General features: G+C 41.6%; 46 protein-coding genes, 15 tRNA genes, 1 riboswitch and 1 other annotated feature (1 of these 63 only partly in view). Of the genes, 17 read left to right on the forward strand and 44 right to left on the reverse strand.

Annotated features, from left to right (window positions below; translation table 11 throughout):
* On the reverse strand, nt 1-645 hold the 5' portion of the coding sequence (locus A8F95_RS12860) for a DUF445 domain-containing protein (protein WP_065410856.1). The gene continues 489 nt to the left of window position 1, outside the view; the window shows 645 of its 1,134 coding nt (coding positions 1-645); the start codon lies at nt 643-645; the stop codon falls past the left edge of the window.
* Nucleotides 646-765: 120 nt separating this feature from the next.
* Here A8F95_RS12860 and A8F95_RS12865 point away from each other — a divergent pair, with 120 nt between their 5' ends.
* Together A8F95_RS12865 and A8F95_RS12870 are read left to right on the forward strand one after the other, a co-directional pair.
* Nucleotides 766-978 (forward strand): YheE family protein, encoded by a 213-nt coding sequence (locus A8F95_RS12865; RefSeq protein WP_065410857.1) that lies wholly within the window; start codon nt 766-768, stop codon nt 976-978.
* Between the two features lie 65 nt (nt 979-1,043).
* On the forward strand, nt 1,044-1,238 hold the full coding sequence (locus A8F95_RS12870) for a hypothetical protein (protein WP_049660590.1): 195 nt from the start codon (nt 1,044-1,046) through the stop codon (nt 1,236-1,238).
* A gap of 66 nt (nt 1,239-1,304) precedes the next feature.
* Here the strand turns inward: A8F95_RS12870 and A8F95_RS12875 are convergent, their stop codons facing one another.
* The gene (locus A8F95_RS12875; protein WP_049660588.1) at nt 1,305-1,565 is read right to left on the reverse strand and encodes a metal-sensitive transcriptional regulator; all 261 of its coding nucleotides are present in this window, start codon (nt 1,563-1,565) and stop codon (nt 1,305-1,307) included.
* Nucleotides 1,566-1,848: 283 nt separating this feature from the next.
* On the opposite strand from A8F95_RS12875, the gene A8F95_RS12880 reads away from it, so the two are divergent.
* Nucleotides 1,849-2,052 (forward strand): alpha/beta-type small acid-soluble spore protein, encoded by a 204-nt coding sequence (locus tag A8F95_RS12880; protein WP_065410858.1) that lies wholly within the window; start codon nt 1,849-1,851, stop codon nt 2,050-2,052.
* Nucleotides 2,053-2,115: 63 nt separating this feature from the next.
* Here the strand turns inward: A8F95_RS12880 and fumC are convergent, their stop codons facing one another.
* The 12 genes from fumC to A8F95_RS12940 all read right to left on the reverse strand — a co-directional run bounded on the left by fumC (nt 2,116) and on the right by A8F95_RS12940 (nt 18,307).
* Nucleotides 2,116-3,489, reverse strand: coding sequence for a class II fumarate hydratase (fumC, locus tag A8F95_RS12885; RefSeq protein ID WP_065410859.1), 1,374 nt, complete (start codon nt 3,487-3,489; stop codon nt 2,116-2,118).
* 296 nt (nt 3,490-3,785) lie between these two features.
* The gene (leuD, locus tag A8F95_RS12890) at nt 3,786-4,379 is read right to left on the reverse strand and encodes a 3-isopropylmalate dehydratase small subunit (RefSeq protein ID WP_065410860.1); all 594 of its coding nucleotides are present in this window, start codon (nt 4,377-4,379) and stop codon (nt 3,786-3,788) included.
* A gap of 12 nt (nt 4,380-4,391) precedes the next feature.
* On the reverse strand, nt 4,392-5,804 hold the full coding sequence (gene leuC / locus A8F95_RS12895; RefSeq protein WP_065410861.1) for a 3-isopropylmalate dehydratase large subunit: 1,413 nt from the start codon (nt 5,802-5,804) through the stop codon (nt 4,392-4,394).
* 176 nt (nt 5,805-5,980) lie between these two features.
* Entirely contained in the window at nt 5,981-7,090 is a 1,110-nt protein-coding gene (gene leuB / locus A8F95_RS12900) for a 3-isopropylmalate dehydrogenase (protein WP_065410862.1), read from the reverse strand.
* Between the two features lie 18 nt (nt 7,091-7,108).
* Complete coding sequence (locus A8F95_RS12905) at nt 7,109-8,656, reverse strand: 2-isopropylmalate synthase (protein ID WP_065410863.1); 1,548 nt, start codon at nt 8,654-8,656, stop codon at nt 7,109-7,111.
* On the reverse strand, nt 8,643-9,668 hold the full coding sequence (gene ilvC, locus A8F95_RS12910) for a ketol-acid reductoisomerase (RefSeq protein WP_065410864.1): 1,026 nt from the start codon (nt 9,666-9,668) through the stop codon (nt 8,643-8,645). Before ilvC ends, A8F95_RS12905 begins: the two co-directional genes overlap by 14 nt.
* Nucleotides 9,669-9,697: 29 nt before the next feature.
* The gene (gene ilvN / locus A8F95_RS12915) at nt 9,698-10,219 is read right to left on the reverse strand and encodes an acetolactate synthase small subunit (RefSeq protein WP_049660569.1); all 522 of its coding nucleotides are present in this window, start codon (nt 10,217-10,219) and stop codon (nt 9,698-9,700) included.
* Entirely contained in the window at nt 10,216-11,934 is a 1,719-nt protein-coding gene (gene ilvB, locus A8F95_RS12920) for an acetolactate synthase large subunit (protein WP_065410865.1), read from the reverse strand. Before ilvB ends, ilvN begins: the two co-directional genes overlap by 4 nt.
* Before the next feature lie 112 nt (nt 11,935-12,046).
* Nucleotides 12,047-12,296 (reverse strand) — a binding site (T-box leader).
* A 2-nt stretch (nt 12,297-12,298) separates the two neighbouring features.
* Nucleotides 12,299-13,963 (reverse strand): dihydroxy-acid dehydratase, encoded by a 1,665-nt coding sequence (gene ilvD, locus A8F95_RS12925; RefSeq protein ID WP_065410866.1) that lies wholly within the window; start codon nt 13,961-13,963, stop codon nt 12,299-12,301.
* A gap of 463 nt (nt 13,964-14,426) precedes the next feature.
* Entirely contained in the window at nt 14,427-16,322 is a 1,896-nt protein-coding gene (locus A8F95_RS12930; RefSeq protein ID WP_245671297.1) for a transglycosylase domain-containing protein, read from the reverse strand.
* 460 nt (nt 16,323-16,782) lie between these two features.
* Nucleotides 16,783-16,950 (reverse strand): twin-arginine translocase TatA/TatE family subunit, encoded by a 168-nt coding sequence (locus tag A8F95_RS12935; RefSeq protein WP_065410867.1) that lies wholly within the window; start codon nt 16,948-16,950, stop codon nt 16,783-16,785.
* A gap of 121 nt (nt 16,951-17,071) precedes the next feature.
* The gene (locus tag A8F95_RS12940) at nt 17,072-18,307 is read right to left on the reverse strand and encodes a dicarboxylate/amino acid:cation symporter (RefSeq protein ID WP_065410868.1); all 1,236 of its coding nucleotides are present in this window, start codon (nt 18,305-18,307) and stop codon (nt 17,072-17,074) included.
* A gap of 200 nt (nt 18,308-18,507) precedes the next feature.
* On the opposite strand from A8F95_RS12940, the gene A8F95_RS12945 reads away from it, so the two are divergent.
* Both A8F95_RS12945 and A8F95_RS12950 read left to right on the forward strand, forming a co-directional pair.
* Nucleotides 18,508-18,813 (forward strand): ArsR/SmtB family transcription factor, encoded by a 306-nt coding sequence (locus tag A8F95_RS12945; protein ID WP_049660560.1) that lies wholly within the window; start codon nt 18,508-18,510, stop codon nt 18,811-18,813.
* A 129-nt stretch (nt 18,814-18,942) separates the two neighbouring features.
* A complete protein-coding gene (locus A8F95_RS12950; protein WP_065410869.1) occupies nt 18,943-19,362 on the forward strand; it encodes a low molecular weight phosphatase family protein in 420 nt (139 codons plus the stop codon).
* Nucleotides 19,363-19,406: 44 nt separating this feature from the next.
* Here the strand turns inward: A8F95_RS12950 and A8F95_RS12955 are convergent, their stop codons facing one another.
* Nucleotides 19,407-20,699 carry an NCS2 family permease gene (locus A8F95_RS12955; protein ID WP_065410933.1) on the reverse strand — a complete coding sequence of 431 codons (1,293 nt, stop codon included), beginning with the start codon at nt 20,697-20,699 and terminating at the stop codon, nt 19,407-19,409.
* Between the two features lie 93 nt (nt 20,700-20,792).
* A riboswitch (purine riboswitch) is annotated at nt 20,793-20,894 on the reverse strand.
* A 146-nt stretch (nt 20,895-21,040) separates the two neighbouring features.
* On the opposite strand from A8F95_RS12955, the gene A8F95_RS12960 reads away from it, so the two are divergent.
* A complete protein-coding gene (locus A8F95_RS12960) occupies nt 21,041-21,865 on the forward strand; it encodes an EcsC family protein (protein ID WP_065410870.1) in 825 nt (274 codons plus the stop codon).
* A gap of 89 nt (nt 21,866-21,954) precedes the next feature.
* Here A8F95_RS12960 and A8F95_RS12965 read toward each other — a convergent pair whose 3' ends face one another.
* Together A8F95_RS12965 and A8F95_RS12970 are read right to left on the reverse strand one after the other, a co-directional pair.
* Nucleotides 21,955-22,644, reverse strand: coding sequence for a TrkA C-terminal domain-containing protein (locus A8F95_RS12965; protein WP_245671306.1), 690 nt, complete (start codon nt 22,642-22,644; stop codon nt 21,955-21,957).
* A 136-nt stretch (nt 22,645-22,780) separates the two neighbouring features.
* Entirely contained in the window at nt 22,781-24,190 is a 1,410-nt protein-coding gene (locus tag A8F95_RS12970; protein ID WP_065410871.1) for a SpoVR family protein, read from the reverse strand.
* A gap of 180 nt (nt 24,191-24,370) precedes the next feature.
* Between A8F95_RS12970 and A8F95_RS12975 the strand changes: the two genes are divergently transcribed.
* The 3 genes from A8F95_RS12975 to A8F95_RS12985 all read left to right on the forward strand — a co-directional run bounded on the left by A8F95_RS12975 (nt 24,371) and on the right by A8F95_RS12985 (nt 25,636).
* Nucleotides 24,371-24,589: a YhdB family protein gene (locus A8F95_RS12975; protein WP_065410872.1), complete on the forward strand. Its 219-nt coding sequence runs from the start codon at nt 24,371-24,373 to the stop codon at nt 24,587-24,589.
* Nucleotides 24,590-24,747: 158 nt separating this feature from the next.
* On the forward strand, nt 24,748-25,164 hold the full coding sequence (locus tag A8F95_RS12980; RefSeq protein WP_065410873.1) for a disulfide formation protein C: 417 nt from the start codon (nt 24,748-24,750) through the stop codon (nt 25,162-25,164).
* Nucleotide 25,165: 1 nt separating this feature from the next.
* Nucleotides 25,166-25,636: a thioredoxin family protein gene (locus tag A8F95_RS12985; protein WP_065410874.1), complete on the forward strand. Its 471-nt coding sequence runs from the start codon at nt 25,166-25,168 to the stop codon at nt 25,634-25,636.
* A 149-nt stretch (nt 25,637-25,785) separates the two neighbouring features.
* Here the strand turns inward: A8F95_RS12985 and A8F95_RS12990 are convergent, their stop codons facing one another.
* Nucleotides 25,786-26,187, reverse strand: coding sequence for a DUF5365 family protein (locus A8F95_RS12990; RefSeq protein ID WP_065410875.1), 402 nt, complete (start codon nt 26,185-26,187; stop codon nt 25,786-25,788).
* Between the two features lie 125 nt (nt 26,188-26,312).
* Here A8F95_RS12990 and A8F95_RS12995 point away from each other — a divergent pair, with 125 nt between their 5' ends.
* Nucleotides 26,313-27,215, forward strand: a complete 903-nt coding sequence (locus tag A8F95_RS12995) for an RluA family pseudouridine synthase (protein WP_065410876.1) — start codon at nt 26,313-26,315, stop codon at nt 27,213-27,215.
* 120 nt (nt 27,216-27,335) lie between these two features.
* On the opposite strand, the gene A8F95_RS13000 is transcribed toward A8F95_RS12995, so the two are convergent.
* Nucleotides 27,336-28,184 carry an aldo/keto reductase gene (locus A8F95_RS13000; protein WP_065410877.1) on the reverse strand — a complete coding sequence of 283 codons (849 nt, stop codon included), beginning with the start codon at nt 28,182-28,184 and terminating at the stop codon, nt 27,336-27,338.
* 185 nt (nt 28,185-28,369) lie between these two features.
* On the opposite strand from A8F95_RS13000, the gene A8F95_RS13005 reads away from it, so the two are divergent.
* The 3 genes from A8F95_RS13005 to A8F95_RS13015 all read left to right on the forward strand — a co-directional run bounded on the left by A8F95_RS13005 (nt 28,370) and on the right by A8F95_RS13015 (nt 31,725).
* On the forward strand, nt 28,370-28,987 hold the full coding sequence (locus A8F95_RS13005; RefSeq protein WP_065410878.1) for a DUF47 domain-containing protein: 618 nt from the start codon (nt 28,370-28,372) through the stop codon (nt 28,985-28,987).
* Nucleotides 28,988-29,001: 14 nt separating this feature from the next.
* Entirely contained in the window at nt 29,002-30,000 is a 999-nt protein-coding gene (locus A8F95_RS13010; RefSeq protein WP_065410879.1) for an inorganic phosphate transporter, read from the forward strand.
* A gap of 426 nt (nt 30,001-30,426) precedes the next feature.
* Nucleotides 30,427-31,725 (forward strand): NCS2 family permease, encoded by a 1,299-nt coding sequence (locus A8F95_RS13015; RefSeq protein WP_065410880.1) that lies wholly within the window; start codon nt 30,427-30,429, stop codon nt 31,723-31,725.
* A 39-nt stretch (nt 31,726-31,764) separates the two neighbouring features.
* Here A8F95_RS13015 and A8F95_RS13020 read toward each other — a convergent pair whose 3' ends face one another.
* The 9 genes from A8F95_RS13020 to A8F95_RS13055 form a co-directional block, all read right to left on the reverse strand.
* Entirely contained in the window at nt 31,765-32,898 is a 1,134-nt protein-coding gene (locus tag A8F95_RS13020; RefSeq protein WP_065410881.1) for a zinc-dependent alcohol dehydrogenase, read from the reverse strand.
* 117 nt (nt 32,899-33,015) lie between these two features.
* Complete coding sequence (locus A8F95_RS21935; protein ID WP_095407468.1) at nt 33,016-33,147, reverse strand: 3-methyladenine DNA glycosylase; 132 nt, start codon at nt 33,145-33,147, stop codon at nt 33,016-33,018.
* 111 nt (nt 33,148-33,258) lie between these two features.
* On the reverse strand, nt 33,259-34,395 hold the full coding sequence (gene yhbH / locus A8F95_RS13025) for a sporulation protein YhbH (protein WP_065410882.1): 1,137 nt from the start codon (nt 34,393-34,395) through the stop codon (nt 33,259-33,261).
* A gap of 126 nt (nt 34,396-34,521) precedes the next feature.
* Nucleotides 34,522-36,417 carry a PrkA family serine protein kinase gene (locus A8F95_RS13030; RefSeq protein WP_065410883.1) on the reverse strand — a complete coding sequence of 632 codons (1,896 nt, stop codon included), beginning with the start codon at nt 36,415-36,417 and terminating at the stop codon, nt 34,522-34,524.
* 368 nt (nt 36,418-36,785) lie between these two features.
* The gene (gene trmL / locus A8F95_RS13035; protein WP_049660530.1) at nt 36,786-37,259 is read right to left on the reverse strand and encodes a tRNA (uridine(34)/cytosine(34)/5-carboxymethylaminomethyluridine(34)-2'-O)-methyltransferase TrmL; all 474 of its coding nucleotides are present in this window, start codon (nt 37,257-37,259) and stop codon (nt 36,786-36,788) included.
* 57 nt (nt 37,260-37,316) lie between these two features.
* Nucleotides 37,317-38,180: an amidase domain-containing protein gene (locus A8F95_RS13040; RefSeq protein WP_065410884.1), complete on the reverse strand. Its 864-nt coding sequence runs from the start codon at nt 38,178-38,180 to the stop codon at nt 37,317-37,319.
* Between the two features lie 60 nt (nt 38,181-38,240).
* On the reverse strand, nt 38,241-39,371 hold the full coding sequence (gene queG, locus A8F95_RS13045) for a tRNA epoxyqueuosine(34) reductase QueG (protein WP_065410885.1): 1,131 nt from the start codon (nt 39,369-39,371) through the stop codon (nt 38,241-38,243).
* A gap of 113 nt (nt 39,372-39,484) precedes the next feature.
* Nucleotides 39,485-39,555: transfer RNA gene (locus A8F95_RS13050), tRNA-Gly, on the reverse strand.
* 114 nt (nt 39,556-39,669) lie between these two features.
* Nucleotides 39,670-40,230, reverse strand: coding sequence for a DUF6241 domain-containing protein (locus tag A8F95_RS13055; protein ID WP_065410886.1), 561 nt, complete (start codon nt 40,228-40,230; stop codon nt 39,670-39,672).
* A 296-nt stretch (nt 40,231-40,526) separates the two neighbouring features.
* On the opposite strand from A8F95_RS13055, the gene A8F95_RS13060 reads away from it, so the two are divergent.
* From A8F95_RS13060 to A8F95_RS13075, 4 genes are all read left to right on the forward strand, one after another.
* Nucleotides 40,527-41,231, forward strand: coding sequence for a response regulator transcription factor (locus A8F95_RS13060; protein ID WP_065410887.1), 705 nt, complete (start codon nt 40,527-40,529; stop codon nt 41,229-41,231).
* Nucleotides 41,228-42,229, forward strand: a complete 1,002-nt coding sequence (locus A8F95_RS13065; RefSeq protein ID WP_065410888.1) for a sensor histidine kinase — start codon at nt 41,228-41,230, stop codon at nt 42,227-42,229. The genes A8F95_RS13060 and A8F95_RS13065 overlap by 4 nt, the downstream gene beginning before the upstream one ends.
* A gap of 83 nt (nt 42,230-42,312) precedes the next feature.
* Nucleotides 42,313-43,077: an ABC transporter ATP-binding protein gene (locus tag A8F95_RS13070; protein WP_065410889.1), complete on the forward strand. Its 765-nt coding sequence runs from the start codon at nt 42,313-42,315 to the stop codon at nt 43,075-43,077.
* Nucleotides 43,052-44,944 (forward strand): ABC transporter permease, encoded by a 1,893-nt coding sequence (locus tag A8F95_RS13075; protein WP_065410890.1) that lies wholly within the window; start codon nt 43,052-43,054, stop codon nt 44,942-44,944. Before A8F95_RS13070 ends, A8F95_RS13075 begins: the two co-directional genes overlap by 26 nt.
* Nucleotides 44,945-45,266: 322 nt before the next feature.
* Here the strand turns inward: A8F95_RS13075 and A8F95_RS13080 are convergent, their stop codons facing one another.
* The 16 genes from A8F95_RS13080 to A8F95_RS13160 all read right to left on the reverse strand — a co-directional run bounded on the left by A8F95_RS13080 (nt 45,267) and on the right by A8F95_RS13160 (nt 48,650).
* Entirely contained in the window at nt 45,267-45,698 is a 432-nt protein-coding gene (locus A8F95_RS13080) for a general stress protein (RefSeq protein ID WP_065410891.1), read from the reverse strand.
* A gap of 402 nt (nt 45,699-46,100) precedes the next feature.
* A complete protein-coding gene (locus A8F95_RS13085) occupies nt 46,101-46,619 on the reverse strand; it encodes a DUF6241 domain-containing protein (protein WP_065410892.1) in 519 nt (172 codons plus the stop codon).
* Between the two features lie 741 nt (nt 46,620-47,360).
* Nucleotides 47,361-47,442: transfer RNA gene (locus A8F95_RS13090), tRNA-Leu, on the reverse strand.
* 7 nt (nt 47,443-47,449) lie between these two features.
* Nucleotides 47,450-47,523: transfer RNA gene (locus tag A8F95_RS13095), tRNA-Cys, on the reverse strand.
* Between the two features lie 8 nt (nt 47,524-47,531).
* A tRNA-Gly gene (locus tag A8F95_RS13100) sits at nt 47,532-47,606 on the reverse strand.
* A 3-nt stretch (nt 47,607-47,609) separates the two neighbouring features.
* Nucleotides 47,610-47,681: transfer RNA gene (locus A8F95_RS13105), tRNA-Gln, on the reverse strand.
* 16 nt (nt 47,682-47,697) lie between these two features.
* A tRNA-His gene (locus tag A8F95_RS13110) sits at nt 47,698-47,755 on the reverse strand.
* A 30-nt stretch (nt 47,756-47,785) separates the two neighbouring features.
* Nucleotides 47,786-47,859 (reverse strand) — tRNA-Trp (locus A8F95_RS13115).
* A 90-nt stretch (nt 47,860-47,949) separates the two neighbouring features.
* Nucleotides 47,950-48,025 (reverse strand) — tRNA-Thr (locus tag A8F95_RS13125).
* A gap of 6 nt (nt 48,026-48,031) precedes the next feature.
* Nucleotides 48,032-48,107, reverse strand: a tRNA-Phe gene (locus A8F95_RS13130).
* 22 nt (nt 48,108-48,129) lie between these two features.
* Nucleotides 48,130-48,206 (reverse strand) — tRNA-Asp (locus tag A8F95_RS13135).
* Between the two features lie 7 nt (nt 48,207-48,213).
* Nucleotides 48,214-48,287: transfer RNA gene (locus A8F95_RS13140), tRNA-Met, on the reverse strand.
* Nucleotides 48,288-48,296: 9 nt separating this feature from the next.
* Nucleotides 48,297-48,372 (reverse strand) — tRNA-Val (locus A8F95_RS13145).
* Between the two features lie 7 nt (nt 48,373-48,379).
* Nucleotides 48,380-48,454 (reverse strand) — tRNA-Glu (locus A8F95_RS13150).
* 23 nt (nt 48,455-48,477) lie between these two features.
* A tRNA-Ser gene (locus A8F95_RS13155) sits at nt 48,478-48,570 on the reverse strand.
* A 5-nt stretch (nt 48,571-48,575) separates the two neighbouring features.
* Nucleotides 48,576-48,650 (reverse strand) — tRNA-Asn (locus A8F95_RS13160).
* Nucleotides 48,651-48,754: the final 104 nt, after the last annotated feature.

The following is a 48,754-nucleotide window of genomic DNA, read 5'->3' on the forward strand; positions in this document are numbered from 1 at the left end:
CTCTTCTAATGACGTGTTTCCTAAAATCATTTGCAGCATGCTGCCAAGCTTGCCCCATTCAGCTAGGAAATCATCGGTCATTTTTTTAACCCGCCACTTTCCTTCAAATCCCGAAAAATAATCAATCCCCTTTGTTAAAATATAACGAGAGATATCGGGGATTTTATCTTGAGCGGTATCAAGCCATTCAGTGGGGAGTGACTCTCTTACTGTCTGGTGCAGATAAACGCTCTTAATACTGTTATATTTACTGTCGATCCAGCTTTCAATCCAGCGCTCTGTTTTTTGCTCAGCCTCTTTAAATTGAAGCTTTTCAAGAAGTTCGGCTACTGTGTGATCGGCCGCAAGCAGAGGCTTCGCTTCTTTTTGCAGCATGACAGTTACCTCTCGGCGAAAATCTGGTTCGTTTAACTTACGCTCGATGCTTTCTGGCGTAAGCAGATGTTCTTCCACGGTTTTTCCGATTTGGCGGGCAAGCTCTCCTCTTCGTTTAGGAATCAATCCTGGTGTAAATGGGAGCTTCCATTTGCCAATATATTTGGGATCATACGGGCGAAAAAGCATGCGGATCGCAATCGCATTCGTGATCGCTCCGATAGCTGCTCCGATGATCACCATAAAGATAATTAATGTAAAGAGATTCATGTGCTGTTCACCTGCCATTCATTCATCACCGGTAAAGCCGGCTCTTTCATTATAAGTGGAATTCGCAAAAATTAGCAAATATTGTCGCAGTTAAAGTATGATAAAAAAGAGGTGAAAACAATGCTGCTACATTTTCAATATAAACCGCTTTATCAAGATAAAAATCTGCCTGGCTGGGCGTTTTCTTTTTATTATCAAAAACGCCGTCTATTAGGAAATTACCTAGAAGATGGAACAATTGAGTGGCTTTCCACTATTCCAGAGGAGCCGGACCGTAAACAGCTTGAACAGCAAATTCATGATTTAATGCTTTATCACGTATATGACAGCTAGTCCAAAATACTGGAATAACTCCTCTCTTTTGCGTGCATATTATGTATAAAGGAGGGGGTACAGTAGTGGATCCAAAACAGAAGGGTCTTTCTTTTTTGCCTGATACGGAATATGAAGGAAAAGACCAAGCTTATATAGATATCGATAGAATGATCAACGAAGGACTATCAAGGGGCACCGTTCATATGAGAGACGAAGCACTTACTTCTAATATCGAGGAAGCTGCTCCTTTTCCAGAAGAGACGCCTCCGAATGAATAAAGCTGTCCTGTGCGTGCCGGAAACCTTCAGTTAACCTTGCAAGGAGTCTGGCACGGTCGTACAGCTTTATCTGCTTTTAACAATCATATTGACTGCTTCTTGAATCGCTTCTTCTGCATTTTGCCCCTTTTCATTTGCCTCCCTTATGCAGCTTTCCAAGTTTTTAGCCACAATTAATCCGATAGAACGATCTACAGCGGAGCGAATAGCGGACAGCTGTGTGACTACTTCTTTACAGTGCTTGTCATCCTCCATCATTTTTATGACACCTCTTATTTGCCCTTCAATCCGGCTTAGACGATTTTTTATATCACGATTGTATTCCATTATGATTACACCTCATTTTCTCCTGAATATATGCATTCACCTTGACACAGAATATGTATCATCAGTATAGCATATTGGGTCAAAAAACACCTTTCAAACACGAAACAAAACAGGAATAAATTCCCACACAATATTTTTGAATAAACTCTTTGAATCCAAACATACTAGTAATACAAGCAGCAGCCATCATTGGACCTAACCAGAAAGTCTGGACGCAGTAACTGCGGACTGGTGCAAATCCAGAAAGGTCCAGCCAAAATAAAACAACAGGAGATGACAAAACATGGCAAACAACAACAACAACAACCAACTTTTAGTTGCAGGTGCTCAACAAGCTATCGACCAAATGAAGTATGAAATCGCTTCTGAGTTTGGTGTACAACTTGGTGCAGATTCAACATCTCGTTCTAACGGTTCTGTAGGTGGAGAAATCACTAAGCGTCTTGTAGCAATGGCTCAACAACAAATGAGCGGTTTACAACGATAAGCTAGCTTTACAATTTCATAAAAATGGCTTGAGCCCCTGAACTTTCAGGGGCTCTTCATCTGTTTATAAATTAACCATTTTAGCTGGATCAATCCACTCATCATATTGTTCTGCCGTTAAATAGCCTGTTTCAATCGCTGCTTCTTTCAATGTTAGGCCTTTTTTATGAGCTAGCTTAGCAATTTCAGCTGCTTTCTCATAACCGATATGCGGGTTAAGAGCTGTCACGAGCATTAGCGAGCGTTCCATTAATTGTTTGATGACCTCCTCGTTCGCTTCCAATCCAACAGCGCATCTTTCATCAAATGATTGGATGCCATCAGCAAGAAGGCGAGTCGATTGCAAAACGTTATAAATAATGACAGGCTTAAATACATTCAATTCGAAATTTCCTTGGCTGGCAGCGAATCCCACTGTTGCATCATTTCCAAATATTTGTGCTGCTACCATCGTGATAGCCTCACTCTGTGTTGGATTTACTTTTCCTGGCATAATCGAGCTTCCCGGCTCATTGGCTGGGATCGTCAATTCTCCGATACCACTGCGTGGGCCGCTCGCCAGCCAACGCACATCATTCGCGATCTTCATCATATCAGCTGCCAAAGCCTTTAATGCCCCATGAAAATACACAAGTTCATCGTGGCTCGTAAGCGCATGGAATTTATTTGGAGACGATTTAAATGGATATCCGGTTTGTTTTTCAAGCTGCTTAGCCACCTTATCGCCGAAGGAAGGATCGGCGTTAATTCCTGTGCCGACTGCCGTACCGCCAATAGCTAGACTTAGTAAGTATTGTTGTGATTGCTCAATCATTTCCATACTGCGATCAATCATAGCCCGCCACCCTGATATTTCCTGGCCGAGTGTTAGTGGCGTCGCGTCTTGTAAATGAGTCCGGCCAATCTTAATTAAATTCATATATTGTTTTTCTTTTTGCTCAAGTGTTTTCTTAAACTGCAATAGAGCCGGCTTTAGCCGCTTCTCTGTCTCGTGATAGGCAGCGATATGCATAGCCGTTGGAAAGGTGTCGTTCGAACTTTGTGACATATTCACGTCGTCGTTCGGATGGATGAAATGATCTTTCCCGGCTATTTCGCTTCCTCTTCTCGCTACAACTTCATTCACGTTCATATTAGACTGCGTACCGCTTCCTGTCTGCCAAACGACGAGTGGAAAATGTTCATTCCATTTTCCTTCGATTATTTCATCGCATGCACGGACAATCGCTTCTTTTTTTTCATCCGGCAGTTTGCCGAGCTGTCCGTTAGCGATCGCCGCTGCTTTCTTTAGTTGAGCAAATGCATGTGTGACTTCGATCGGCATTTTTTCTTTTCCTATTGGAAAATTTTCCTTACTGCGTTGTGTTTGTGCACCCCAATATTTATCTGCTGGTACTTTCATTTCTCCAAGTGTATCCCGTTCCGTTCTAAATTCCATTTTTCTTCCTCCTCATCTCATACTCCTGTATCACTTTTCCCTGTTTATAGGCAAATCATTCCTTTAAACTTTCCGAAATAAATAAAAAACTGGTCCCCTTAGATTGGAGTGTTTTTCAAAAGCATCTTCATTACCTTCAGCGTTCTATCTATTTATCTTAAAATAGGCATGGCTATATGGTTACACTAACTTTATAAATCCGGTTGATTGAAGCGGAAAGCAACAAGCTCCTTCACAAGTAAAATAAAAAAAGACTGCGGCAACTCCGCAGTCCTTTGTCAAATGAATCGTCTTAATTAAATGCCGCTTCCGATTTTTTGTTCGTAGCTGCGGATGTCCTCATCAAGGTTGAGCGTAACAGCGATCTCATCCCAACCATTTAAAAGCATTTCTTTCCAGTAAGGATCAATATCGAATTCAGCAGTGAATCCTTTTCGATCTGTAATGTCTTGATCTTTTAAATTAATGAATAAGCGATAGCCCGGCTCCTGCGCTTTCTCCATAATTCCGTTTACTTCTTCTTCTGTTAAACGAATCGCTAAAATACCATTTTTTACACAGTTGTTATAGAAAATGTCCGCGAAGCTAGGAGCAATGACAACTCGGAATCCGTAGTCGAGCAGTGCCCACGGAGCGTGTTCCCGTGAAGAACCACACCCAAAGTTCTCTCCAGCTACTAGAATCTCTGCATTTTCATACTGCATCTGATTCATCACAAAGTCTTCTCTCTTATTGCCCTCATCATCAAAACGCCAATGATGAAATAGGAACTGGCCAAAGCCTTGCCGTTCAATCCGCTTCAAAAATTGCTTCGGAATAATTTGATCGGTATCAACATTTACACGGTTGAGAGGGCAGACAATTCCATTAAATTTATTGATTGCTTCCATTCTTCTTCCCCCTTATTGATGAACTTTGGCTAGTTTGCGAACATCCGTGAATTTTCCTGTAACAGCAGCCGCTGCTGCCATGGGCGGGCTCACTAAGTGTGTTTTTGAACCGTTGCCTTGACGTCCTTCAAAGTTACGGTTTGAAGTAGAGGCACAGCGCTTGCCAGAAGGAACGATGTCATCATTCATAGCAAGACACATGCTGCAGCCTGATTCGCGCCATTCAAAACCAGCTTCCGTAAAAATCTTATCTAACCCTTCTGCTTCGGCAGCCTGCTTCACTGTTTGTGAACCAGGAACGACGATAGCTGTAATTCCTTCTTGAACTTGTCTTCCTTTCGCTACCTCAGCCGCCGCCCGCAAATCGCTAAGACGAGAGTTTGTACAAGAGCCGATAAATACATAATCTACAGGAATATCTTCTAGCTTTGTACCTGCTTGAAGATCCATGTAATCTAACGCACGAGAAACGGATTCACGATCAGCCTGCCGCTCAAATTGTTCAGGATTAGGAACAGAAGCACTGATGCCGCTTCCCATAGATGGATTCGTTCCCCAAGTCACTTGCGGCTCAATGTCTTCACCAGCAATTTCAAGTGTGAGATCATACTCTGCTCCTTCATCTGTAGCAAGAGCCAGCCAGCGTTCTGCTGCTTTCTCAAACTCTTCTCCCTGCGGTGCATATCGACGTCCACGTAGATACTCAACTGTTTTCTCATCTGGACTAATTAAACCAGCACGAGCCCCAGCTTCAATGGACATATTACAAACAGTCATACGCTCTTCCATAGATAATTCACGAATTGCTTCGCCTGTATATTCCATAATGTAGCCTGTACCAGCATTGACGCCGTATTTTGCAATAACGGCTAAAATCAAGTCTTTAGCGGTTACGCCAAAACCAAGCTTGCCTGTTACCTTGATTTGCAAAGTTTTCGGACGGGATTGCCAAAGCGTTTGTGTCGCAAGCACATGCTCAACTTCACTTGTTCCAATCCCAAAGGATAAGGCGCCAAAGGCTCCATGTGTAGAAGTATGACTATCTCCGCATACAATTGTTTTTCCCGGCTGTGTTAAACCAAGCTCTGGACCAATCACGTGTACAATCCCTTGATCCGGATGATTAATATCGGCTAATTCAATGCCAAATTCCTTACAATTTTGCTCAAGTGTAGTCATTTGTTTTTTGGAAATTGGATCATTGATAATGTGGCGATTAATCGTTGGTACGTTATGATCCATCGTAGCATACGTTAAATCCGGACGACGCACCTTGCGGTTATTCATACGCAGGCCTTCAAATGCTTGCGGAGAGGTAACTTCGTGCACTAAGTGAAGATCGATATATAAAAGATCCGGCTTTCCCTCTTCTCTGTGTACTATATGTTGTTCCCATATCTTTTCAATAATTGTTTTTGGTGCCATACAACAGCCCCCCCACTGTCTTTTTTTGAAGACTCTGTGATACTTGGTTGTTGATTTTAAGATCAACTATAAAAAACAACCCTCACCTTTAACAGAGTCTTTTTGAAAAAAGAGGGATTCCGATCTCCTAGTGGAAAAAACGGAATCCTCGTCAATAATGTCCCTTGATTTTTACCTTACATATAAGCGCCCATGATAGAAGAAATAGCTGAGCCTTCTTCTACATGCTGAACAATGATGTTAATCATTTGTTCTGTACCGACAACCGTGCTTCCGACAGATTGAAGATCAGAAGTCCGGTAACCAGCATTCAATACTTCCTGAACGGCTTGTTCAATGGACTCTGCTTCTTCCCGTAAATTAAAGGAGTATTTCAGCATTAAGGCTGCTGACAAAATCATGGCCATTGGATTCGCTTTATTAAACCCAGCAATATCTGGTGCTGAGCCATGAACCGGCTCGTATAATCCAAATCCATCTTCTGTCAAGCTCGCTGAAGGCAGCATGCCAAGTGAACCTGTAATCATAGAAGCTTCATCGCTTAAAATATCGCCAAATAAATTTTCTGTTACAACGACGTCAAAATCTTTTGGACGGCTGATTAGCTTCATTGCCGCAGCATCTACATACATATGCTCTACTTCTACCTGCGGATATAGAGACGCTTTTTCATTCACGATCTCACGCCACATCCGGCTTGATTCCAATACGTTGGCTTTGTCGACAGAAGTAAGCTTCTTATTACGGATAAGAGCAAGCTCAAATGCTTTTTCGACAATCCGCTCAATTTCTTTTCTTGTATATTGCAACGTATCAACAACAGATTCTTGATTTTCTCCTCTGCGTTCACTCGGTTTTCCAAAGTACAAACCGCCAGTTAGTTCACGCACAATCATTAAATTCACATTTTCTGCAATTTCGGGCTTGAGTGGCGAAGAGTGCAGCAAGCTGTGAAAGCCGATAACTGGACGGAGGTTGGCAAATAAACCGAGTTCTTTACGAATAGCTAGCAATCCACGCTCTGGGCGCATGTGAGAAGGAAGACTATCCCACTTCGGCCCGCCTACTGCTCCTAGAAAAACGGCGTCACTTTGCTTACAAAGCTTCAGCGTTTCATTTGGGAGTGGATTATTGGATTCATCAATGGCTGCTCCACCAATGTTCGCGTATTCGAATTCAAATTCATGGCCAAATCGTTGTCCAACTGCCTCCAATACAGCAGTAGCTCCTTTTACTACTTCCCGGCCGACTCCATCTCCAGGCAGTACTGCAATATTCTTTTTCACGTTAACCCCTCCATTACATCAAATGTGTACTTTCTGTATTTCTGACTGTTGTGCTCCTAACGTTAACACCCTATTAACCGCATTGAGGTAAGCGCGAGCAGAAGCTTCAAGAACGTCCTGTGCTGTACCACGGCCACTTGTTTCAATGCCTTTATGCTTAATTCGAACATATACTTCAGCAAGAGCATCACGGCCGCCGCTGACTGAATTAATTTTGTAATCATGTAACTTAACCGGCTCATCCAACAACCGTTCAAGTGTGTTATAGATCGCCTCAACACTTCCTGAACCAGTAGCCGCTTCTGTCACTTGTGTACCGTCCGGAAGCGTAGCAGAAATCGTAGCTGTTGGAATGTTCTCTGTGCCATATTGAACTTGGATGCTGTTCAACTCATAGTGGCTGACATCCACTGCTTCTGTTTGCTTATCAGCAAGGATGGAAAAAAGATCTTCATCCATGATTTCTTTCTTCTTGTCGGCCAAGTCTTTAAATGCCTTAAATGCTTCGTTTAATTTTTCTTCTGTTAAATCAAAGCCCAGTTCAATTGCTTTATTTTTGAAAGCATGGCGGCCAGAAAGCTTGCCAAGAACGAGTCTATTAGACTTCACACCAATGAGCTCTGGTGTAATAATTTCATAAGTCGTTTTCTCTTTCAGTACGCCATCCTGATGGATGCCTGATTCATGGGCAAAAGCGTTATCGCCAATGACCGCTTTGTTTGCCGGAACAATCATGCCTGTTAATTTAGATACGAGGCTGCTCGTACGCTTAATTTCATTCAACTTCAAGTTAGTCGTTGCACCGTAAAAATCATTACGGATATGAAGAGCAACCGCTACTTCTTCAAGCGCCACGTTACCAGCGCGTTCGCCGATCCCATTAATCGTCCCTTCTACCTGGCCGGCGCCTCCTTCGATTGCTGCCAATGAGTTCGCTGTTGCCATGCCAAGATCATCATGGCAATGAGCGGACAAAATAGCTTTATTGATGTTAGGTACATTGTTTCTTAAATACATAAACAATTCTTTAATTTCTTTTGGTGTAATGTAGCCGACTGTATCTGGAATGTTGATAATCGTTGCTCCAGCATCGATGGCTGCTTCTGTTACACGAGCTAAAAATTCAGGCTCTGTCCGGCAGGCATCCTCTGCTGAAAACTGCACTTTTGAAAACTTTGTTTTTGCATATTTAACAGCTGCTACAGCTCTTTCAACGACTTCATCTTTTGACATCTTCAGCTTGTATTCACGGTGAATAGGTGAAGTAGCTAAGAATACATGGATACGTGGCTCTGCCGATTCTTTTAATGCTTCCCAGGCTGCATCGATATCTTTTTGATGAGAGCGGGCAAGACCGGTAACGGAACTGTTTTTCACAGTATTAGCAATGAGCCTAACTGCTTCAAGGTCTCCTTTTGAAGCGGCTGGAAAGCCCGCTTCAATAACATCGACCCCGAGTCTTTCCAGCTGCTTAGCAATCTCTAACTTTTCAAGAGTGTTTAAGTTAACGCCTGCTGTCTGTTCTCCATCTCTTAACGTTGTGTCAAAGATCTCAACCTTTCGCACCGGCTGACACTTCCTTTTTAGATTGTTTTTTTACGAATGGCATCATAGCACGAAGCTCTCTTCCTACCACTTCGATTGGATGTTTGCTTTCACTTGCATTGATAGCTGTAAATTCAGGACGGTTCAATTGGTTTTCAAGCAACCAGCCTTTTGCAAATTTACCAGTTTGAATGTCTTTCAATACTTCTCCCATACGAGCTTTTGTTTCAGCTGTAATAACGCGTGGACCTGATACGAAGTCACCCCATTGTGCTGTATCTGAGATAGAATATCTCATGCCTTCTAATCCGCCTTCGTACATTAAATCAACGATTAATTTAAGTTCATGTAAACACTCAAAGTAAGCAACTTCTGGCTGATAGCCCGCTTCAGTTAATGTTTCAAATCCAGCTTTTACAAGGGCAGATACGCCACCGCAAAGAACAGCTTGCTCACCGAATAGGTCTGTTTCTGTTTCTTCTTGGAATGTAGTTTCTAATACACCTGCACGGGCAGATCCGATACCTTTTGCATAAGCAAGAGCGATATCTTTTGCTTGGCCTGTAACATCTTGGTAGATAGCGATTAATCCTGGTACACCTGCTCCTTCTTCGTATGTGCGGCGTACTAAATGACCAGGGCCTTTAGGTGCAGCAAGGAATACGTCAACGTCTGCTGGCGGAACGATTTGATTGAAGTGAACGTTGAAGCCATGAGCAAATGCTAATGCTTTGCCTGCTTTTAATTCAGGTTCAATTTCATTTTTGTAAACAGCTGTTTGGAATTCGTCCGGAAGAAGGATCATAATTAAATCTGCTTCAGCACTTGCTTCGCGAACTGACTTTACATCAAAGCCGTCTTTTTCTGCTTGATCCCAAGACTTTCCTGGTCTTAAACCAACTACTACGTCTACTCCGCTTTCACGTAAGTTTTGTGCATGAGCGTGACCTTGTGAACCGTATCCAATGATTGCTACCTTCTTATTTGCTAAAACTGCCTCGTTGATATCTCCGTTATAATATACTTTTGCCATTTTTCATCATCCTCCAAAATTTGTTTGTTTTATTTTAAGATTGAATATTGCTTCAAATCGGTTACCTGTTTTTGAGAGCCGCGTGTTAAGGCTGTTTGGCCTGTACGTGACAATTCTTTGATTCCATAAGGGCGAAGCAGCTCAATCATCGCTTCTATTTTTTCGAAGTTTCCAACAACTTGAATTGTTACGCTGTCTCTAGCCACGTCAATGATGGTAGCTCGGAAAGGTTCGATAATCACATTGATTTCAGCTCGGGTTTGCGGTGTTGTTAATACTTTAATTAAGGCGAGCTCCCTTGATACTACTGCTTGATCTGTAATATCGGTCACTTTCAGCACATCCACTTGCTTATTAAGCTGTTTCAGCACCTGCTCTGCCACCCGCTCATCCTCTACGTGAACAATGACAGTCATTTTTGAAATGCCTTCTGTTTCCGTAGGGCCTACTGTGATACTTTCAATGTTGAATTGCCGTTTGGTAAACAATCCGGTAATTCTATTCAACACACCGCTTTGATTCAGTACGGTTACAGTTACTGTGCGTTTCATGGTTTCACCCCAATCATTTCATGAAGTCCTTTGCCTGGTGCAATCATCGGGCATACTTTTTCTTTCGGCTTAATCCGGCAATCAATTAGGACTGGCTCACGGCTATTTAATGTTTCATTTAGCACGCTTTCTGCCTCTTCTTCTGTTGTAACAGAGTAGCCCTTAATTCCATAAGCCTGAGCCAGTTTCACAAAGTCCGGCTGGCACGGAATTAAAGATTGCGAATATCTTTCTTCATAGAAAGCTTCCTGCCACTGCCTAACCATTCCAAGCGCCTGGTTGTTATAGATGATAATTTTAACTGGCAGATTCAACTCAGCAACAAGGCCCAGTTCCTGTAAAGTCATTTGGAAGCCGGCGTCTCCAGCGATCGCCACAACCGTATCTTCTGGATGAGCAATTTGCGCACCAATGGCAGCCGGGAAACCAAATCCCATTGTTCCAAGACCCCCTGATGTTACCCAGCGGTTTGGACGATTAAAGCCGTAATACTGTGCTGTCCACATTTGATGCTGTCCAACGTCTGTCGTAACAATGGCCTCACCGTTTGTAATATCATGGATCATTTTGGTTAAACGCTGAGGAGAAATTCCTTCTTCTTCCTCAGAGTGCCAAAGCGGAAATTCTTTTTGAGATTCTTTGAGCTGGATTCTCCACTCATTTGCATCTGGTGCAACTAAGTCGGTTTCAAGCAATTTCTCCAGCGCTTCTTTCGCATCCGCTACGATTGGAATATGAGTGTCGACATTTTTACCAATTTCTGCTGGGTCGATGTCAATGTGAGCGACCGTTGCTTCAGGAGCAAAGTGCTGCAAGTTACCAGTTAATCGGTCATCGAACCGGGCACCAATGTTGATCAACAAGTCCGCTTCATACATCGCCATATTGGCTGTGTATGTTCCATGCATCCCCCCCATTCCTAAGAATAATGGATGATCTGATGGGAACGAACCGAGGCCGAGAAGTGTATTGACTACCGGGATATTCATCTCTTCTGCAAAGGAAAGCAGCTGTTCTGAAGCATGTGCATGAATAACTCCTGCTCCCGCTAAGATAAGCGGCTTTTTCGCTTGGGCGACCGCATCTGCAAGCTTTTTAACCTGCAGAACATTAGGCGCAGTGTTTGGCTGATATCCTGGCAAATTCACTTCTGTTACAAATGCAGGATCTTCACCTAATGTGGTAGCAATATCCTTTGGAATATCGATTAAAACAGGGCCAGGGCGGCCAGTTGTTGCAATATGGAAAGCTTCCCGAATGATTCTTGGCATCTCTTTTAAGTCACGCACTTGGTAGTTGTGCTTTGTGATTGGCATTGTAATTCCAATTACATCTGCTTCCTGGAAAGCATCCGTTCCAATGACTCCTGTTGCTACTTGCCCGGTGAAGACAACAAGAGGAAGAGAGTCCATCATAGCATCTGTAATACCAGTCACAAGGTTCGTTGCCCCCGGTCCAGAAGTGGCAATGACTACTCCGGGCTTACCTGATACTCTCGCATATCCCTCAGCTGCATGAATAGCAGCCTGTTCATGTCTGGCTAGAATGTGCCGAATTGGATTTCTGTACAAGGCATCATATAACGGAAGAACAGCTCCACCCGGATAACCAAACACAACTTCTACTTCTTCCTTTTTCAGTGCTTCAATAAAGAGATCAGCTCCACTCATGGCCTGAGTCAACGGTTTGGCTTTTGTTTTTACTTTTGCGTTCATGCAATTTCCCTCCAAATTGTTGTTTTCCTAAATCGCAAGAGTGATTGGGCTCTTTAAGTAAAAAAAACAAAAAGAAAAGTCTTTACACCCTCACGCCTACTAATCTACTAAGCGCAGGGGTGAAAAGACTTCTCTTTTCACGGTACCACCCTGGTTTATGACATTTTCACAAATGCCACCTCATGGACAATGTATTATTGTCCTTTTTGATAACGAGTAAATTCTACTCGACCGATCCTAATTGTTTCCGTTCAGACCGGCACTCAGAGGGGATGTCGTTGTAAGGGGTATGCCGGCTCTCAGCCCCGCCGGCTCTCTGTGAATACCGTTGCTTACAACTTTTTCCTCGTCAACGCTTTAATCATTAAATTTTCATAACTCCGCCTGTGTTAGCAGAAGTAACAAGCTTAGAATATCTTGCTAAATAACCTTTTTTAATCTTTGGCTCTGGCTGCACCCAGTTTTTCTTTCTTTCTGCCAGTTCTTCTTCTGTTAGAACAACGTTGATTGTTCGATTTGGTAAGTCAATGATAATTTGATCTCCATTTTCAACGAAGGCAATCGGTCCGCCTTCAGCAGCCTCTGGAGAAATATGTCCAATGGAAATTCCTCTTGAAGCTCCAGAGAATCTTCCATCTGTGATAAGTGCGACTTTTTTATCAAGCCCGCGGCCTGCAATCGCTGAGGTTGGAGCGAGCATTTCCGGCATTCCAGGTCCTCCTTTTGGACCTTCATAACGAATGACGACGACATGACCTTCTCTTACTGTACCGTTGTCAATGCCTGCCTGAGCTTCTTCTTGTGAGTCGAAGACAATGGCCTCTCCCATAAATGTTTTAATGGAAGGATCAACTGCACCGACTTTAATGACTCCGCCATCGGGAGCTAGATTTCCAAATAGGATTGATAAACCACCGACAGGGCTATAAGGATTATCGCTTGTACGAATAACTGCTTCATTCGTAATTTTCGCGTCTTTCACATTTTCGTAAACTGACTTTCCTGTGATGGTGATACGTTCTTTATTTAAGACACCAATGCGGCAAAGTTCATTGACAATGGCACTAATGCCGCCTGCTTCATGAACATCCTGCATCGTATAATCGGAAGCTGGACTGATTTTAGCTAAGTAAGGCACCTTTTTAGCAATTTCATTGATTCGTTTTAAATCATAATCAATTTCTGCTTCATGTGCGATCGCGAGCGTATGAAGAACTGTGTTCGTTGAGCCGCCCATCGCCATATCAAGTGCGAATGCATCATCAATCGCTTCTCTTGTAATAATGTCTCTTGGCTTAATATCATTTTTAACTAAATCCATTAAATGATGAGCCGCCTGCTTAATCAGCTTATGACGCTCAGTAGACGTCGCTACGATTGTAGCATTTCCTGGCGGCGTCATGCCGAGCATCTCCATTAAGGAGTTCATAGAGTTTGCTGTGAACATTCCGGAACATGATCCGCATGTTGGGCAAGCATTATTCTCAATTTCAAGCAGCTCTTCGGCTGACATCTTTCCTGAACGGTGAGCTCCGACTCCTTCAAAAACAGAAACGAGAGAAAGATGTTTTCCAGTACTTGTCTTTCCGCCCTCCATTGGTCCGCCAGAGACGAATACAGAAGGGACATTTGTTCTGGCAGCTGCCATTAACATCCCGGGAGTGATTTTGTCACAGTTAGGAATATAAAATACTCCGTCAAACCAGTGAGCATTGATAACTGTTTCAGCAGCATCTGCGATCAGCTCTCTGCTTGGCAGTGAGTATCTCATTCCGATATGTCCCATGGCAATACCGTCATCTACTCCGATCGTATTAAATTCGAAAGGAACGCCCCCAGCTTCGCGAATCGCTTCCTTCACCACTTCAGCAAATTTGTTTAAATGCACGTGGCCTGGGATAATATCAATATAAGAATTACAAACCCCAATAAAAGGTTTATGAAGATCTTCCGTTTTCACTCCTGCTGCATAAAGCAGACTGCGGTGAGGGGCACGATCAATCCCCTTCTTTATCATGTCGCTGCGCATAGTATCCCTCCAGGTGTTCTCTAGCTGCGTATACTGCTAAGATGATAGTTTCTGTTTTGAAATTCAGACTGTCGACGAAAGGTTCGTCCTCTTTTGTTCTTAATATTTCAATTCTTATTTATCACTTAAATCTGAAAATTAAGTTTATGTTGTGGTCAATCATATCTCGCTTTTTCCTACAGGTCAACACCTTTTAATAAATTTTTAGACAATTAAAATTATTAACTTTTAGCCTAAGAAAAATGCAATCGCTTACAAGGTTGATATCATCGCATTTTATTTTTTTAAAAAAATTTCGAAATTACTTAAAAATTTTTCTGTTGCTTTTTTTATCAATTTATGCATGTGAAACCAGAAGTTTCTATTTATACTTTCAGATAGCGCTTTCAGTACTTTTTTAATTTTGTATTAAATAAAAAAACTGTCCAAAAGCCAACGACCGAATGGCTTTTGAACAGCTCTTTTAGAATAATTCATTCCACTTATCAATTGCTTTATCTAACCAATTTTTTTCTTGCTTTTCTGGCTTCTTTTCTTCGATAGAATCTACGTCAAAACTCGTTCCTTCCAGTTCAGGAAGAGTCTCCTCCATAATCTCCTTAAATAGCGGCACTGCCCCCTCAGAACTGTTTGTAGCAAGGTGGTTGCTTGCAGACGCATTTTCTACACCAATCCAGACTGTACCTACAACATCCGGCGTATAACCGACGAACCATTGATCTTTAGTCCCTACTACTCCTTTGATTGGTACTTGAGTAGAGCCCGTTTTACCTGCCAACTCAGTTCCCGGTATTCTTGCCTTCTTACCAGACCCATGTTTTACAACGTTTAACAGCATAGCATTAATGTTATCTGTTACTTCTTTTGTTGTCACTTTCGTTTCTTTCGGCATCCATTTCGGTTTTATTTCACCTTCTGGACCAATAATCTTTTGGATAAAAAAGCTGTCTTTACGCATTCCATCGTTTACAAAGGTTGTATAAGCCTGAGCAATATGCAAAGGTGCAACCCCTTTTGTCATGCCGCCTAACGCAATGGACAAGTTTTTATCTTTTTCTTCAACCGGGATTCCAAATCGCTTCAGTGCATCCAACCCTTTTGATAAACCAATTTCGTTTAAAAGCCATACGGTCGGTACATTAAGGGATTTTTCAAGCGCTTTGTTCATCGTTACTTCTCCCCGGTAATGCCCTCCGTAGTTAGTCGGCTCATAGTCCCCGAATTTCATTGGCTTGTCTGGCAGTATGGATGTCGGCTCATAGCCTTCTTCTAGCGCAGGTGTGTACACAGCAAGCGGCTTTAAAGTCGAGCCTGGGGAAGTCCGCATTTGGGTAGCATAGTTAAATCCTCTGAATACATGCTCTCCCCGTTTTCCAACAATCGCCATCACACCGCCGGTCTTTGGATTCAGCAAAATAGCGGCACTTTGGGAATCATCCCCATTGACGGAATCAGGAAATAGCCAATCTTTTTTATACACCCGCTCAAGACCAGCCTGCACTTCCTGATCCATCGTCGTATAAATTTGATACCCTTTTGTTAATAGATCGTTCTGGGTTAATCCAAAACGGTTAATCGCTTCATTGATGACCGAATCTGTATAGTATGGATATTTGCCTTTTAACGGGTCACCGCTCTCGTCGTCAAGACGCGGCTGTGCCTGTTTGGCGCCTGCTGCTTCTTCACTTGTAATGTAGCCATACTTCTCCATTTGGCTAAGAACAACGTTCCGGCGGGCGATCGCTTTGTCCAAATTTTTATAGGGATCAAGCGTAGAGGGCGCTTTAATAATCCCTGCTAACATAGCCGCCTCACTAAGCTTTAAATCTTCAACATCTTTTCCGAAATATTTTTTTGAAGCATTCTGAACACCCCATGCTCCACTGCCAAAGTAAATTGTATTTAAATACATTTCCAGTATTTCTTTTTTCTTGTATACTTTTTCAATTTCAATTGCTAAAAATAGCTCTTCCACTTTTCTCTTATACGTTTGTTCCGGTGATAAAAGGGCATTTTTTGTTAACTGCTGGGTGATGGTGCTTCCCCCTTGCACGACACCGCCAGAAAACATATTTTTGACAAAAGCCCGGCTCATTCCCTTCAAGTCAAAACCATTATGCTCATAAAAGCGATGATCTTCAATCGATACAACCGCGTCTTGTAGATACTTTGGCATTTTGTCAATCGGTACGCTATCTGAACGGTTAGCGGATAATTTACTCGCTTTCTCTCCATCCACATCATAAAGAACAGTCGATTGCGACAATCCCTTTTTCAGCGTTTCTACATCCGCCGATTTCATAAAATAAACGATAAATCCGAGTCCGGCTAAAATAATAACCGACGCCAACAAAATCATAATTTGTGTTAAATGAAATTTCCTCCACAAATTTTTGATAGATCTGCTAATCGCATTCATATCTTTGTTTCTTGCCTCCTGAATAAGCAAAATTCCTCTTTGCCTTAAGGCGAAGAGCGAAATTAACTATTGTCTCGTCCTTTATTTGTCTTTGTTTAACGCTTAGGTTAGACACAACGAGAGTTTTATTATAACTGATAGGCCTTAAATCGCCAATTTCCAACTAAATTCTAACGTAAAAACGCCTCGATGAACGTGGTAATTAGAAGTATTTCCTACAATAAAATCCATATGTCGACTTTTCCCATAAAAACCTTCACTTATATCATTCCAAAAAAGCTCTATTAAACCCAGTTGTTAATTTTCGATGCAGACGTGAACATTAACTGTTGAAAAAACTTATCTTTTTACAAAAAAAAGCTAACGGTCAGGTACCGTCAGCCTTTATTTTAATATATTTTTATTTTAATTTCTTTTCTTCTTCGTCTTCCATAACGCCTTTCATGCCACGCTTAAATTCGTGCAGCGTCTGTCCAGCCGCTTTGCCGAGCTGCGGAAGTTTAGAAGGTCCAAAAAGCAACAGGGCTACGATAAGAATAATAGCTATTTCTCCGAATCCGAGATTCATATACAATTATCTCCTTTTGCTTTTACAAGCTGTTAATAGCGATATTATACAACAAGAACAAGAAATGTAAAATAAAAAACAGCAAATGTGCCTTTTTTGACACACCTGCTGTTTTTATTAACTAAGCGCCTGTTCGCTGTGCCTTGATGGTTCTTTTCTTTTCCGTTTCTGCCACGTAAACGGCACAGGCTGCATCGCCGGAAATATTAATAGCTGTCCGCGTCATATCAAGAATTCGGTCGATGCCTAGAATCAAACCAATTCCTTCTACCGGCAAGCCAACACTGCTTAATACCATCGCCAGCATAATTAAGCCAACCCCTGGCACACCAGCTGTTCCGATACTGGCTAAAACAGCTGTTAACACAACAGTCGCGAGCTCACCCATCGTTAAATCGATATTGTATACTTGAGCAATAAAGATTGTAGCTACCCCTTGCATAATCGCTGTTCCATCCATGTTAATCGTCGCACCGAGCGGTTGGACAAAAGAACTGACAGACTTTGGCACATTCAAACGCTTTTGCGCCACTTCCATAGAAATCGGGAGTGTAGCATTGCTGCTTGATGTACTAAACGCCACACTCATAGCAGGAGCAAAGTTTTTGAAAAACCAAAGCGGACTTTTTTTAGCCAGCAGTAAAATCGTTCCCCCATAGGTTAGAATTCCATGGATAAATAAAGCAGCTAATACACAAATCATATAAACCCCCATCGCCCGGATAGCCGTCCACCCCTGGCTGCCAATAGCTGAAGCAAGCAAGCCAAATGTGCCGTATGGAGCAAACCTCATGACAAATCCAACTAGATACATCATCAGATCATTGCCTTGTTCTACTAAATTAAGAATCCCCTTTGTTTTTTCTCCTAGCGCTGTTAAGGCAAGACCAATAAAGAGAGCAAAAGCAATAATTTGCAGCATATTTCCTTCCGTCATCGCGGCTAGAGGGTTTTTCGGAATAATATTTAGCAGTGTCTCCCCTACAGGCGGCGCTTCTTCAGCGGAGAATTCTGCGTTTTTCACATCAAATTCTCCTGCTTCGCCAGGCTGTACGACACCCGCAATGATTAATCCGATAATAATCGCAATAGTTGTGGTTATTAAAAAGTATGAAATCGTTTTCAATCCAATCCTGCCTAATTTTTTCGGATCTCCAAGACCTGCAGCTCCTAGAATAATAGATAAGAATACAATTGGTACAACAAGCATACTAATCAGGTTAAGAAAAATGCGGCCAAGTGGAGTAAAAAGATAAGGATCTAATACTTTGTATGCCCCTGGAGCGAATAGATTAAGCATCAGTCCGACTATGGCACCAGCAATTAAAGCAATAATAATTTTCCCGGTAAGTTTCATCACCGTTCCCCTTCCCTAAATACAGTAATTTCGCACAAATTCTATCATAACTGACAAATATATAAAATTCAAAAAAATGAAAATGTAGTTACATTTACCTCTTTTTTGGCAATTATAAACGCTTGCTCTCTTACTTTGACTCATGACAGTTATTTTATTTATTTGGTACGATAGATAAAAAAAGATGTTGGAGGAAACCAATGAAAAAGAAGAGCCTCGAGCTAGATGAAGAAACTTTATTTATTGTTTCACAGACGTTTAAAGCCCTCTCGGATCCAACCCGGCTTCGAATTCTAAATTTGCTGTTTAATGGGGAGCACTCCGTAAATGACATTGCAGAAAAGTTATCGCTGCTTCAGTCTACTGTTTCCCATCAGCTTCGATTTTTAAAAAACTTACGGCTCGTTAAATATCGCCGGGAAGGAACGACTTTATTTTATTCACATGATGATGAACACGTAATTGACCTTCTTTCCCAAGCAATTGAGCACGCTAAGCATCATTAAAAAAGCGAATGAACATCTTTTTTCCTAGTTCTTTCGGTTACAAGCTTACTAATTTTTTTGTTATTTACGCATAATTTTAGAAAAAGGGGGTAAAAAAGAAATAGAATTGACAGCAAAGGGGCTTTAAGAATGGAGAACAAAAACATCTTATTTCTCTCTACATCAAATGACCTAAGCATCATGGCAGAAGGATGGGCCTCTAAGTTGGACGAACCTTCACTGAACTTTATCAGTGCATCCTTTCGGACAGTTCAAGAGAATGATCTTTTCATTGAGGCGATGAAGGAAGTTAATATAGATATAACAGACAGAGAGCCAAAGCTGCTGGCACCTCATCTCATCAAGAGTGCGGATTTGATTGTGAATATTTATGATTTTGAACGTGATCAGCAGCCTCCCCTCCTGCTAGCTTCCAACAAAAAGGTTCTTCGCTGGAATGTTCCCAATCCAGAACATTGTGCAGATACTACAGAGAAATGGGCAGCTTATCAAATCGTATGTGATCAGTTAGCTGAACATGTAAAAAAATTAACCAATGAATTAAATTAAGCCTCTTTACCTAGTCATGTCTAGTGGTAAAGAGGCTTGATTTTTTATAAGTAAATAAAATAAGCAAGGAAGGCTGCAAAGAGAACATAGAGAAGAGGATGAACCTCTTTTGCTTGTCCTTTTGCCAGCATGGCAATCGGGTAAAGAATAAAGCCAAGAGCAATTCCGCTCGCTACACTTGAAGTGAGCGGCATCATAATAATTGTGACAAATGCGGGAATAGTAACTTCAACCCGATCCCAGCGAATATGCTTGATTTGGGTTGCCATTAAAGCACCTACGATGATCAATGCAGGAGCTGTCACTTCAGCTGTGATTACAGACAATAGCGGAGAAAAGAACAAAGCAACAGCAAATAAAGCTGAGATGACGATAGAAGTAAAGCCTGTTCTTCCTCCTGCTGCAATGCCCGCCGTTGATTCAACCATTGCCGCTGTCGTAGAAGTACCAAGAACAGCCCCAACGACCGTTGAAGAAGAATCCGCAAGCAGTGCTTTTCCAGCGTTAGGAATTTTATTATCTTTTACTAAACCTGCCTGACTTGCGATTGCGATAAGGGCTCCTGCTGTATCAAAGAAAGCGACAAATAGGAAGGTGAAAATAACCGCAAGCATTTCCGGTGTAAAGATGCTATGCAAATGAGAGAATACGACTCCAAAAGTAGGACTAAGACTTGGGATGCCTCCAATAATTTCATGAGGCACGCGGATTAATCCTGCGATCATCCCGACGACTGTCGCGATGGCCATACCGTAAAAGATCGCTCCACCGATACCGCGCATCATCATGATAACCGTTACAACAAAGCCAAATATGGCTAGTAATACTGTTGGAGAATGTAAATCACCGATCCCGATGAAGGTTCCTTCGTTCGCTGTAATAATGCCTGCATTTTTTAAACCAATAAAAGCAACAAAAAACCCAATACCGCCGGCAATAGCATGCTTTAAGTCTTGCGGAATCACATTAATGATCATTTCACGGATTTTCAGTAAACTTAAAATAACGAACAAAACACCTGAAATAAAGACCCCTGTTAAGGCTGTTTGCCAAGGAATCCCCATGCCGATACAGACTGAAAAGGTGAAAAACGTATTGAGTCCCATACTTGGTGCGATGCCAATAGGATAATTAGCCAGTAAGCCGATCAATAAAGAACCGATAATAGCTGATAAAGCAGTAGCTGTAAAAACAGCGCCTTTATCCATACCAGATTGACTAAGAATGATTGGATTCACAACGAGAATATATGCCATGGACAAAAAGGTAGTAATGCCAGCTAGCGTCTCTTGTTTATAGGTTGTGCCCCGTTCCTGAAAAGCAAAAAAATGTTTCATTGTGCGCTCCTCCACTATATGGAATTTCAATAAAAAAACTTCCGCTAAAAACGGAAGCTGCTGGCTGACATACAAGATAGTGAATAAGCAAAAAACATCTCCACTATCCTTTGTAGTCAGGCTATTTACGGCAGCCTGGTAGAAACGTTCAAGCCCTATTCTTGAACTTATACAAAAGCGTTAGTTTTGTTTAATTGCGAAAATTATATCAAAATATAAATAATAAGTAAATCAGCCTATTTAAATTCACAATCTTCTTTTATTTGCTGATGCACTCGTTTATTGAAACTTTACCTACAGCGCCTCCGTACATTAACTAAGATAAAAAAGGTGGGATAAAAATGGAATCGAAAGAGCAGTTATTAGTGGAGCTTACGGCGATCGAAAAGTGGGAACAAGAGCAAAAACACCTATGGGTTTGGGACAAGATTGCTCGTCTCCCCTTTAAATTGCTAGATAAGGTGACACCAAAAGTCATTCAAAATAAAATCGCGCTTTTGCTTGATGAAATTGGGAACTTTATTCAAACAGGAGGACAATACCTCGTTCAAGAAAAGAGCATCTTAACGAAAATTCAAGAAGCTAATCCTGAAACAAAAATTGAATCTGTTAAAGACGTCGGGGCAATCAAGCTTGAGAAGATGAATCATATAGCCGAAGAGTTAAAAAAATCACGTGCTAACATGGCAACCGTTCAAGGAGCTTCAACAGGGATCGGCGGCTTATTTACTCTAGCTGCGGATATCCCGCTTCTGCTTGGCTTGTCTCTGAAAACACTGCAAGAAATCGCGATTGCCTACGGCTACGATCCCACAGAAAAGGAAGAGCGGATTTTCATTATTAAATGTCTGCAATTTACGTCCTCAGACGTTGTCGGGAAAAAAGCGATTTTAAATGAATTATCGGCCTTTTATTCAAAGCGGGGACACAGCAGAGAAATGATGTCACAATTACAGGGCTGGCGCGAAGTCGTCTATACGTACCGTGATCAATTCGGCTGGAAAAAAATGATGCAGCTCGTCCCAATTGCCGGTATCGTATTTGGTGCTTTTACAAATCGTTCTGCTATTCTAGATGTGGCCGAAACGGCTACTATGCTATATAAAAAGCGGCGGATCATGGAACGTTTGCAAGAAATCAATAGTCAATCAGGCAGCTCCGTGTAAAGAGCTGTCTGATTGACTATCATTTCCTATTAAGCACCGTCAGTCAGCTTGTCCTCAATACAGTGATCAACCTTCCATAGATTAAAAATTCAATCTGACTTTTTGTCTAACTCTTCGTCTTTTTCGAGGAATTTATTCTCAATCGCCTCTTGATTACCGTAAATAAACAATTGATCACCTTCTTGAATTTTCTCTTCATCTAATCGATTACGAATGTTGACCTTTCCACGCTTAATGAACAATATGCTGATGTCTTCATCCCGTTCTACAAGGTCCGCCGCCTTCTTATCGATAAATTTAGAGTCCTCTTTAATGACAATGTCTGTCACTAAATCATTTTCATCTAAATACAGAGCATCCTTAATAGGCAACTCGGAAATTTCCAGCTTCTTTTCCATTTCACGGTTGAGTCTCTTTTTTAATCGCTCTCGAATAAAAGGTGTTTTTCCGATCATTAAAATAACAAGCAGCACTATATTAATAACCATCAATTCTTTTAAACGCAAATCATTCGATAAAATGTTTGTTATAGAAGAAATCACCACTGCGAGTGAAAAAGCTCCGAATAGGATGAGAAACATGCTTAACCGCCGGCGCACAGGGTGATCAATAATTAACTGCGCTTCATCTGTAGTAAAGCCAGTGTTTGTCAGCATTGAAATGACTTGATAACGGGAAACGGCTTCTTCCAGCCCAGTTAAATTAAAGAGAATAACGGAAATTTCAATCACAAAAGCAACAATTAAGAAATACAGCATCATAAAAACCATTCCCATCATTTTCTGTTCTCCTTTCGGAAATTGGCTTCAAGAAACCTTTCCCTTCCCATTTGAAAATAAAACTACAACCAAGCAATAACAAATAGAGGGAGGAACCACAAAAAAACGGGCGGCCGGAAAAGCCGGCACCCGTTCGTTATAAATACTTCCGCTGCACTTTATGACCGCTGAAACTAAATAGGATTTCACGATCCTCCACCATTGTTTCCAAATGAACGGTTCTTCCCCACAACGTATACAAATGCGGCAACACTTTTTCCAAGTATTTCAGGTCCAGCTCAACTCCCTCATACCAGTGTTTAACATACAGCTCTCCGGCTTTCATATAATCACCATCGTTCACCGTCAAATAAGGAAAACCGCCATTCACTCTCATATTTACGAGCTGGTCGCGCACGTTTGTCCAATCTTTATCAGTTATTTTATAGTCTTTCCCTTTTTTCTGGAATAAATACATATCCTCTCGATGAACAAGTTCTTTCGTTAAATAATTGCGTAAGAATGAAATATCTGATTCAATTTCCCGTACTTCAAATATCTTTTCACGTCCTGATCCTTCTTTAACGCCGCGGCGTTTCATTTCTTCTGTTGGATTATTATACCGTTCTTCAATATCCTCAAACATTTTCAGCCCTAAATAATAAGGGTTAATGGATGTACGCGACGGCTGGACAACGCCGGCATTTAATTTAGCAAACTCAATGGCCTCTCCCGACGTTAAATCAAGTTCACGGATAATGCGCTGATGCCAATAGGAAGCCCAGCCTTCGTTCATAATTTTTGTCTCGAGCTGCGGCCAAAAATACAGCATCTCTTCTCGCACCATCGTCATAATATCACGCTGCCAGTCCTCAAGGTCCCGGCTATATTGTTCAATGAATAATATTAAATCCTTTTCTGGCCGTGGCGGGATCAGTTTTTTCGCCTTTTTCGGCACTAACTCAAAGGTATTGGATTCATCCAGTGACCATAGATCATCATACGGCCCTTTTTTCTTTTCTGTTTCTATTTCCTCTTCTTCTGTCTGCCAGTAAAGCTGCCGCCTTAAAAGTGATGGGTCAATGTGCTCCTCAATCGCAAGAACAGCGTCTAAAAATTTCTCCACCGTCTCCTTGCCATGATCAATTTCATACTGACGAATTCTGTCAGCTGTTGCTGCCATGCTTTCCACCATATGGCGGTTTGTCTGCTGAAAGCGCACATTATTTTTGAAAAAATCACAGTGGGCCAACACGTGAGCGACAATAAGTTTATTTTGGATCAAGGAGTTCGTATCAAGCAAGAAAGCGTAGCACGGGTTAGAATTGATGACAAGCTCATATATTTTACTAAGGCCAAGATCATATTGCAGCTTCATCTTGAAGAACTGTTTGCCGAAACTCCAATGCGAAAACCGAGTCGGCATCCCATAAGCACCAAACGTGTAAATAATATCCGCCGGGCAAATTTCATATCTCATCGGATAAAAGTCAAGACCGAATCCCGTCGCAATCTCCGTAATCTCATCAATGGCATACTGAAGGTCTTTCATTTCTGCCTCATTCATTTTGTTTCCCCCTTTTGCCCTTTAACAAATACTTATGAAAAAAAGCAAAAGGTCATACCCCCTTTTCCTCTGAATCCCTCCTCTATTTTGAAGCGGGTGCTATCCCAGTATTTACAGAGGAAGTTTTATTCGGGGGGAACACATACTATAGATAGTTCCTCTAACAGGGGTGGATAAGCAATGGATTATACAGATTATGATCGCGTACTATACTATGTTCATCGCTCAGATTGGACGAACCTGCTTATATTAATGGTCCGGACGAAAGACCATTTACTATCGAAAAAAATTGAACATTTTCTCCATGCTCGCTCATTCCCTAATTCTTATTCTGCTGTGGAAAAAACTTTTTATACATTGTTCCATTATGTAGAGTATGCCAATTCGTTAAGAGCCTAGAGGAATTCCACCAGTGACAGCGGCCAGAAAGGATTTCCCCCTTTCTGGCTGCTTTGACGTACATATAACCAGCTGCAGCAGTAGGGCTGATTAGTTTACTTTTTTTCCTTATTAATACTATAATCATCTAGAGAAATTTGTATAACAAAGGAGAAGGTATGAAAAAAGAAAATCTGCTTTTCGTTGCCTGGGGAGCTTCTTTTATTGCCATGCTTGGCAGTTTATATTTTTCAGAAGTAATGAAATATGAACCTTGTGAGCTTTGCTGGTATCAACGGATTTTAATGTATCCGCTTGTCTTGATTCTCGGTCTTGCTATTATTAAGAAAGATGAAACGGCTGCCCGTTATTCCTTGACTCTTTCAGCTGTTGGAGGATGTATTTCTCTTTATCACTATGCGATCCAAAAGATTGATTTCTTTACTAATACAGCCCCAGCTTGCGGCAGAGTTCCATGCACAGGGATGTATATTAACTGGTTCGGCTTTATAACGATTCCTTTTTTGGCACTTACAGCCTTCATCATTATTTTCATAACTAGCTTACTCGTTATTAAGAGAAAGGAAGTTGCTTAACTTGAAAAAAATTATTATTTTTGCGGCTATTATTTTAATTTTGTTTGCAGCCATTGTTTTTTTAACAAAATATCAGCAAAACGAAGCGTCTAAAGATAATCCTTACGGAAAAAAAGAATTGCATCCAGAAACGATTAAGCAACTAGATGATCCGAATTATAGCAATCTCATTTTACCAGACGACTTAAAAAAGAAATTGGAAGATGGAGAAGATCTTTTCGTTTATTTTTACAGCCCGACGTGCCCACACTGTCAAAATACAACTCCAGTGCTTATGCCGCTTGCTAAGGAGAAAAATGCTGAGATCCATCAGTTCAACCTTCTTGAGTTCGAAGATGGGTGGGATGACTATCAAATTCAATCAACCCCTACTCTCGTTTACTTTAAAAACGGAGTAGAACAAGAACGTCTCGTTGGCAGCCAGCCGAAAGAAACGTTCGACCAATTTATTGAAACCCATAAAGAGAAATAACAGCTCCCCTGCCGTTCAGTGGCAGGGGATTCTTTATAAAAAGGCTCTTGAAAAAACCATATTCCTCTTTAGTAGAGATCATAAAAAAGAAAACATTGCTTCAATAATTTAATTATAAAATAAAAAAGCCTTCTGATCACAGAGAAGGCTCAAATCAAATAGATGTTAGCGGGTGTAGCGCAGGATAAGTCGAGGACCATGCTTTTTTTATTGTGAAAATGATTTAAAAAAAAAGGCAGACGAATGTCGAACTTTTGTAAAAGTGCCGTGTTTTTTTCAAATATTTCCTTATAATGTAAAGGCAGGCTAGCTGGCTCGCCTGTTTCAAGAATGGAGATAATCGTCTGGAGGCTGGAGATCACTTGAAAAGCATCCTGGAGAGTACCGAAGAGCTGAAAATGATCATCCGTCAGTTGAAGTATGCCTAATTTGTACATAGCCTGCAATTCTTCTTTCTCAAAAAAAAGCGGAAGAATCTCTTCTTTTAACTGCCGAACTAACTCGTTAATTATTTCTTCCTGTTCGGTAGTGGAGGCAATTATTACTCTCAAAAAAACACCTTCCCTGCTGCGTCTATTAATGACATGATAGATAACTCAAGAATAACATATAACCTATTTAATAACGTTGGTAATTTTGTGAAATAGGGTAAGATACATAAAAGGTGGGAAACATTTTGTATAAGACGAATCGAAAAGGTAAGATCTATGAGCTGAGTATTCCTTCAGAATGGGCCGGAGAAACGGTTACTTCTGTTTTAAAAGACAAGTGGAAGCTTTCTAAAAAAATGATCCATCAATGGAGAATGGATAAAACGATCCGGCTGAATGGGCAAATAGCGGATTGGCGGGCACCTCTTCAAAAAGGGGACCTGCTGCAGCTGCCGTTATTCCACTCTTCTGGACAAATCCCTGCCCCTTCCTTTTTGGAAGTAGACATTTTATATGAGGACGATCATTTAATTGTGGTGAATAAGCCAGCGGGAATCAAAACACATCCTAATGACGAGACAGAAACCCGTTCGCTGCTCAATGCTGTTGCCTACCATGTACAGCTATCCGGCGAGCATAGTTTCCTTCGGCATATTCATCGTCTTGATGAACATACGAGCGGCGTTGTGCTATTCGCAAAGCATGAAGCGGCCTACACGGTGCTCTCCCGTCTATTAGAAGAACGCCTCATTAAAAGAACTTACATTGCGGCCGTTCATGGTATCCTTCACAAAGGAAAAGGGACGATCAATAACCCAATTGGAAGGGATCGGCACCACCCTACGAGAAGGCGTGTTTCTCCGTCAGGCCAAACAGCTCTTACTTACTATGAGGTCATGCAAAAAGATAGCGGCCGCAACCTTTCCACCGTAAAATGTCAGCTGGCCACTGGACGAACTCATCAGATCCGGGTCCACTTTTCTGCCATGGGCCACCCTCTTGCAGGAGACCTTTTGTATGGAGGAAAGCCGCTTGTAAAAAGACAGGCTCTTCATGCGGCTGAAATTGAAATACCGCATCCTTTCACAGGAGAGAGCATTACTTGCCGAGCACCGATCCCAAATGATATCAGCCCTCTTTTTAATTAAAAGGTTTTGACTTGGGATCCATTCACATGGACTTTCATCTAAAGAAGCGGTTTCTTCGCTTCTTTAGATGAAGAGCATTTGTTGCCTATCGCGCTGGGCGAGCGCCTGTCGCTTTTAGAATCAAAACCCATTCTCAAATTGGTCAGGGTCAGGACCGAATCTTTCTTCTTTGTTTAGGGCATGGATGTTTTTCATGTCTTCAAGGGAAAGTTCAAAGTCAAAGAGTTCACTGTTTTCTTTAATTCTTTCTGGATGTACAGACTTTGGAATGACTACTGTTCCATTTTGTAAATGCCAGCGCAAAATAACTTGTGTCACTGACTTGTTATATTTTTTCGCTAGATGGTTCAGCGTTGGTTCGCTAGCTAATTTGTTCCGGGCAATGGGAGACCATGCTTCGACAACGATGTTTTTCTCCTGGCAGTATGCTCGCAATTTCTCTTGCGTTAAATATGGATGATTTTCAATTTGATTAATGGCAGGTACTTCATTGCAAACAGCGAGCAGTTCTTCTAGATGGTGAATCTGGAAGTTGCAGACACCAATTGCTTTAGCTGCCCCCTCGCTGTATAACTTCTCAAGTGCCCGCCATGTTTCCCGATATTTATTTTTATCTTTTCCGGGCCAGTGAATTAAATATAAGTCTATATAATTTGTTTGTAGCTTATTTAACGAGGTTTCAAATGCTTTCATCGTTTGATCATATCCCTGGTCGCTGTTCCACACTTTCGTTGTGAGGAAAATCTCATCCCAGCTAACATCGCTTGCTCTCACGGCATCACCGACGATCTGTTCATTTTCATAGATAGCAGCTGTGTCGATGAGACGGTATCCCATGCGAAGAGCGGATTGAATGGCAAAATTTGCTTCGATCTCATCTGTCATTTTGTAAACACCAAGACCTACTTGAGGGATCGCTAGTCCATTATTCAGCGTCAACGTATCCTGTAGATTTGCAGCAACTTTCATGTTTATTCCTCCTTTCACATTTCCTTTTATTGTACCGTCAAATAAAAAGGGACGCGACTATTTGACTTTGAGGAGGTGTAAACAAATAATTTTTCCGTCTTTTTTCGACAAACTCTTTTTTCTTCGACTTTATTCAAGTAAAATAGTACTGTTAGCCATTTTTTATAACTAGGAGGCTTTTCAAATTGTTTAAACACAAAAAGGATAAATTCACTATCTTGCTTAATTCAATTGCAGTCAATTTGAAGGAAAGTGCCGATTACTTTGCTGACTACAAGCTAAAGAATGCCAGCGACTTAAAAGTTTTTTACAACGAAATGAAAACGTTCGAAACAAAAGGGGATGAATTAATTCATGAAGTGATTAAAGAATTAAATCAATCCTTTATTACGCCAATCGAACGGGAAGACATTTTAGCGTTGGCCATGAGTATGGATGATGTCCTTGACGGTCTTGAAGAAACAGCGGCGATGTTTGAAATGTATTCCATCATCAACGTCGATGACTATATGCTGAAATTCGTTGAAGCCATCCGCGGCTGTTCTGTTGAAATTGAACGTGCTGTTGATTTACTCGAAACGAAAAAGCTGCTGCCAATTCGCGAGCATGTCATTAAAATCAAAGATTATGAAACAGCGTGCGATGGGATACGCCGCCAGTCCATTAAACATTTATTTGTCACAGAAAAAGACCCAATTCAATTGATTAAGCTAAAAGAAATCTATGAAAGCTTAGAACAGATTGCCGATTTTTGTCAGGATGTAGCTAATACTCTGGAAACGATTATTATGAAAAACGCTTAAGGAGCGCCCTATTTATGGATTCTCTACTTATTATTACCGTATTAATTGTTATTTGCGCTTTATCGTTTGATTTTATTAACGGCTTCCATGATACGGCAAATGCGATCGCTACTTCTGTCTCCACTAAAGCTCTTAAGCCGCGGCATGCGATTATACTGGCCGCTTCGATGAACTTTTTAGGAGCGATGACATTTACCGGGGTAGCCAAAACCATTACAAAGGATATCGTTGATCCATTCATGCTTGAAAATGGCTCAACTGTTATTTTAGCTGCTTTGATCTCAGCAATTCTCTGGAATTTGATTACATGGTATTACGGAATTCCAAGCAGTTCATCCCATGCCCTAATCGGCTCTATTGCCGGTGCAGCCATTGCTGCTGCTGGTGTTGGGATCTTAAATTACAGTGGTTTCTTTAAGATTATTCAAGCGTTGATTCTTTCACCAATTATTGCTTTTGTTGGCGGCTATATCATCTACAGCATATTTAAAGTGGTATTTAGGGACAACAATTTGCCGAAAACGAATCGTCGTTTCCGTCACTTTCAAGTATTCACGGCTGCTCTTCAGTCGTATACACATGGTACGAACGATGCCCAAAAAGCAATGGGGATTATTACAATGGCTCTTATCGCTAACAATTATCAATCCACAACCGATATTCAATTATGGGTACAGTTTTCCTGTGCTGCCGCAATGGGGATTGGAACTTCTGTAGGCGGTTGGAAGATTATTAAAACAGTTGGCGGCAAAATCATGAAAATTCGTCCTGTTAATGGGGTAGCAGCTGACTTAACATCCGCTGCCATTATCTTTGGGGCTACTTTTATTCATTTGCCAGTCAGCACGACACACGTCATCTCCTCTTCAATTTTAGGGGTTGGTGCTTCTCACCGGATTCGCGGCGTTAAATGGGGAACGGCTCAACGCATGCTTATCACATGGGTCATCACTTTGCCAATATCAGCTGCGATTGCCGCTCTGGCCTATTTTATTCTTGACTTATTTCTATAAAAAGCTGTTCCGCACTCTCTCGCGGAACAGCTTTTTTAAAACACATATTTCCTTACTATATTTAAAAACAGAACAAAGGCAATAACAAACATTAAAATGATCAATATCTTCTCTTGTTTGCTTCCAGTCATGTTATTTCTCCTTTGCAAATTTTTTCTTGTTGAATATCGTATCATGCATTCTCTCACAGTCTACAGCAATCAGCTCTTCTAATCCACCAGATGAACAAAAATCTGTATAACGTGATTTCCCTATTAAGATACTGAAAAGATAAGATGGCTAACAAATCATTCAATCCACCTTAAATAATGGAAAAGAAATTTTATTAACACTATTCGACATTTTTTATTTTTCTATTGCATCCACTGATCAAAACGAATATTATATTAAGTGTGATTTTTAATGTTCGTATTTTGGAGGTTTCCAATGTTCAAATTACAGGAAAATGGAACAAATACAAAAAAAGAGATAATCGCTGGTCTTACTACGTTCCTAACAATGGTATACGTTGTCGTGGTAAATCCAATTATTCTCCAAGATGCTGGTGTGCCGTTTGATCAAGTATTTACCGCAACCATCATCGCTACCATCATTGGTACACTGTGGATGGCATTGATGGCCAATTATCCAATTGCGATTGCGCCGGGCATGGGAATGAATGCTTACTTCGCTTATTCCGTTGTCGGTTCTCACGGCGGGATTACGTATGCGACAGCTTTTTCTGCTGTATTTGTTGCCGGTCTTATTTTTATTGCTTTGTCCTTAACCCCTTTCCGAGAAAAATTAATTATTGCGATTCCAGATAATCTTAAACACGGGATCACAGCGGGAATCGGACTATTTATCGCTTTTATCGGCTTGCGCCAGACTGGAATTATTGCAGATCACCCGACAAACTTGGTAGCGCTGGGCGATCTTCATAGCCCTGGAGCCTTATTAGCCCTAGGTGGACTAGCCATTACAATTACGTTAATGGTGCTGAGAGTAAACGGTGCTTTGTTTATTGGAATGCTGATTACAAGCATCATCGCTTACTTGACGGGTCAGCTGGAGATTACTAAGATTGTTTCTGCTCCTTCTCTTCCAGAAGGACTTATCATCTCTAACCCATTCGCTGCGATTGGAGACGTCATCCAGCATAATTTATACGCTGTTGTGTTCTCTTTCTTATTAGTAACGATTTTTGATACGACGGGTACGATGATCGCTGTAGCCCAGCAAGCCGGTCTGATGAAAGGCAAGACAATGCCTCGTGCGCGTCAAGCTTTGCTTGCTGACTCTATCGCCGCCACTGCTGGTTCTATCTTTGGTACAAGCCCAACAAGTGCTTACATTGAATCTTCGACTGGTGTGGCCGCTGGTGGACGTACAGGCCTTACGACTGTCGTAGTCGCTGCATTGTTCGCAGTAGCTGCTTTCTTCGGTCCACTCGTCGGTGCTGTATCCGGATTGCCGGCTATTACAGCTCCAGCACTTATTATTGTCGGCTGTCTGATGATGGAGAGCGTAGCCAAAATTACTTGGAACGAGCTTGATGAAGCATTTCCAGCATTTTTAATTATTCTTAGCATGCCTTTAACATCTAGTATTGCAACAGGTATTGCGCTTGGATTTATTTCTTACCCACTGTTAAAAGTGGTTCGCGGAAAATTCCGTGAAGTCCATCCGCTCGTTTATGTATTTGCAGTCCTGTTCTTTTATCAGCTTGCCTTTTTGCCTCACTAAACCATAAAAAAGAAGAAGCCAAACTTGGCTTCTTCTTTTTTATGGTTTCAACACTACCTTTACGCACTCATCTTCATGATCGTTAAAAATCTTATATGCCTGTGCTGCTTGGTCTAAAGGCATAATGTGAGTAATAATTTCAGTTGGATTGATTTCGCTTGCCGTAATTTTCTCAAATAATTCAGGCATATAATGAATGACTGGAGCTTGTCCTGTTTTGATCGTTATGTTTCTTTCGAAGAAGTTGCCTAGCGGGAACATGTTGTACATGAGTCCGTATACACCAGTCAGCTGGACAGTCCCGAATTTTCGCACCGCATCCTTCGCAATGTTGATGGCACTCAACGTACCGCCTTGAAGCTTAAGCTTCTGTTCGATCTTTTCAATCGCTGATTTTTTTCCGTCCATGCCAACACAGTCAATGACGATATCTGCCCCGCCATTTGTTAATTCTTTAATATGATGGCCCATTTCCGGGTATTCCGAAAAATTATAAGCCTCCACATTGTTTAGTTTTTGAGCGAGCTTCAGGCGATAAGGCAAGTAGTCCACTGCAATCACCCGCTTGGCTCCTTTCATCCAGGCAAACTTTTGGGTCATTAGCCCAATCGGACCGCTTCCGAGAACGACTACTGTGTCGCCAGGTTTCATGCCTGAATGTTCGACGCTCCAATAAGCCGTTGGCAGAACGTCCGACATGAATAATAGCGCTTCGTCTTCTAATTCACATGATTCCGGAACAACAAACGGCATAAAGTTTCCGAAAGGCACACGCAAGTACTCCGCTTGTCCTCCGGGATGGTTGCCGTATTGCTCTGTATAGCCAAAATATCCTCCTGTATCCTTATGCGGGTTGGAATTGTCACATTGGCTCTCCATATCATGCTGGCAATAAAAACAATGCCCACAAGAAACGTTAAATGGCAGGACGACTCGATCGCCTTTTTTTACTTTCGTTACATCTGGGCCAACCTCCTCTACAATCCCCATCGGCTCGTGGCCAATAATGTAACCCGGACGCAGTGGCATATTTCCTTGGTAAAGATGCAAATCTGATCCACAAATCGCTGTTGACGTAATACGTACGATCACGTCATCCCTCTTTTGCAAAACGGGATCGTCCACTTCTTTTACTTGTACATCTTTCGCTCCCTGATAAGTAACAGCTTTCATAAGCATCCTCCTTTTATTAAACTCTTTCGTCCTATACCCACAATTTTCTTCTTTTAAAAGGCTCCTAAAAGAAATAGACACACATTTAGAGGTTTCTAATGTGTGTCTATTTCTCATTTATGAATCAGATTGTGTCGTCGGCTTGTCCACCTGACGCTGCGGTTCAATATCTTCTCCGCGTGCTTTCTTTTCCTTTTGTTCAATTGAAAGGTTTTCATTTTCTTGCTGCTGGTTCGTCTCTTTGTTCATTTTTACTCTCTCCTTCATTGGTTCCTATTTTTATTTATTTCCTGTTCAGGAGAAACTAAACAAAAAAGTACCTTATTGAACGCTTCTCTGTCTCAATAAGGTACTTTTTTATTATTCTTCTTTTCCAAAAAAACTTTTCATCGCATAAAAAACATCTGCTTTTTGTCTAAGAATATAATGCCTGAATCTCTTATCTTTAATGTTTTTATAAGAGTTCATTAATGTACTGTTTCGATTGTATTGGTTCACTTCCCCGTAGCCAAACATATTTGATTTCTTCATTAGCTCATCAACAAGCTTGACACAGCGCAGGTTATCGGATGATAAATTATCCCCATCTGAAAAGTGAAATGGATAAATATTATAGCGGTCAGGGCTATATTTTTCCTCAATAAGGTCTAACGCCATCCGGTAAGCAGATGAACAAATGGTTCCTCCGCTTTCTCCTTTAGAGAAGAAGTGCTCCTCACTCACGACCTTCGCCTCTGTATGATGGGCAATAAATTCAATATCCACTGTTTCATACTTTGTTCGCAAGAAGCGGACCATCCAGAAAAAGAAGCTTCTCGCCATATACTTTTCCCAAACTCCCATTGAACCACTTGTATCCATCATAGCAAGGATCACCGCTTTTGATTCCGGCTTTTCAACTTCTGTCCATGTCCTGAATTTTAAATCTTCCGGTAAAATTGGGTGGAATTTTGCTTCTCCCGATAAAGCATTGCGTTTATAAGCGGATAACAATGTTTTCTTTTTATCGACATTGCCCATTAATCCTGTTTTGCGGATATCGTTATACTCTACATCCTCTACCGTGAATGGCGCCTGTTCTTTTTGTTTTAAATTTGGCAGCGCCAGCTCACTGAAAAATGCTTTTTCCAAATCCATGAAGGAAACTTCCGCTTCGTAATAATCTTCCCCCGCCTGATCGCCAGGACCGCTGCCTTTACCAGGACCGTCAGCAGGACTGCCGTCGCGGGCGATCACATCTCCAACTTGGCTGTCGCCGTCTCCCTGTCCGACATGTTTGTTTTTGTCATAATTGTATCTGATTTTATATTCTTCAATCGAGCGGATTGGAATTTTGATGACTTCATCGCCATTTGACATAATAATGCTTTCTTCTGTTACTAAATCCGGCAAGTTCTTCTTAATGGCATCTTGCACTTTTTCTTTATGCCGCTCTTGATCATCATACCCTTTGCGGTGAAGAGACCAATTTTCACGGGACACGTGATGCTCACTCATCTCCTATCATCTCTCCTTTCCTTAGAATTATCGTATGCACGTAGGCGCAAAGTTGTACAGAGTAGATATAGAAGCACATAGTCGAAAAGGAAAAAAGAGGGCGGCCAAAAACGGCTGCCTCTTCTTCTATCTGTTCAGCAAGCTGCCGACATAACGCAACAGTTCATTAGCTGAGACAGAATTATAGCCATGATCATCAATTAAGCGAGCGACTACTTCATTAATCTTCTTTAACTGCTGTTCATCCGGCGTTTTCGTAGACGTCGTAATTTTTACGATATCTTTTAGATCAGCAAATAGCTTTTTCTGAATGGCTTCACGAAGCCGGTCATGGGAATGATAATCAAACCGTTTGCCTTTTCTGGCGTAAGCTGAAATTCTAATTAATATTTCTTCTCTAAACGCTTTTTTAGCATTTTCAGAAATGCCGATTTGTTCCTCAATGGAGCGCATGAGCTTCTCATCTGGATTAATCTCTTCTCCTGTAAGCGGATCGTGCATTTTTATTTTGTTGCAATACGCTTCTACATTATCTAAATAATTGTCCATTAATGTTTTAGCTGATTCTTCATACGAATAGACGAATGCTTTTTGCACTTCTTTCTTGGCAATATTGTCGTATTCTTTTCTTGCTACAGAAATAAAGTTCAAGTATTTTTCTCTCTGTTCATTTGAAATGGATGCATGCTGATCAAGCCCCTCTTTCAGCGAGCGAAGAACATCAAGCGCATTAATTGAAGCAACTTCTTTGCGGATGATCGTTGAGGAAATGCGATTAATAACATAACGCGGGTCAATTCCGCTCATTCCTTCATCCTGGTACTCCTTTTTCAACTGATCAACATCAGCTGAATTATATCCTTCTACATTTTCTCCGTCATACAATCTCATCTTTTTAACAAGGTCAATATCTCCACGCTTCGGTTCTTTCAATCGCGTTAAAATCGTAAACATCGCTGCCACTTTTAGCGTATGCGGCGCGATATGGACATCCGCTACATCACTTTCACGAATCATTTTTTCGTAAATTTTTTCTTCTTCCGAAAGCTTTAAGTTGTATGGGATTGGCATGACAATGATTCGCGAATGGAGAGCCTCGTTTTTCTTATTGGAAATAAACGAACGGTACTCGGTTTCATTCGTGTGAGCGACGATCAGCTCATCCGCTGAAATAAGGGCAAATCTTCCCGCTTTGAAATTCCCTTCCTGAGTAAGGGACAGTAAATGCCATAAGAATTTTTCATCGCACTTTAACATCTCCTGGAACTCCATTAATCCACGGTTTGCTTTATTCAATTCGCCATCAAATCGGTAAGCGCGCGGATCGGATTCAGAACCGTATTCCGCAATAGTGGAAAAGTCGATGCTTCCAGTCAAGTCAGCGATGTCCTGGGATTTTGGATCAGATGGGCTAAATGTTCCGATCCCGACTCGTTTGTCCTCCGAGAAAAAGATTCTTTCGACCATGACATCCTCAATTCGACCATTGTACTCTTCTTGAAGTCTCATCATATTTAACGGCGATAAATTTCCTTCAATTCGAACACCATATTCCTCATAGAAATCTCTTCTTAAATGGTCGGGGATTAAATGGAGGGGATCTTCATGCATTGGGCAGCCTTTAATTGCGTAAACAGCCCCTCTCTCAGTACGGGAATAAGCCTCCATTCCTTTTTTCAATATCGCAACAAGTGTCGACTTTCCGCCGCTGACCGGTCCCATTAACAGTAAAATCCGCTTGCGAACGTCTAACCGTTTGGCTGCCGGGTGGAAATACTCTTCTACCAGTCTTTCCAGCGCCTCTTCCAGCCCGTATAGCTCCGTACTAAAGAAGCTATATTTGTTATTGCCGTTTTCCTTTTCAATCCCTTTGTCTTTAATCATATGATAAATTCTGGAATGAGCCGACTGCGCCACCCAAGGCTTTTGTTTAACGATATCCAAGTATTCCGCAAAAGTGCCTTCCCACTTTAATTTTTCTTCCTCTTCACGGTATTGTTCGATTTTTTTTAAGATATCCATATAGACCTCCCGCTTTTGCGTAATTAGAGAACGATTAATAAATCCTATGCCCGTACAGCTCTGAACATGCTAATGAAAAGCGGAATCATGGATTGTCCTTAATTTGCAATAAGTTGGCGTTTTCATTATGAATACTTTCAGCTATAATAAAAATAGTGTGCAGGAAAAGACTTCTTAAGAAAGGAGTACATAAAATGAATTTCTTACTCATTTTAGGTGTGATCATTGCCTTCCTTGCCGCAATTTTCACTGCTGGATACGAAGACAAACCAGGCGCATAATCATATAAGAAAAGCGAAGGCTATGCCAAGAAATCATTATTTTCTTACACAGCAAAAAGCACTGCAGTCTGACTGCAGTGCTTTTTATTATTTCAACTCTAAGAAATTCTGCTGACGTAATGCCTCATAAACCAAAATAGCAGCAGTATTGGATAAATTTAAGGATCTTACATTGTCGTTCATAGGAATGCGGAGACAACGGTCTTTATTTGCATGAATCAGATCCTTTGGCAGTCCCGTCGTTTCTCTTCCGAAGATAAAAAAATGATCCTTCTCACGGCTGCTATAGTCATAATTGGCGTAGTTGTTCTCACCAAATTTGGTTAAGTAATAATATTCTCCACCGGCGTTCTTCTCAAAAAACTCCTCAAGAGAATCGTAATAAACCACTGTGACGAACTGCCAATAATCTAAGCCTGCCCGACGCAGCATTTTATCGTCCGTTGAGAAGCCAAGCGGACGGATTAAATGGAGAACGGTATCAGTAGCCGCACATGTTCTAGCAATATTTCCGGTATTAGCTGGAATTTCAGGCTGGTAAAGTACTACGTTAATAGACAAAATTATTCACCTCATATTTAAGCTGTAACCTATTCATTATATCACTAGTAAAAAAACTTAAGAAGAATGATCTTTAATTTGAAAGAACTTATACTTGATGTCATCCGTATAGGCGGTAGAGTCTTCATAACTCCAGTAACGCATACGGCTGTTCGTTGTGTGGGCATTAACGAGCGGCATGCCATACCGGTCTTTCGCTGTCACAATCGTTGAATGATCGAACCGGCCATCTCCTTGAAAGTCGTAGCAGATAACATCACCGGGCTGCAGCAGTTCCGGCTCTCCTACTTCTTGAGTGCGAAGGCCTGTCTTCGATGAAGATAAGAACCAGCGAAACGCATGGGCCACCGTCCAGCTATAGCTCCAGTTATTACTCCTGGTCCACCAGCCACGGCTCCTGTCCGGATAGCCTGCCATGGGCGCTCCACCTGCATGCAGGCATTGGGAAATAAAATTAGTACAATCAACAGCAAACTGCCGGTAAGCAGGGTTATAGCTATTCCACCAACGCTCGGCATATTGAACCGCCTGCAGCCGGTCATAATGAAAAGCTCGTCTTTCCTCGAACATCTCAGGTAACTCAGCCACTTCCGTTTCCGCTGCTAAAAAAATCGGCTGGCGCTTCGTCTCCCTATCTTCCACTAATTGTTCGTTTTCTATGCGGGCAGCCCGCTCTTCTACCTCTTCCTCTAAATAGATAAAGCTGTCCTGCTTAATTAAATATTTAAAATGAACGAGATAACGCGTCCATTCTCCTTCTTGAGAAAGCACCCGGCCAAAAGCTTTTGCTTTAATAACTTTACTATTTCTTGAATCTAACAGTTCTTTCTTTCTTAGCCATTTCTCCTCTTCATTCCCTGCTTTGTCATCTACGAGCGACTGCAAACGCCGCTCTATCTCCTGTCGAAGCTCTTCATACATGAACAGGTCCTCCTGAACGGTTCGTTTTTCTATATCTATTCAGGCTGGTCTCCATTCATGTTACTTCATTGAAGAGATTCCTCTCTCGATCTCTTCTTTTACTTCCATGTCCTTTTCTTCTGAAATCGCTAAAACGAGCGCTTGGCGAGCTTTTTCTCCACCGATTTTAGCAATCGCCCAGGCTGCAGTTCCTCTCAAGACGGGACGAACATCGTTGTGCAACACATCAATCAAAGAAGGAAGTGCTTCTTCTTCTTTAAAATGGGCAAGAGCGATAATAGCGTTACGCTGAATCGGCTTTTTTCCTCTCCAAGAACCTGACATATAGCCGAACCTTTGCTTAAATTCCTTGTTGCCCATCTGTAACAACGGTTCAAGCAGCGGTTTTACTGTCTCCGGCTCTGGCTCCATTTCTTCATGTAAATGAAAATTCATTCCTTTATTTTCTGGACAAACCGTTTGGCACGTATCACACCCATATAGACGATTCCCCAGTTTTTCACGAAACTCTACTGGCATAAAGTCCTTTGTTTGCGTCAAAAAAGCGATACAGCGTTTGGAATTCAGCTGTCCCCCTTGAACTAAGGCCCCTGTTGGACATGCATCCAAGCACTTCGTACACGTGCCGCAGCGGTTTTCAATTGGGTGATCTGGCTCAAATGGCAAGTTCGTAATCATCTCTCCTAAATAAACGTAGGAACCAAACTCCGGTGTAATAATAGAGCTATTTTTACCGCTCCAGCCAATTCCAGCACGTTCAGCTACTGCTCTATCTGATAGCTCTCCCGTGTCCACCATCGAACGAAAGCGGGCATCCGGCACTTTAGCAGCAATAAATGCTTCTAATTTCCCTAAACGGTCGCGAAGGATTGTATGATAATCCTCCCCCCATGAAGCACGACAAAAAATCCCTCTTCTTTCCCCTTTCCTTCCTTTCACCGTCTCTTTCATTTTAGAAGGATAAGCTAGTGCAATCGCAATGATTGATCTTGGCTCGTCAAAAATTAAAGAAGGGTCTACCCGCTTGTTGATATCTTTTTCTTCAAAGCCTGATTGATATCCTAGTTCCTGCTGGCGCAGAAGACGGTCTTTCAGCTCAGTAAAAGGGGCTGCTGAGGCGAAACCAATTTTATCTATACCAATTTCTCGGCTATACTCAATAATTTCTTGCTTTAATAAGCGATAATTCATTTCTACTCCTCCTTTCAGAGAAAGTGCCATTCACTCCATCATTCATATAAATTAAAAAACGCAACATCTTATCCAGCGAGGAATAAAACATTGCGTTAATAACAATATGAAAGAGCGGGTGATGGGAATCGAACCCACGACATCAGCTTGGAAGGCTGAGGTTTTACCATTAAACTACACCCGCAAGCAAAGTGTATAATTTGTAACATGTATTCTATTATATACAAAAAAATTGTCGAATTCAAGAGGATTTTTGTTTTTTTCGAATAAAATGAAAGGAACAGCTGCTCGTCCCCCATTATTTCCTAAAGTTTTTTTCAATAAATCGCTTTTCCTGCTGTTCTGTCATTAAATCATACGCAATGCCAATCGTTCCTTCCTGAGCTCTCCAAAGAGCATTGTGATCCTTATTCACTTTGTCGAAACTCCCTGACTCCCACCTATCTAATATTTCCAAAAAGAACGCCTCTGACTTAAAATCGTTTTCCATCACATGTTTCTTTAGTGCCGCAATATTATCTGGAGTCATTTCAATGGCTCCCCACTTTTCATCCGCCACAACCTTTTGGTGAGTCATCTGATGCATCATCTCAGTAACCTGTGGTTCATTTCCCTCAATAAGCTCAGGCAGCTCTGTATTTGATTCTCCATTCACTTTTATTTGTCTTTGGAGAAATTCATCGTTCGCTTTCGCTGCCTCTTTCGTTTGGATCGGTTTGTTTTGAGCTTCCTCCTCTGCCGGGCCGTCTGTACTCATTATCGTTAACGCAATTCCCCCAAAAACAGCGAAAATAATTACAACTGAAAGTAAAATAATAGCAAGTTTTTTAATATCCATTTCATCACCTAGCGTCATCATGATCGTTTATTCTAAAAGCTTTCTCCCAACTCGGATGGCTCTCGGTTGCAATATATTTATTATCCTTGACTAACTGGAAAATATTTATATTTCTAGATTACCATACTTGTTCTATAACGGGAACAAAACTTTTCCACTAGGGAAACTCCTGTTGTTAAAAACTGGAAATCTTGTTTCATTCGGCATTGGGTATTCATTCTGAAATGACGGAGCTTTCATTGTCAGGAATAACTTCATGCTATAATCAATTTTGGAAGCAACCGGAAAAAGCAACCGGCGGCTGAAGGAGGAACGAGATGGAGAAAATTATGATTATCGAGGATGATCCAAAGATTGCTGGACATTTAAAACTATTTATTGAAAAATACGGACTGCAAGGTGTCGTGATAGAGAACTTTGACAATACAATGGAGCAATTCCATAAAGAGAAGCCTGACCTCGTCTTATTAGATATTAATTTGCCTAAGTTCGATGGCTATTATTGGTGCCGGCAAATTCGGCTCGTTTCTATTTGTCCCATTATTTTTATCTCAGCACGGGTAGGAGAAATGGATCAAGTAATGGCTTTAGAAAACGGCGGAGATGACTTTATTACAAAACCGTTTCATGCCGATGTTGTCATAGCTAAGATTCGCAGCCAGCTCCGTCGGGCTTACGGCGCCTATTCCTCTAAACATCAGGAACAGGTGCTTGAGTTAGAAGGACTGAAGCTTTATCCAGAGCGGTTTGAACTGCATTTTTCCGGACAGGAGACACGACTAACGAAAAAAGAATCAGATATTCTTGAAAGTTTAATCGATCGTTATCCTCGTATAGCAGGGAGAGAGGACTTGTTGGAGAAATTATGGGATGAACATATTTGTGTAGATGAAAATACATTGAATGTTAATGTTACTCGTGTGCGTAAAAAGCTGCAGGAGATCGGAATTGAACAGGCAATCGAAACGGTACGTGGTGCCGGCTACCGGCTGAATATAACGTGGAGACCGGCAGGGAAATGAAATTATTTTTTCGTGAACATTTGCTGCTCATTTTCGTTCAGCTCATTCAATTTTCCGTTCTTTTTCTTATTTTTTGGCTCGATGGCTATCATCATACTTCCGTTTTCCTATATGCCATTTTCGTCGGTCTGTTCTTTCTGACAGGCTACCTATTCTATCATTACATAAGCCGGCGGTGGTTTTATAAAAGGCTTGAGATCGGTATTTTTGCACCCGAAGAGGCCCTAGAGAAAACAGGAACTTCTCCACCTGCCATGGCACTGGATGCCCTATTAAAATCGCAGTATCAGCTTTACATGACAGCTTTACAGCAAGCCCAAAAGAGGCAGGAAGACCATCTAGAATTCATGGATCGCTGGGTGCATCAAATGAAAACACCGCTTTCGGTGATTGAACTAACCGCCCAAAATCTCGACGAACCAGATTCTTCGAATATTCGTGAAGAGACAGAGAGGATGCGCCATAGCCTCAATACCGTTCTTTATAATGCACGCTTACGAACGATTGAACAGGATTTTCAAATTAAGCCGGTTGTACTATCGAAAACCGTACAAGCAGTCAATGCCGAAAACAAGCGCTTTTATATCCGCAACCGGGTCTATCCCCGCTTTCACGAGCAACGCCCCGGCATTATGGTCGAAACAGATGAGAAATGGCTGTTTTTTATTCTTGGCCAGCTCGTGCAGAATGCTGTAAAATATTCGTCCGGCAAAAGCTCGTCTATCGACATTACTCTTTATGAAAGCAATGGTGCGGCCATACTGGAAGTAAAAGACCAGGGAATCGGCATTCCTCTCGAAGACCAAAGGCGGGTTTTTCACAAATTCTTTACCGGGTCGAACGGCCGGAAATACCGTGAATCTACTGGGATGGGGCTGTATCTTGTAAACGAGGTATGCCATTATCTCGGACATAAATTGGAGCTGGAGTCGAAAGTCGGCGAAGGATCGATTTTTCGCATTGTCTTCAGCCCTTCACAAAACCTTACACCGATGTAAGAAAAGTGAAAGAAAGTTCGATAGCCCCCTCTGGCACCATGCGTTACACTAGCATCAATACAAATGCGAGAGGAGAAATAAGCATGCTTGAAGTAAAAAGAGTCGGGAAAGTGTATGAAGGAAAAGTGGCTTACCGCGCTCTAACTGACATTGATTTGCGTATAGAAGATGGTGAGTTTGTTGCCATTATGGGACCATCCGGCAGCGGAAAAACAACTCTATTAAACATGGTCGCCACTATTGATGAACCGACCACTGGAGAAATTACTATTGACGGGCAGAACCCGCACCGGCTGAAAAAGAATGAGCTGGCTAAGTTCCGCCGCAGAGAGCTTGGTTTTGTGTTTCAAGATTTCAATCTTCTTCATACGCTCACAGTTGAAGAAAATATCGTGCTGCCGCTTACACTCGACGGCAAAAGCGTCAAGGAAATGAAAGACAAAGCAAAGGCTGTAGCTGAAAAGCTAGGCATTGCAGGCATTATGAATAAACGAACTTTTGAAATCTCGGGAGGACAGGCGCAACGGGCAGCAGTTGCCCGGGCTATCATTCACCATCCGAAGCTTTTGCTTGCCGATGAACCAACAGGCAATCTTGATTCCAAAGCATCTAAGGATGTAATGGAGCTATTATCCTCCTTAAATAAAAACGATAAGATGACCACACTCCTCGTCACACATGAAGCACAGGCAGCAAGCTACGCTGACCGCGTCGTCTTTATCCGTGATGGTAAGCTTTATTCGGAGATTTATCGTGGAGACAGTCAAAAAGGCTTCTTCCAACAAATCATCGACACACTTTCCTTGCTTGGGGGGAACGACCATGACTTTTCGTCAGTTCGCGTTTAACAACGTCCTCCGCAACAAGCGGCTGTATGCGGCTTATTTTCTGAGCAGCTTGTTCACCGTTATGGTTTTCTTTACCTTTGCCATCTTTGCTTTTCACCCGTCATTCCAAGATAGCGACATGAATAAAAATGCGATGTTCGGCCTGGCTGTGGCCGGTGGCATCATCTACGTATTCTCTTTCTTTTTTGTTCTATATTCCATGAGTGCCTTCTTACAGTCTCGAAAGAAAGAATTCGGTTTGCTGATGATGCAAGGTATGAGCACTCGGCAAATCCGGCTGATGGTTTTTATGGAAAACATGTTGATCGGATTGTTCGCCACTATAAGCGGCATCCTGCTCGGACTTGTCTTTGCTAAGCTCATTTTGCTTTTAGCTGAAAATGTCCTGATCCTTGAGGAAAATCTCTATTTTTATTGGCCATTTTTAGCCATGCTTATTACGTTTATTTCCTTTATTATTTTGTTTTTGTTTATCTCATTTTTTGTTTCCTTTATTCTCCGCACTCATAAGCTGGTTGACTTGATTAAAGGGGACAAGAAACCAAAGGATGAACCAAAAGCTTCTGTCCTGTTATCTATTCTAGCCGTACTTTTACTAGCGGGTGGATATGGAACAGCACTTTATGTAAAAGGAATGGCAGTTATGATGGCGATGATACCAGTTGTGGTTGTCGTAGTGATCGGCACCTACCTGCTATTCAGCCAGTTAAATGTCTTTATGATTCGCCGTCTGAAACGAAATAAAGCTCTCTTCTGGCGCAATACGAATATGGTCTTATTTTCAGACCTGTCCTTTCGGATGAAGGATAATGCGCGCGCCTTTTTTATGGTCGCCATTATCTCAACCGTTGCCTTTAGCGCAATCGGCGCTTTGTATGGAACGCATTCCTATTTAACGAAAGGCATCGTCCAAGCAAACCCATTTACGTACAGTTACCATCCTTATGAGAATACAAAAAACATCGAGAAAAATGTACAATACGCTCAAAACACCATTGACCAAAATGGAATTGAGGCAGAGCGACTGGACATCACGAGGATCTATCTTCCAATGAACGGAAAGTCTAACACCATACTCGTTTTAAAGGCTGCCGATTATAATAAAGCAGCACAGCTGCTTGGCAAACCGCAACTCGATCTCAAGGAAAAAGAAGCCGTCGTGGCTAAGAAAAGTATTGCTAATCTTGATCAAAGCAACCAAGATGACAATTTGCTGGAACAGACCATCACGCTTATGAATGGGGAAAAAATCAAGCCAATCGAGATGGTTGAGGCTGAGGCCTATCCAAACTTTGAGAACTACTATATTGTGAGTGATCACATATACAATCAACTGCCAAAACCCGTAAAAACGGAGCAGGAAGTCGTCTGGTATGCGTCAAACAAAAATACTTCAGAACAATTGCGCAAAACGGGAGAAGTTTTACAAGAACATTATGAACCTCGAACCTTTTTTTCAATTGATTTTATTATCTATGAAATTGAAAAAGGCTATGGTCCTATTCTCTTTATCGGGTTGTTTATCGGCATTGTCTTTTTCGTATCAGCCGGAAGCTTTCTCTATTTCCGCCTCTTTACGGACCTGTCTGAAGATAAAATAAAATTCCAGGCCATTGCTAAAATGGGCTTGACCGTACCAGAAATGAAAAAGATCGTCAATCGCCAAACAGCCTTGCTGTTTTTTGCGCCAATGATGGTCGCACTCATCCATGGTGCTGTCGCCCTGACCTCCCTCTCGCGGATGTTCAGCTACAATCTAGTAACAGAATCCGCCATGGTGCTGACGAGCTTTCTTGTCATTCAAATCATTTACTACCTTATCGTCCGCTTCTTCTACATCAAACAAATTAAAGAAGCAATCCAATAACCCTAAACGAGGAGCAGCTTGGCAGCTGCTCCTATTTTTCGCTCTCATATATTTTCAGTCTAAAACTTCTCAAAAAAAGGACTGGCTGCGTAAGCCAGTCCTGACTTTAAAAGTTCAGTCCAACCAGACGTCAGGTGCTGCCTGGCGTCTGATATATAGTATGAAGATTTCAAGACAAGCGTTACCGCATTTATTAAATTTGAGCATTACTCCCAATCATAATGATGTTTGTATACATGCAAGCTCCCACATGTACAAAATAAAAACTAGAGAGCTGGCAGACACACTCGCTCAGTCATCTTAAGCATCCCTTATTTTGGAATTATTCTACGGCGACGACAAGGATTTTCCCTTTCTTTACATCCTCTTCATATCGACGAGCTTCTTCTTCCTCTAATCCTATCTCCAGTAAGGCACCGTTTAAATCGCCAGCTTTGGCAACAGCACCAGATACCGCTCCACCCAGGGTTAACAATAACGGGCCTGCCGCTATAATTGGACCGATGCCAGGGAGTGCTAAAGCACTCATCCCTACAAAAAAACCAGCCAATCCAATTATTCCACCAGCCGTTGCCCCTGCCATCATTCCTTCCGTTTCTTTAAGTTCCACTTGCTCACCATTCGATTCCAATCCTTCTATATTTTTTGCCACAATAGAGATTTGCTCAAGGCTGTAGCCCTTCCTCTGTAAATTCTCTACCGCAGTCTGTGCCTGTTTTTCAGTTTCATAAACACCTATGATTCGTTTTTCCATGAGCGATTATCTCCTTTACATGATCTACTCATTAAATTCCCTTTCAGGAAAATTTCAATCATGCAAATTTCTAGAAAATGATCAGCAATCGTCAATTTAGTGAACTGCCAGCTTAGCGTCCTAAGAATGATCATTACATAATCAAATGGTAAGTCCGAAGCTTATTTTGATTCATAATAGAAATCCCTATAAATTATTTTATCTTACGAAATCTTCATATCCACACCTATCTACAGTGTAAAGCAAGGAGCGAAAAAATCTAGTTTATATTTGCGGCGGTAATATAATCTCACCAAACTCACTTTCGTTGCACATATGGCTCTCTCACAAACACTGTTTTATCGGGCATTTAAGCTTTTAAAGAACTTCAGAGCAAAATAAAAAGCCTTCATAAATGAAGACCTATTTTTCTACAGATTTATTATTTCTAAAGTTATTTTCAATAAACTGCTTTTCCTCTTCTTCGCTAACTACTCCAAACGCTTTTCCGATATTTCCATTTTGAAGCTTCCAGAAAAAGTTGTGATCCTTATCAACTTCACTAAAGTCTCCTTGTTTCCATTTTTCAGTTATTAATAGAAGATCTTCTTTATCCTTAAATTTACTGGGTTTAATAACTTCGTATACTTTGTCAATGTTCTCCGGAGTCATTTCAATAGCTCCCCATTTATCTCTAGCAATAACCTTTTGGTGAGTCATTTTGTGCATAATAGAGACTATTTCGTCTTGTGTTGGATTCTTCTTAACTTCTATTTTATGCTCCACTCCGCCAATTACCTTTGTTTGATCTTCCTTTAATACTTCTTCTTTAGTTTCTTTTTCTTTGGTTGATGATTTTTGGACTATTAATAACGACGCTAAACCAACGAGTATTATCATAGAAATTGTGATAACTATGATGGCTAAAAGTTTTTTATTCATGTTGACTCCCCTAAAATATTCTGTTAGAAATTTATAGATTCTTCTTCACGAACACAGATATTACTTCATTACTTAGCAAATCCCTAAATTGCCTCTAAGGCATTTGAATAAATTCCCCATTATTATATATTAGTATGGATTAAGTATCCATAAAAGGGTCATAATAGGAATAATTAAACCGATTAATAATCAAGGTCTAACTCTTCTTTTTCATATTTCATATTAAAATAAGTGTCCTACATTTCATTAAGCAACTTTCACCGTTCCTCGTTATCCATGCCTTTAATGATCGTGCCTGATTAGATGAATGTTTTGTTTATATTAAAAAGTATTTTAACTTCCTTATAGAGCATTCTGAAGCCTTCTATGTTCATATAAAATTAGGCATTTACTCTGACCATTTATATAAAGGAAAATTATTATTTTTGATTAAGTTTTCCGAAAGATCAATTTCTCCTCTTTTTACCCAACACTTATACAACGTGTTTTCAAGAAGGAAAGGTCCGAAGATAAGCTGGAAAGTTTTCATAAATTTCTTAGATAACAATCTTTAAAAAACTTTCAAACGCTTCTTCATCAGTTGTTTTCTTTTTAATAATCTTTAGTTCTTTCTCTGATAATTTTTTTCTTCACAACAACCTTCCTACGCACACGATTTTGGATTACTGTTGTCGTGTTAAAAGAACGCAAAAAAAGGCTTCAACAGCAATGTTGAAGCCTTTTTTTGCTAGATTGTTATAATACCGGTGGTCGGGGTCGAACCGACACTCCTCACGGAACACGATTTTGAGTCGTGCGCGTCTGCCAATTCCGCCACACCGGCATAAAGTTGGAGGCGGCAACCGGATTTGAACCGGTGATAAAGGTTTTGCAGACCTCTGCCTTACCACTTGGCTATGCCGCCAACATAAATGGAGCGGAAGACGGGATTCGAACCCGCGACCCCCACCTTGGCAAGGTGGTGTTCTACCACTGAACTACTTCCGCGTACTGGGCTAGCTGGATTCGAACCAACGAGTGACGGAGTCAAAGTCCGTTGCCTTACCGCTTGGCTATAGCCCATTAGTAATATAATTTATGGGGNAATCGAACCCCCGAATGTCGGAGCCACAATCCGATGCGTTAACCACTTCGCCACGACCGCCATAATAGTATTAAATTTAAATTGGCAGGGGCAGTAGGAATCGAACCCACACTGGAGGTTTTGGAGACCTCTGTTCTACCGTTAAACTATGCCCCTATAAAACAATAAAAAAATGGTGGCTCAGGACGGAATCGAACCGCCGACACATGGATTTTCAGTCCATNCGAATATATACTGTTAAAAAAGTGGTGCCGGCAAGAGGACTTGAACCCCCAACCTACTGATTACAAGTCAGTTGCTCTACCAATTGAGCTACACCGGCAAACAGTGGTGGCTCAGGACGGAATCGAACCGCCGACACATGGATTTTCAGTCCATTGCTCTACCGACTGAGCTACTGAGCCAACATGAATGTTTATGTATAAATGGCGGTCCGGACGGGACTCGAACCCGCGACCTCCTGCGTGACAGGCAGGCATTCTAACCAACTGAACTACCGGACCATTATAATTGCGGGGGCAGGATTTGAACCTGCGACCTTCGGGTTATGAGCCCGACGAGCTACCGGGCTGCTCCACCCCGCGTCGATGTTATGGTGGAGGATGACGGGTTCGAACCGCCGACCCCCTGCTTGTAAGGCAGGTGCTCTCCCAGCTGAGCTAATCCTCCGTATGTATGGTGACCCCTACGGGATTCGAACCCGTGTTACCGCCGTGAAAGGGCGGTGTCTTAACCGCTTGACCAAGGGGCCATATTTTTAAAGCTGTATGAAAATGGCGGAGAGCAAGGGATTCGAACCCTTGAGACAGCGGTAACCGTCTACACGATTTCCAATCGTGCTCCTTCGGCCAGCTCGGACAGCTCTCCATGTATGGCTCCGCAGGCAAGATTCGAACTTGCGACCGATCGGTTAACAGCCGATTGCTCTACCACTGAGCTACTGCGGAATAATTGATGTTCAGCTGAAACGCCGGAAGAAATGATAAGCATCTTTTGCTCGCCTGGCAACGTCCTACTCTTACAAGGGGAAGCCCCTCACTACCATCGGCGC

The organism is Pseudobacillus wudalianchiensis, from assembly GCF_001685015.1.
GTDB lineage: Bacteria > Bacillota > Bacilli > Bacillales > Domibacillaceae > Pseudobacillus > Pseudobacillus wudalianchiensis.

Bases quoted from the DNA above. Each gene is read 5' to 3' on its own strand.
- A8F95_RS12865 (WP_065410857.1), top strand. From the start codon at position 766: ATGCTGCTACATTTTCAATATAAACCGCTTTATCAAGATAAAAATCTG.
- A8F95_RS12875 (WP_049660588.1), bottom strand. From the start codon at position 1,565: ATGGAATACAATCGTGATATAAAAAATCGTCTAAGCCGGATTGAAGGG.
- A8F95_RS12880 (WP_065410858.1), top strand. From the start codon at position 1,849: ATGGCAAACAACAACAACAACAACCAACTTTTAGTTGCAGGTGCTCAA.
- fumC (WP_065410859.1), bottom strand. From the start codon at position 3,489: ATGGAATTTAGAACGGAACGGGATACACTTGGAGAAATGAAAGTACCA.
- leuD (WP_065410860.1), bottom strand. From the start codon at position 4,379: ATGGAAGCAATCAATAAATTTAATGGAATTGTCTGCCCTCTCAACCGT.
- leuC (WP_065410861.1), bottom strand. From the start codon at position 5,804: ATGGCACCAAAAACAATTATTGAAAAGATATGGGAACAACATATAGTA.
- ilvC (WP_065410864.1), bottom strand. From the start codon at position 9,668: ATGGCAAAAGTATATTATAACGGAGATATCAACGAGGCAGTTTTAGCA.
- ilvN (WP_049660569.1), bottom strand. From the start codon at position 10,219: ATGAAACGCACAGTAACTGTAACCGTACTGAATCAAAGCGGTGTGTTG.
- ilvB (WP_065410865.1), bottom strand. From the start codon at position 11,934: ATGAACGCAAAAGTAAAAACAAAAGCCAAACCGTTGACTCAGGCCATG.
- ilvD (WP_065410866.1), bottom strand. From the start codon at position 13,963: ATGCGCAGCGACATGATAAAGAAGGGGATTGATCGTGCCCCTCACCGC.
- A8F95_RS12930 (WP_245671297.1), bottom strand. From the start codon at position 16,322: ATGATTTTGTTGGCGTCGGTTATTATTTTAGCCGGACTCGGATTTATC.
- A8F95_RS12935 (WP_065410867.1), bottom strand. From the start codon at position 16,950: ATGAATCTCGGATTCGGAGAAATAGCTATTATTCTTATCGTAGCCCTG.
- A8F95_RS12940 (WP_065410868.1), bottom strand. From the start codon at position 18,307: ATGAAACTTACCGGGAAAATTATTATTGCTTTAATTGCTGGTGCCATA.
- A8F95_RS12945 (WP_049660560.1), top strand. From the start codon at position 18,508: ATGAAAAAGAAGAGCCTCGAGCTAGATGAAGAAACTTTATTTATTGTT.
- A8F95_RS12950 (WP_065410869.1), top strand. From the start codon at position 18,943: ATGGAGAACAAAAACATCTTATTTCTCTCTACATCAAATGACCTAAGC.
- A8F95_RS12955 (WP_065410933.1), bottom strand. From the start codon at position 20,699: ATGAAACATTTTTTTGCTTTTCAGGAACGGGGCACAACCTATAAACAA.
- A8F95_RS12960 (WP_065410870.1), top strand. From the start codon at position 21,041: ATGGAATCGAAAGAGCAGTTATTAGTGGAGCTTACGGCGATCGAAAAG.
- A8F95_RS12965 (WP_245671306.1), bottom strand. From the start codon at position 22,644: ATGATGGGAATGGTTTTTATGATGCTGTATTTCTTAATTGTTGCTTTT.
- A8F95_RS12970 (WP_065410871.1), bottom strand. From the start codon at position 24,190: ATGAATGAGGCAGAAATGAAAGACCTTCAGTATGCCATTGATGAGATT.
- A8F95_RS12975 (WP_065410872.1), top strand. From the start codon at position 24,371: ATGGATTATACAGATTATGATCGCGTACTATACTATGTTCATCGCTCA.
- A8F95_RS12980 (WP_065410873.1), top strand. From the start codon at position 24,748: ATGAAAAAAGAAAATCTGCTTTTCGTTGCCTGGGGAGCTTCTTTTATT.
- A8F95_RS13000 (WP_065410877.1), bottom strand. From the start codon at position 28,184: ATGAAAGTTGCTGCAAATCTACAGGATACGTTGACGCTGAATAATGGA.
- A8F95_RS13010 (WP_065410879.1), top strand. From the start codon at position 29,002: ATGGATTCTCTACTTATTATTACCGTATTAATTGTTATTTGCGCTTTA.
- A8F95_RS13015 (WP_065410880.1), top strand. From the start codon at position 30,427: ATGTTCAAATTACAGGAAAATGGAACAAATACAAAAAAAGAGATAATC.
- A8F95_RS13020 (WP_065410881.1), bottom strand. From the start codon at position 32,898: ATGAAAGCTGTTACTTATCAGGGAGCGAAAGATGTACAAGTAAAAGAA.
- A8F95_RS21935 (WP_095407468.1), bottom strand. From the start codon at position 33,147: ATGAACAAAGAGACGAACCAGCAGCAAGAAAATGAAAACCTTTCAATT.
- yhbH (WP_065410882.1), bottom strand. From the start codon at position 34,395: ATGAGTGAGCATCACGTGTCCCGTGAAAATTGGTCTCTTCACCGCAAA.
- A8F95_RS13030 (WP_065410883.1), bottom strand. From the start codon at position 36,417: ATGGATATCTTAAAAAAAATCGAACAATACCGTGAAGAGGAAGAAAAA.
- A8F95_RS13040 (WP_065410884.1), bottom strand. From the start codon at position 38,180: ATGTATGAAGAGCTTCGACAGGAGATAGAGCGGCGTTTGCAGTCGCTC.
- queG (WP_065410885.1), bottom strand. From the start codon at position 39,371: ATGAATTATCGCTTATTAAAGCAAGAAATTATTGAGTATAGCCGAGAA.
- A8F95_RS13055 (WP_065410886.1), bottom strand. From the start codon at position 40,230: ATGATGACGCTAGGTGATGAAATGGATATTAAAAAACTTGCTATTATT.
- A8F95_RS13060 (WP_065410887.1), top strand. From the start codon at position 40,527: ATGGAGAAAATTATGATTATCGAGGATGATCCAAAGATTGCTGGACAT.
- A8F95_RS13065 (WP_065410888.1), top strand. From the start codon at position 41,228: ATGAAATTATTTTTTCGTGAACATTTGCTGCTCATTTTCGTTCAGCTC.
- A8F95_RS13070 (WP_065410889.1), top strand. From the start codon at position 42,313: ATGCTTGAAGTAAAAAGAGTCGGGAAAGTGTATGAAGGAAAAGTGGCT.
- A8F95_RS13075 (WP_065410890.1), top strand. From the start codon at position 43,052: ATGACTTTTCGTCAGTTCGCGTTTAACAACGTCCTCCGCAACAAGCGG.
- A8F95_RS13080 (WP_065410891.1), bottom strand. From the start codon at position 45,698: ATGGAAAAACGAATCATAGGTGTTTATGAAACTGAAAAACAGGCACAG.
- A8F95_RS13085 (WP_065410892.1), bottom strand. From the start codon at position 46,619: ATGAATAAAAAACTTTTAGCCATCATAGTTATCACAATTTCTATGATA.